Raw genomic sequence first — 57671 nt, forward strand, 5'->3', positions numbered from 1 at the left:
ACGGGTTCATCCCGAAACATTGCCATCCCCAAGACAAGCCAAAGTACTTGGTCTGATGGTAGTCGGCGCCTTCTAATCGTCGCGGAGGCACTCAAACGCAGTGCAGATTCAACCCATTCGACGGGGATGTTTTGAGTAAATGAGCTGAGGTCTGAGAAGTTAAAGAGGTCGCTGAGGTCGAGCAGGTCTTGCTGAAAATCCATAAAAAATCCGATGATGTTTCCATCATTGGATTTTCTATTAAGCCCTGCGCTAACTCAAACACTTAAGTGAACAGCATTGCCGCATTTGCGGGCTTTTTCTTTTCCTGAGTTATCGCAATCGAGCGATTACTTCATACTGCGTCCCTTATCAGCAGCAATACGAAGCCTCAATGCATTCAGCTTGATGAAGCCTTCCGCGTCGCGCTGGTTGTACACACCACCATCATCTTCAAAAGTAGCAATACGATCATCAAACAGGCTCTCATCAGATTTACGGCCAACAACCGTGACATTACCTTTGTAGAGCTTGATCCGAACAACACCGTTCACATGCTCCTGGGATTCATCAATCAGCTTCTGCAGTGCCAGACGCTCAGGTGACCACCAGTAGCCGTTGTAGATCAGCTCAGCATACTTCGGCATGATACTGTCTTTCAGATGAGCCAGCTCTTTGTCCAGAGTAATGGACTCAATGGCACGATGACCGCGCATCATGATGGTACCGGCTGGCGTTTCATAGCAGCCGCGGGATTTCATTCCCACATAGCGGTTCTCAACGATATCCAGACGACCAATGCCATTTTCACCAGCCAACTTATTCAGAGTCTCGATGACCACATGAGGCGCCATCTCTTCGCCGTCAATCGCAACGATATCACCCTTGCGGTAGGTCAGCTCAATATAGGATGCCTTATCTGGAGCAGATTCAGGTGACACCGTCCAGCGCCACATATCTTCTTCCGGCTCCGCCCATGGGTCTTCCAGCAGGTCACCTTCGTAGGAGATGTGCAGCAGGTTCGCATCCATAGAGTATGGAGACTTCCCTTTTTTCTTTTCGACATGAATGCCATGAGTATCACAGTATGCCAGCAGCTTCTCTCGGGAGGTCAGATCCCACTCACGCCAGGGAGCGATAACTTTGATACCAGGTTTGAGTGCATAGGCGCCCAGCTCAAAACGAACCTGATCGTTACCCTTACCGGTCGCGCCGTGAGATATCGCGTCAGCACCGGTTTCGTTGGCAATTTCAATCAGGCGCTTGGCGATCAATGGACGAGCAATAGAAGTGCCGAGCAAGTACTCACCTTCATAGATGGTGTTGGCTCGAAACATCGGGAACACAAAGTCACGGGCAAACTCTTCCCGCAGGTCGTCAATGTAAATCTGCTTGATACCAAGTGCTTCAGCTTTGGCGCGGGCAGGCTCAACTTCTTCCCCCTGACCAATATCTGCCGTAAATGTGACAACCTCACATTGGTAGGTTTCCTGCAGCCATTTAGCAATTACAGATGTGTCCAGCCCGCCTGAATAGGCAAGAACGACCTTTTTAACCTCTGACATTTGATAGCTCCCACAAAAAGAAAAGGCGCCCATTTTAGCGTCTTACCCTGTATTCGACTAGCAGGCTGTTGAAAAACGTTGGTTAGGCAGCCGTTGCAGGACAAAAACAGCCGATATAGTGGAGATAGCAGGGAGCAAATGAAGCTTTTAGGGCTATTGTAATAACGGCCACTGCAACGCAGGTCGTTTTTCAATGAATCTCAGAACTGAGAGAACTTAAAACGACCCTTCTTCAGTAATATCGAGAACGGAGTCATCTACTTTCGGGGGCTTGGTTCCTCTTTCGAGCCTGACCGTGGTGCGACGGTTGCGGGCAAGACTTTCCGGCTTGCGATTATCCACAACCGGATAGCGCTCACCATGGTAACGTGTGGTGATAACTTCTGGCGAAATTCCGGCAGTGATCAGATAGTCAGTTACGGCTTCAGCCCGATCCTTTGATAACCTTCGGTTGTATATTCGGCGACCGGTCACATCGGTGTGACCATCAACAAAAATCGCCGTCACCGAGGGGTCAGCCTTCACATACAGTATGACCTTTTCTAATGCCTGTATGTCCGAATCAGATAGCACTGCCTCATCAACCTTGAAAAAGACCGCCGTTCTTTCCACCTGCCTGAAATTCACCGGCAATAATCCCGCGACGCAGGTCAGGTAATCTTCGTAGTACTGGCTGAAGTTGATCGAGGACACTTCAACTCGAATAGTCTCATCGCCAAATCTGGCTCTTCTGGTAAAGGTAGGCATCATCCCCTGGAGCAAACTGTCCATCATTTGAGATGCTTTCGACTGCCCCACACTGATCGGGCGGGTTTGTTGTGCTACAGCGACGTATCCCAAATCAGTGACCATTGATCCAGGGCGCCAGGTCGGAGCTTCCAGCACCAGAGCGGCCTGCCCTTTGCGCATGGGATTGCGCGGCGTAGAAAGATAAAACTGGAGATTCTCACCAGCCTCGTGAAAAAACACGGCCCTACCGTATCGGGGAATATTATGAGTCAGAGAACATTCAAAAATAGAAGACGACAAGTACCATTGACTATTTTCTATACCTGCAGAAAAAGTCAGACTTGCTCGAGATGTTGCAGCAACCAGGGCCATCAGAAGAAAACCCAGGAGCAGCACGGCTGTTTTTGTAATCGGCATCCTGAGAAGCCGGATTCTGCAAATCATATTGATGATGTACGCTTTCCAATGCACCTAGTACCTTATCGGCAAGCCGCCAATATTCTTTACTATATTTCTGTTTCCAATTTTATCGTTATATTGCCGAAAGTAGCTCAGCCAGCTAATCAGTCCAGCATACAGTAATAGCCCCGAGTGAACCGCCTCCCAATCTGGTATACTCCTATCCCCTTGATTCAATGCCCTGACAGATTCACTTCCGGAATAGGCTATCCATGACTGATTATATTGACATTATTCAGCCCGATGACTGGCATTTACATCTTCGTGACGGCCAGGCTCTGGCCACCACTGTTGCCGCAACCGCCAGAATTTTCAAAAGGGCGATTATCATGCCCAATCTGGTACCACCGGTAACCACCACAGAACAGGCCCTGGCCTATCGGGAGCGTATCGCACAACAGATTCCGGCTGACCGGGACTTTGAGCCGCTCATGACACTTTACCTGACCAATGTCACTTCCCCGGAAGATATTCAAGCCGCAAAAGACAGTGGTCAGATTTTTGGATGCAAACTCTACCCGGCGGGGGCAACAACAAACTCAGATGCCGGTGTGACCGATATCACTGCGATTTATCCGACCCTGGAAAAAATGTCTGAGGTTGGAATGCCACTGTTGGTTCATGGCGAGGTTGTGCACAATGAAGTGGATATTTTCGATAGGGAAAAGCGCTTCCTCGATGAAGTTCTCGCGCCACTGACGCAACGATTCCCCAATCTTAAAATCGTTCTTGAACACATCACTACCGGTGATGCTGCCAAGTTTGTCCAAAGCGCCGGGGATAACGTTGCCGCCACAATCACGGCACATCACCTGCTCTATAATAGAAATCACATGCTGGTGGGCGGCATTCGTCCTCACTTTTACTGCCTGCCAATCCTCAAACGGTCTACCCACCAACAGGCGTTGCTGGACGCCGTAGCTTCAGGCAGCAAGAAGTTTTTCCTGGGAACCGACTCGGCCCCACACCCAAAAGAAAAGAAAGAAGCCGCATGCGGCTGCGCAGGTTGCTTCACAGCTCCAGCAGCAATAGAGCTTTATGCCAAAGCCTTCGACGAGCTGGGTGCTCTGGACAAACTGGAAGGTTTTGCCAGCCTTCATGGCCCTGAGTTCTACAACCTGCCGGTGAATAGTGGAAAAATCCGGCTACAGAGGGGCGACTGGCAAATCCCGGAAAAGATGCCGCTGGCTGACAGCACCATCATTCCCTTTGGCGCAGGTGAAACCATTTCCTGGAAGGCTGAATTGTTATAATCCCATAATGAGCCTTTGAAAAACATTCGTTATATTCTGGTACCCTGGGCCGACGGCTCTTACAATGCCTCACGCCCTAAGATACAAACACTATAACCAGATACGAATACTATCACCCACAAGACAGAATCCGGATATCAAGTGTCAGAAACACAGAACCAACCAAAAACTCCTTTAGCCCTGAGATTCCGGGGCTTCCTACCGGTCGTGGTAGATGTGGAAACCGCAGGCTTCAACGCCAAGACTGATGCCCTGCTGGAAATTTCCGCCGTCATTATCAATATGGATGAACAAGGTCTGCTCTACCCGGAAGATCCCGTCAGTTTCAATGTTGAGCCCTTCGAAGGAGCGAACATTGAAACCGCCGCATTGGAGTTCACCGGCATAGATCCTTTCAACCCTCTGCGTAACGCGAAATCTGAGCGGGATGTCCTGACGGAAATGTTTCGACCCATTCGCAAATCCATCAAGGCTCACGGCTGCAACCGGGCAATACTTGTTGGACATAACGCAACTTTCGACCACTCCTTTATGTTCGCTGCCGCTGAACGTGCCGAAATAAAACGCAATCCCTTCCATCCATTTTCCACCTTTGATACCGCGACACTGGCGGCTCTTGCTTACGGCCACACAGTGCTATCGAGGGCATGTCAGTTGGCCGGCATTTCTTTTGACAACAACTCTGCTCATTCAGCGGAGTATGACACCATGAAAACCGCCGAGCTGTTTTGTGGAATCGTCAACAGTTGGAAGGAAATGGGAGGATGGACAACGGATAACGAAGACATTGCCTGATCAATTAGACGATCAGAATGAAAAAAGGCCGCAAATGCGGCCTTTTTTACACTGAACCAGCTCTAATTAATGAACCATAAGCCCAAGCATTAGAGCCTTCAACTCTATTATTACAGAGCTTCAGCGTTTTGTGACAGATATGAAGCAACACCTTCTGGGGAAGCGTCCATACCTTTGTCACCTTTCTTCCAGCCAGCTGGGCATACTTCGCCGTGTTCTTCGTGGAATTGCAGAGCGTCAACCAGACGAACCAGCTCATCGATATTACGGCCCAGAGGCAGATCGTTCACGATTTGAGAACGTACCATACCATCTTTGTCGATCAGGAATGCGCCACGGAAAGCAACACCGCCTTCAGACTCAACGTCGAACGCTTTGCAGATGTCATGATTCATGTCAGCAGCCAGAACGTAGTTCACAGGACCGATACCACCCTTGTCTACCGGGGTGTTACGCCATGCGTTGTGAGTGAAGTGAGAGTCGATGGATACACCGATAACCTCAACACCACGCTCTTTGAACTGAGGAATACGCTTGTCCAGAGCAATCAGCTCGGAAGGACATACGAAAGTGAAGTCCAGAGGATAGAAAAATACGATGGCATATTTCCCTTTGATGTTCTCTGACAGCTTGTAGTTGTCTACGATCTGACCGTCAGCCAGAACTGCTGGTACATCAAAATCCGGAGCAGGTTTACCTACTAATACACCCATTACAATTTCTCCTTAGTATCAGGTTGTCGTGTAAATCAATTGACCAAGCAAAGACAGCGCAAAGATTGCCCTCTACCACTGTTTTGCTTATTAAATCTCAGCTTTGCCGGTTATCCACCAACAGCTACCCGAGACCAACCTACTCTTGCGCGAAGAACGATCAGAGCTGATCAGTAAATACCCAGGGTTATTGTTGATGAGGCGAATGACCTGACAAAACTTCGAAAAGAACAGACTTGCCAGCGGGCACCAATTTTCAGGAACGGGCAAGCTCGAAAAAACATCCGGCTATCATAGCCTGTGAAAAACCTATTGCCTACGATAACTTCATTTAAATTATTAATAACAAAAATAGGGTTCCACTATCAGTTTTTTCTACCATTCCCTCAGCGATGACTGCACACCTCCCTGTCGCTCTCTTTTCATCCTAACATCTTCAATTTGAAATAAAAAAGCCCTGCTACTATACAGGGCTTTGGTGACAGAGCGAGGACAGTTTTACCAATGTATCCCGCGCATCAACGCCGCGAAGGCCACCTGTTCGGTAGAGACTTTGGGCTTCTCCTCTTTCTCACCGGTGGCCGCCGAGGAATCCGGGAACATTCGGAAACCGGTATTCATAATAATCTCTCCGAATTTAGGAGCCAGAGCGTGCAACACCTGTGCAAAGACACCCAACCGGGTGGCAATCCGCTTAGGCCGCTGAATGATTGCCTCAGCAACCAGATCTGCCGCCTCTTCCGGTGTCAATGTCGGAACAGAGTCGTAGATTTTGGTGGGGCTGATCATTGGGGTTTTGACCAATGGCATATTGATCGTGGTAAACGTCACATTGCGGTCAGAGAACTCCGCTGCGGCACAGCGGGAGAACGCATCAAGCGCTGCTTTTGATGCCACATAGGCTGAAAACCTGGGGGCGTTGGTCAGCACGCCGATGGACGATATATTGACTATATGACCACGACGGCGCTCCAACATTCCTGGTGCAAACCCCATAATCAGGCGTAATGAACCGAAGTAATTGAGCTGCATTGTGCGCTCGAAATCATGGAAGCGGTCGAATGCCAAGTGAATGGAACGACGGATGCTTCTCCCGGCATTATTGACAAGCACGTCCACATGACCGTGATCTTTCAATACCTCGGCTACGAAGCGGTCACAGTCTTCCATGTTGGAAACATCTACCTGATAGGCATAGATCTCTCCACCTTTCTCTTCCAGCTGTTTACGAACCTCGTCCAGCTTTTCCTGTGTCCGTGCGGCAATACAGACTTTAGCTCCAGCCTCTGCCATAGATTCCGCAGTGGCCAAACCAATGCCGGAAGTAGCACCGGTAATCACGCACACACGTCCTTTCACGGCCCCCTTCAGGGTACGGTCTTTGTAAAGATCCGGGTCAAGATGACGCTCCCAGTAATCCCAAATGGCCGGAGCGTAGTCCTGCAAACGAGGTACAGCAATATCGGTATCTTTGAGCAGGCGCTCTGTTTCGCGGCTATCAAACTTCGTTGGATAATTAATAAAGCTCATGACTTCATCAGGAATCCCAAGATCGCTCATCACCGCATTTTTCATGCGCTGAATGGGGGGTAGCTTAGCGACCCCCTGTCGAATCATAGGAGGAATGAAGCCGAACATCCGGGAATCAATTCTCATCGCCATACGGGGCGCATGACCGGCCTCGGCAAAGGTGTTGAGAACTTCTCCAACCTTCATGGGATCAGGGTCCGTCAGATGGAAGCACTTCCCATCCTCTCCATCAATATGGGCAATATGGTCCATGGCATTTACCACAAAATCCACAGGAACGATATTGATCCTTCCCCCTTCGATACCCACAGTCGGCACCCATTGAGGCAAGGTATTACGGAGCTTCTGGATTAATTTGAAGAAATAGTAGGGACCGTCAATCTTGTCCATCTCACCGGTTTCAGAATGGCCAACCACCATACCGGGCCGGTATACCCGCCAGGGAACCTGGCACTCTTTGCGAACGACTTTTTCGGACTCATGTTTGGTTCGCAAATAAGGATTATCCAGCTTTTCAGCTTCTTCAAACATGTCCTCGCGGAAAATCCCCCGATAGAGACCCGCCGCTGCAATAGAACTCACGTGCTGGAAGCATTTGGCCTCCAGAGCTTCTGCCAGTTGTACAGCATTTCGTGTGCCTTCCACATTGGCCACTTCCTGCTCTTCAGCCGAAGCTTTCATATCGTATATGGCGGCCAGATGGAAAAAGTGATCCACCTTACCCTTCAGCATCGCCTGGTCTTTATCGCTGATACCCAGCAACTTTTCACCAAGATCGCCGACAATCCCGACCACTTGTTCGGGTTTTGCATTCCATGCAACTCTCATAAGATCCAGTTTTTCCAGAGAAGACTCGCGGACCAGCATGTATACGGTACCGCCACGAGCCAAGAGTTTAGGAATAAAAAATCGCCCGATAAAACCGGTGCCACCTGTTACGAAGTAGTTCATATCAACCCCATCCTGGTTAATGTCAGTATGCTTGTTTGGGATTTGCCAAGAACCCGACTGACCTGACTGAGTCGCTGGAAAGATTCGCCTTGCCGGCTGCTACTGGAGCGATAGGCTCACCTCTCTGCATCCGGTCAGGACATTCAACGGGCTATTATTTTTATTTGGGTCTGCAGACCCTGCTTTGTAATTATGGCAAAGATTTGTAATACAGCGCGGAAATCAAGCGAATATCCGGATCAATTAAACAGACTTCTCTAACCGGCTCCGGAAACGCTTCCCGTTCGCGCCCCCAATCCGACTATAAGTCTACTGATCCGCTTGGAAAAACTCATGGTATTTATTAGAGCAATGGCTCAATTGTGACCTGGCTCAAGCCCAGAGTTGGAGTGGCTCCACAGTTTCCTGACAGATCGCCTCGCTCACCGGAAATAGGAGTAAATACTCTACTTATTTAGTTACGCCATATTAAGCCCTGAGCCGAGTGCCTCTGTGGTATACTGCGCCGAAATTTGCGAATGAAGTCCAGGGCCTGAAAAATGACCAACAAAGACGAACGTTACATCAAAATTGCCAAAGCCTGCCTGAGAGCACTAAACGACGTATCTACCGAAACCGACGACACCCAGAAAAACATCCAGAGTGTCTACGACGCTATTGACCAGGCATTCAGAACCGAGTTTTCGACCATCGAACAGTCTCGCTATATCGCCGAACAGGCATTGATCGCCATTGACGGCTTGAGCACGGGGGGCACACTTGATCAGGCCAGGCAAATTGCCCGGGCGGCTCTAGACAGCATGGATCACCCGGAATCCGCAGGTAAACCGCATTAGTCGGCCATCCGACAAAGGAAAGCATTGCAACTCAGTTTTGTGGAACACTTCCGCTTTTCGTAGAGCACATCGAGTAACCGAATAAAGATGTGAAGTTATTCGAACCAATTAAACGCTTTCCTGTCAGAACTGCGTAATCATTCATAACCGATACTAGCCGACACTGGCAAACCCCCTATACTGAAGAAAGGCTATTAATTAACCATGCGCAAAGCACATAAGTATGTTGGATTTCTTCTGGGCACCATGGCGTCGATCCTGATGCTCACCGCATGTAGCAGCCTCACAACTACGATGGAAGTGATGGATACCTCAACCTCAGACACTATAATCAAAAGCCCCAGCGATAGCAGAGAATACCGCGCGATTACTCTGGACAACGGGCTGCAGGCAATGCTGATCTCAGATCCCGAGACAGACAAAGCAGCAGCCGCTTTGGATGTGGACGTCGGTAGCGGCGATGACCCCAAAGGTCGGGAAGGTCTCGCTCACTTCCTGGAACACATGTTGTTCTTGGGCACAGAAAAATATCCTGAGCCCGATGAATATCAGTCATTCATCAATCGCAATGGAGGCAATCACAACGCCTTCACGGCCTTTGAACACACCAATTACTTTTTTGATGTGGACGCTGACTACCTTGAACCAGCACTGGATCGGTTCAGCCAGCAATTTGTCGCTCCCCTGTTTTCAGAAGAATACGTGGATAGGGAGAAAAACGCAGTCCATTCCGAGTATACGTCTAAGATCATGGATGACGGCCGCCGCTTCTTCGCGGTTGTGAAACAAGCCGTCAATCAGGACCATCCCATGGCCAAATTCGCCGTCGGCAACCTGGACACACTGGCCGATCGTGAAGGCAGCGCAGTCAAAGACGATCTGCTCAAGTTCTATGAAGAACATTATTCCTCTGATCATATGAAACTTGTCGTGTATGGCAAAGATGATCTGGATACTCTGGAATCAACGGTCCGCGCCAAATTCAGCGCCATCAAAAAGCGGGACGTGAAAGAAGAAAGCCCCCGTCCTCCAGTATTTTCCAATGAGGAAGGCCCGAAACTGGTCTCCATTAAGCCGGTCAAAGAGAAACGGGCATTATCAATGCTGTTCTCCATGCCTCCTACAGAACCCTACTATCATGCCAAGCCGGTTTATTACCTGACCAACCTGATCGGTCACGAGGGCGAAGGCAGTCTACTGTCCTGGCTGAAATCCAGACAACTGGCAGAAGGCTTATCCGCAGGTCTGTTCACCAGTGAAGATGACGGATCTGTTCTGAGCGTATCCGTTTCCCTTACCGAAAAGGGTCGCCAACAATACCTGGATATCATCCGCGACACCCTGACTTACATCGAACAGATGAAGCAGGAAGGAATCGATCAGTGGCGCTTTGACGAACAAGCCAAAATGCTGGATATCAGCTTCCGCTTCCAGGATAAATCCGCCCCCATTCACTATGTCAGCAGCCTGGCCAGCCGCCTTCAGGACTTTGAGGCGCATGAGGTTCTCAAGGCCCCATACTCAATGGACGATTTTGATCCAAAGGTTATCAAAAACTTTGCCGATTACCTGACTGCCGACAACATGCTGGCAATCATGGTGGCTCCGAATGTAGAAACTGATCGTACCGAACCCTGGTACAACGTTCCCTTCTCGATCAAGCCTCTCTCGCAAGAAGATGTTCAATATATCAGCACCCGCAACCCAGATGCTGACATCCAAATGCCGACGGCCAACGATTTCATTCCCACCAATCTGGAACTCCAGACCGGTGCAGGCATGGAATCACCTGAACTGCTGGCCAGCTATGAAGGCTACGATGCCTGGTATGCCAAAGACATTTCCTTCGGTTCGCCAAAATCAAGCTTTTACCTGAGTGTCCGCTCCCCTATGGCAAACGTCAGTGCCAAAGACCTGGTACTCACAGAGATGTATGTCACCCTGGCTAAGGATGCGCTGTCAGAGTTCAGTTATCCCGCCTATCTGGCAGGGTTGGACTTTAAACTTTACCGCCATTTGAGGGGCATCACCCTGAGAATTGATGGCTTCAGTGAAAAACAACCTGTATTGCTGGAGCGTATCCTTGCCACTCTGCAAAACCTGGAGATCAAACCAGAACGGTTTGCCCAGTTTAAGCGGGACCTGCAGAGGGAACTACGCAACACAAGCAAAGACAAGCCATTTGAAAGGCTTGCCAGCGAAGCCAGAAGCAAGTTACTGCAACCTTACTGGACAGAAGAAGAACAACTGGCAGCATTGAACAATATTGACCAGGAACAGCTATCCCAGTTTATCCCCACTTTCTGGAACGCCTTCAATCTGGTGACCCTGGCACACGGCAATATTTCTTCTGAGCAGGCTCTTGAAGCCTCCGAAGTGATCAGAACCAAACTTCTGCAGAATGCCAATATTGTGGACGTTGAAAAAAGTCAGGTGATTGATATTCAGCGCCCAGATTGGTTCGAGGCAGTACCGACTCAACACCAGGATACTGCCTACCTGTACTATCTTCAAGGACCTTCCAAGTCATACCAGGACAGAGCGTCTTTTGGCCTCTTGTCTCAGATTATCGGACCTCTGTACTACAACGAAATCCGCACCCAGGCACAGATGGGATATGTGGTTTTCGCAACCCCGTATACCCTGCTGGATGTTCCGGCACTGGCGTTTATTGTCCAGTCACCCTCCCACTCTGCCGAGCAGATTCACGATGCGACCAACAACTTTATCAACCGTTTTGCAGACATTCTGAATCAGTTGCCAGAGGCAGAGTTTGAAAAACACAAGGAAGCACTGGTTACCCGTTTATCCGAATCCGACAAGACACTTGAACAAAGATCGGATCGCTACTGGACCGAGATCGATGTGAAAAACTTCCAGTTTGATACCCGGGAGCAGATTGCCTCACTGGTTCAGGGGATGGATAAAGAAACACTCCTCGCCTACTATCGACAACATTTTATTGAAAACAGGCAGGCAATGCTTTTGACCACTGTGCCAGCAGACAGTGGCGATACGAAGGCGGTGCCACTGGTATCCAGGGAAAACCTGCAGATCATTGAAAGCCGCCAACAGTGGCTGAACTCCAATGATCTGTTTCCGGCAGGAAATTAGTTCTGAGGAACTGCCAACTCCGACAGGCTGGTAAGTCCCATAGGGCTAGTCAGAGTCAGGAAGACTACAAGTCCATCGGAAAAATTGATTCTCCATATAGCTGAAGATCCTGAAGGATCGCCAACTCTCCGGCGGTCCTTTCAGGCTCTGAAGCTAAAGCCTGCAAACGATTAAAATATTCTTCAAACGTCAGCATACCGGTTCCAGCTTGATTCAGGCGCTGATATCGATAACGCTCCCACCGCTCCATTTCCTCTTCCATCATGGTATCCGGATAGTTGCGTGCCCGGTAACGGAACAGCATTTCGGGAATGCGAGCATCCTGGAAGGGCAAATCCAGTTCTGCCAGAACTTCCGGAGGCTGCTGACGAATAAAATCCATCTTCTCTTTATCACTGGAACTGAAAAAACCTCCGCTATACAGCATCAAATCCGGGTCGCGGGTCTCGGAGCTCGGCTGCTCACCGAATACTTCAGTCACTTTTGCTCCAATACCTGAAACACTGCGAATCCACTCCAGGTGCTGACGCAATTGGTCGCCATCCAGTTGGAACTCACGCAACCGCTCCGGGTCAGCCGTTTTCAGAATTTTACTTTCTACCAGAATCGGACATTTATTGAGATGAACCACTTTCAGAGGAATGCGGGAAGCACCAGGCGGCAGGTCATCATTGGAAACAAAAATCCGCGCACGAATTTCATCGACGGACAGGTTCACCCAGGCCCGAGGGTCTTCTCGCAAGTCATAAACGATCACCCCATTAGGATTGGTGGGGTGCATGGCCAGAGGGACGACCATGGCACAACATCCCAGTCTGGCGGGGAATTTCGATGACACATGGAATATGGGCTTCATATTGTCCACATCCACCATCGCCCCTAATGCCCTCTTGCCACGATTCCGGAATACGTAATCAAATAGACGGGGTTGTTTTTCCTTGATGAGCTTGGCCATCGCAATTGTGGCATAAACATCCGACATGGCATCGTGCGCCGCCTCATGAGCAATACCGTTGGCGGCGGTCAGCTCTTCCAGACGAAAGCTGGGAAAGCCCTCCTCGTTCATGGGCCATTGAATACCTTCCGGTCTCAACGCATAGGCCAGACGCACCATATCGATCACATCCCAGCGGGAGTTACCGTTCTGCCATTCCCGGGCATATGGATCGTAAAAGTTACGATACAGAGTCTGACGGGTGACTTCATCGTCAAAGCGGATGTTGTTATACCCCGCCACACAGGTTCCCGGGCGGGACATCTGTTCGTGTATCCTGGCGATGAACTCAGCTTCCGACAGCCCTTCAGACAAAGCCTTCTGCGGCGTGATCCCGGTAATCAGACAAGCCTCCGGATGCGGAAGCACATCATCTGCCGGGCGACAATAAATCACCAGGGGTTCTTCAATGATATTCAGGTCCATATCCGTTCGAATACCGGCAAACTGCGCCGGTCTGTCACGCATAGGATCTGCTCCCCAGGTTTCGTAATCATGCCAATAAAAGGTTTCAGCCAAAACAACCATCCGTTACATTCAAATTCAATCTGTGTACCAAACAGCGGATGCTAACACAGACGGGGAAAGTATCCAGACCAACCTTGCTGTATGATGCAAATTTGCCACTCGGAACAGATAAGCCCAGTGATAAATACTCCGTGGAAATATTGATAATTAAGAGAACCAATTGTGAAAGGTGTGATATTTTGTGGGTTACAAGCCAGTGGTAAATCAACTTTTTACCAGGCCAATTTTTCAAAGACCCATATTCGTCTCAGCATGGATATGCTCAAGACAAGGCATAGAGAAAAAATTCTATTACAGGCTTGTTTATTGGCCAAACAACCTGTTGTTATCGACAATACCAATCCAACTCAATCTGATCGCTGCCGATATATTGAAGAGTTCAAAAAGCATCACTTCGAAATCGTCGGTTATTACTTTTCATCAAAATTGGACGAATGTCTTCAATACAATAAAAGCCGTCAAGGCAAAGAATGTATTCCTGAAGCAGGAATAAGAGGCACATACAACAAATTAGAGCTTCCCGCTCTCTCAGAAGGGTTTGACGCTCTCTATTATGTCACTAGAAATAACGGAAGCTTTACCGTAGAAGAATGGCAGTATGAAATTTAACGAACTGGACAAAAAGTTAAGAGTTTACGAAACAGCACATGATCACTGCGTGCTACCAGAAATCTACATCGTGGCACGAATTGATGGGCGGTGCTTTACGAAATTAACCAAAGAGAAGCATCAATTTGAATCACCCTACGATGTAAACTTCCGCGATATGATGGTTGAGACCGTTAAACACCTTATGCAATGCGGTTTCAAAGTACTCTATGGGTACACACAAAGCGACGAAATTTCGCTTCTGCTAGACCCAAGAGAAAACACCTTTGAAAGAAAAGAGCGCAAGATCAATTCCATTCTCGCCGGAGAGGCCAGCGCTAAATTCAGTCTTTTACTTAGCGACATCGGTGCGTTTGATAGCCGGATATGCCAACTACCAAACAAGAAGCTGGTGATCGACTACTTTCGCTGGAGAAATGAGGATGCTCACAGAAATGCGCTTAACGCCCACTGTTACTGGAGTCTGAGAAAAGAGGGACACTCTCCGGATGAAGCAGCTATAGCTCTGCAGAAAAAATCTGTTGCCGAAAAAAATGAACTCTTATTTCAGAAGGGTATTAACTTCAATGATTTGCCTAATTGGCAGAAGCGAGGCGTTGGCGTGTACTGGGAGTCTTACGAAAAGGACGCTTTGAATCCAATTAGCGGCGAGCGAGTTACAGCAACACGGAACCGCCTAAAAGCAGACATGGAGTTGCCAATGAGAGAGCAATATAGCGACTTTGTCTCTGACTTAGTGCCGGATTTTGTGTAGAGCCTTTCAAAAGGAGGGCAAACCATGCCCTCCTTTCACTATCTAGTCGTCCTTAAGGCTCTGGAAACGGGTCCAATGGCTCGAGATAGCTGCCTTCCGTCAAATACAAGCGCTCGCCATCCCAGAACTGGTAGTGATCATGATTATCAGGCGAGAACTCGAGAGCACCAACCAGCTTGAGCCGCCCCTGATACCAAACCTCTAACAGCTCGGAATCCTCATAAACCGTTCCCTGATACAGGTTATCGTTGGGATTGGCATCATCCTGGACATCCACAAATGCCCCACCGTCGGCTCCACCAAGCCACCAGCTGCCTTCTGGGCCTTCTCTGGGCGGCTCTACAGGAGTCTCTGACACTTCCACAGAGCAGGCGGATATCATTAGAACAAATAAAAGGATTAGAATTCTCATAATTAAGCTACCGCAGGTTGACTTGTCACATGGCTTGCAAAGGACGCCGGACCATCTTCCACTTCCAGACGATGAGCCGCCTTGGAATAATCAAGGGCAGGAAAATCACTACGTAATTCCTCAATATAGGAATTTGGTCGTGGGTCGATCATGAACGGCGTATCCACACCGGCGGCATCCAGCACACCTTTCATAAAGTGTACACAACTGTTGGTAAATAGGCCGTATGGAGCTCGATTTGGATTAGCGTTTTCCTTTACACGATTTCCAGCGTAATCCAGCATTGCCTGATACTGACCGGATACTTCAATATAAGCTCCCAAGATTCGTCCGTTTTGTCCAGCCTTGGCCGAAATCTGGCTGAGTGTATAGCTCAGACTTGCCTTGGTAGGATGGCCTCCTGCACCGATAATAACATCTTTGATTGGACGGCGACGAGTCGCTCCCAGGCTACCGCCATAACGTCCATATTCATAGTATTTGGTTGTTCCCCTCGCCCCGTTTATAAATAGAATCCCGGCATGTCCAAGCTCAGGTACTTTGTTTTTGGATTCGGCCGTTTCAAAATGGTCCGGGAGAATATCAATGCCTGGAAGCAGATCAGGGATTTTGATTTTCTGTTTGGGAATATTGACCGCAATAAGGTAATCAGGAAATACAATGGGAATGACTATATCAGGCATCTTCGATCCTTTCGATTGTCGTTACTTACATGTACGCAGCACATTGCCTCTGGCAGAGTTTCTAGCTGCAAATCATTAGTAAGCGTCATCTAACTTGACAACCCTTCACTTATTTAAAAAATGAATCCACTAGAGAATCTTCAACAGACAAACAGCCTGTTCTGTTTGCCTGTATTTATTTAAAGGGGCAATCCTAGGTGCCTCTCTGCAATTAGGTTCGCCTCAGTAATGACCAACCCATGCACTGTGAGCTTCTATGAAGCTCGACACAGTATTCAGACCAGTGAGAGCTGCGCCCGTCTACTCCCTTAGTACAGGCGCCGCCACCGGACACAGTTCCGTCCAACTCTCATCAAAATCGCGACAGCCACCACTCCCAAACTGCTCCCCTAGAAGTCCTTCAAACCAGTCAACATCACTTAAATCGATGCGGCCATTGTAAATGCTCACATAGTGATTACTGCGGTAGTTGAGCAGAAGGCCTTTTCGACGGGGAATGTTGTTCTCGGTGCCTTCATCATAACCACTAACATCATCGGCGAGTTGAATGCCTTCGTTATTCAGTAGTGATGTCAGTGTATCGTCCACTTCGAGTCTATACGGCTGTGTTGCCAGTTTGAAAGTGTAGCTTCCTGGTTTTTTATCGCTGTAGGTCACCCAAAAGTGCCGTGTTGAACGCTTTGCCAGACTTTCAATTTCTACAGCGGTATTACCCTTATGATTTAAAACCACCGGGTTACCCAAGCGCTGATCTTCACCATTAAGAACCTGTAGATAGGATTTCAACGGATGACGGGGCCCACCTACCGACCAGGCAAACACATAGCGGGAATTGGAAAGGGCTAGTATCCTGGATTCCAGATCAGCCTGTGCGTGATTTCCGATTCTGAATTCCCGATCTGTTTTCGGATATCCCGACTGACGAAAACGCCGACCATAGAACTGATTCTTTGCCTGAAAGGTGACAACAAAGTCCCCATCATCGAAGGCTGCCACACGAACGTCGTTCTTCAGTTTCCCCCGCCCTTGCCCACTATGGCCCGTGCTGACTTCAATGACATCACCTATTCTGAGCAAACTGGGACTGTATAGCTGGGCATAGACATTCGAGCGCTCCGGATGGCTGTCTTCCAGATTCTGAACATGCTCAGACCAAGCCACCACAACATTCCCATCTGGTAACGAAGCACTCCATACATCGCCAATGGCATCAGACTCTTCAGCAACCGTCGGCGTCAGATAAACGGTCAGCCCCAGTAGTGTGCCGTCAGCATTGTATAGCTGGCCGTAACCCCCGCTCCCATTTTCGCTAAGCTTATTGTGAACAATCAAAAACTGTCCGTGGGGCATGGCAAGAATCTGGCTGGGCTCTATTCCAAAGACGGAATCGTTGATTTGAATTGGCGAATATTCCCGGCCGAGATTATCGATCATCCATCCGCCAACATGGCCGTTATACCAGGCGACAGCGTATTTCCCTTCATCAGACAGAACCCCGGCAGCAAAGGTGGCCGAAGTACCTTCTTCAAAAGGAAACAGCTCCGCACGGGCTGAAAAAGAAGTGGTAAAAAGAATAAAACTGAAAGCGAAAAAGAGTCCCTTATTCATCATCCGATCCATCCTTGGTGTTTGAGGAATTTATAGTCTATTGCTATTTTTCTGAGAGGTCGAGCCGTGCTTAAGAATGAAAAATGATCACATGCTTTCTTCTGGGAAGATCGGGAATTACAGGTTTCTCAAGAGAGAGCTCACTTATAATGCATCTGCTTTTTCTATTACTAATCCACACGCAGAAAATTCATAACATATGCGGACAATCAGTTCTTGCTCAACCTTATTAATTGGCTGGTATAGCTTCAATACCTTCAATATTGATAGCTTAAGGTCATGAAGTGATTGAAACTGCCACCACTCCCTCTGTTCAATTTGTTTTAACTTCATTAACTCGACACTTTGGCCACCGACAAGTGTTAGGCAAATTGACGAGGTATGCATAATATCTCGATAACGCTTGGCAAAATCCCAAATATTCCAGCCAGTGATAAATAACTCAATCAAAGAACAAGGACTCTTATCTCTGCAGGCTTTTATACTTACAACGCTATCCATATCCAGTACAGACCACTGTTTTTGTTCTCTTAATCTGTACACCAGTTTATTACGAGCAGAATCCAGCGTGTACTCACCACAAGAGGTAGAGATTTTCACCCCACCATTAGAGATAATCTTCGTTCTAAGCTTTCGCCCCCAAACCCGGTGAATAACACAAGTTAGGAATAAGTTTATAGCGACCAACGAAAGTATTATTAATAAATACTCACTAAAACTAACTTCCGACATTTTCTCTTCCACAAGTTACGAGCTATATAGGAGAAATTAACACTTCATCCCCCTAACGACTCTGTATTTAAAGCCATCAGTATCAAGCGAAACGTTAAAGATTTGGCCGCAGCCACCTACAAGCGTTAGCTTGATTTCTATCAAGGCAGTTGCAGTTTATTTCCACCTCGCTCCAAAGGAGATCATGAGGAGATCCCCATTTAAATCGGTTGATGGTTAAGGAAGGGTTAAAGGACGAAGAAAGGCGGGTTTCATTGTCTCTGGGGGACACCCAACTCAAGGACTCAAACAGGGTAGAATCCATGTACCGTAAGCATTACCATATTGTTCGTAACCATACTCCCATCTTCACTAAGCCGATCAATTACACTATTGCTATTTTTTCAGAGAGGTCGAGCTGTGCTCAAGAATGAAAATTGATCACACGCTTTCTTCTGGGAATATCGGGATTCGTATCTTTTGAAGGCTAATTGGAGCTTTCGCAAAAAGCTTATCGCACTCTTTCACAGGTCCAGAGCGTTGTGATTACCTTATTCGGCAATAATTCACGTTGTCTCCTGAGAGAAAATTATCCATCCAACGCCACTTCTAGCCGGCAATAGCTAATAATCTACCAGGGGTCTGACCCTGCGAGTCAGATTCCTGTTTACATTCTTACCAAAGCCTGCCTTTCGACGATATCCAAGCTGCTAACTGAACATCGTCTACCTCACCAATCTTGGCAGACATTTCACTGACTCGTGGTGTCACGGCTTCATTCTTAATCAGCTCACCAATCACATAGGGCTGGATTCCAATAATTTCAGTGTTGCCCAATACAAGCTCTTCTGTCGCTTCCTGTAGCAGCTCTTCAGCCCTTTGCTTAGATACTGCACGAATCACCCAATAGGCGGTATCAAGCTCAGAACCATCAACCTTGACATAAAAGTCATCTGGGTCAGTCTGCATTGACTCTCCCACCCCTAAGCTATTATCAGCCACTTTCTACGCGTTTCTTTCGAGTATTTTTGCAACTATCCTACTAGCCCACCAGAACCAGCCCAATGCTCCTCAGTAACAATCGCTATCGGTACACCACTCTCCCGATATTCAACAGCCTTCTCGATTTTCCGACCAAAGGTTTCATGTACCCAACTATCTGTGACATAGGTTCCTATCACTAGATAATCCAGGTTCTTAGTAACGCTCGTCGAAACCAGACCACCCAGTGCCCTGGTGGCTTCCTGGCACTGTTTTCGTGAACCAAACGCGCATGTGCCTGTAAAAAGAAATGAGTGATCTTCAAATATTAAGGGGGGCATGGGATCAATAATTGGCAGAGTGGTCGTTTTTGCAGCTTCCCCCAAACAGGAATCCTCACCGGACACTCGTCTAAGAATCCCCAAAAGTTCGGCCGATTCCTCTTCGTCTAACATGCCGTCTTCCAGCATTGCGCTGACTTTTTCCAGCAGATTTATAATGATCGGGTTATCAGAAGCGGCCCGGTTTTGAACTAACCATGTTTGTAGAAACTCAGCTTCGGATTGATTGACTTTACCGTCGGCGATTAGACCTTTGCTTAAGCCAATTAAAGTATCTATTTGCCTGTCCTGAATATTTTTCCGGTTAAATTGAGTGAATACATCCATCAGATCACCTTCCAAGTCATACTGGAGATTTGCCATTTCAGAGAGATTAAGAGAAGCAAACATGGTCTAGTCATGGAGGTAGAAAGGGGCAGAGGTCTATGGACTGATGCTGAAATAATTGCCCATGTTCCATGTCGATATCCTTAACAACTTATCGCCCAAACAACTATAGAACAAAATTTAACCAACCCCAAAAACAGAATCTCAATTTTGCCTTCATCAACTCTGAAGACTGGTTTAGCTCCCCATCGCCGCCGCCCCTGGCACAAAACTTGAAACACTCCCTCCAACACGACAAAGAACCGTCACTTTTTCTTCAACAGCATTGATACAGGATGATTCACATGGGTCTTATTCGCACTCTTGTCGACTATGGCCAGCAAGCTTACGATGGCCTGAAACCACCCGCCAAATCGGCAGAACAGAAGGTCCAGCCGCCAGTTGAGGAGATCAACTATCCGCAAATTCAACTGTCCGGACAGGCAGCTGAGGAACAGAAACCCAGACTTTCGGTGAGTGAATTCAAGCAGTTACTGGGGCAAGACACTGCCTATATCCAGACGACGATCAGGCAAAAGCTTGCCGAGTATGGCGCCAATCCAAGGACGGGAATTCAGCTGTTTCGTGACGAACATGGTGCGATCCGGCTCAATGCCAATCTCCCTGAAGAAACCCGGAACAATATTGAGCAGGACATTAACCGGAATCCGGACTTCAAGCACCGCTATCTGCGTATCAGTCAGAATCAGCCAACACTGGACTATATTCAGAACAACCTGAACATTCGCCAGACTTATGGTAGCAGTAACAATATTTTCGATTCGCTGATTTCGACAGATCCCGGCAATAACTCCTTGCAAGACCTCACGACCCGGTTTTCCAACCTGTCGAAAAGTCAGCCTAGATCTGAAGAAACTCTAACAGAAAACCAGCCGGCCAGAGGCTTTTCAATTTCAGTTTAGAAAGCCACTGACCCGGCGATTAAGCTAGCTTTCAAACGGAGTCGGATCTCCGGCTCCGCGTCGAATAAGCGCGGGTACTTCATCCGACATATCGATCACTGTGGTCGGCTCCATACCGCAATATCCTCCATCAATAATCACATCCACCTGATGCTCCAGGGTTTCGCGAATATCATAGGGATCGGTCATGGGAAGCTCATCCCCCGGCAGGATCAGCGTCACGCTCATGATTGGCTCGCCTAACTCCCGCAACAGTTCACGACATATTTCGTTGTCAGGCACCCGGATACCAATCTGGCGACGTTTCGGGTGAATCAGCCGCCTGGGAACTTCTGACGTAGCGCTGAGGATAAAAGTGTATGCGCCCGGCGTGGTGCTCTTGATCAACCGGAACTCAGTGTTGCCGACCTTGGCATAGGTGGCAAGCTCACTCAGGTCACTGCACACCAAAGTGAAATTGTGCTTGTCGTCCAGTCGACGAATGGACTTGATCCGCTCCGCAGCGGACTTTTCCCCGATGGCACAACCGAGGGCGTATCCTGAATCCGTGGGGTAAACAGCAACGCCCCCTTTGCGGATTATTTCACATGCCTGCTTTATCAGGCGCGGTTGTGGGTTTTCCGGGTGTATCTGGAAAAACTGGCTCATGTTCTATCGCTTTCAGGTAAATGGTTGTTTTTATAGATCAACTTTTTTATAAATCAGGTTTTATTGATCTGTTTTAATAGACCTCTGTTATCGATGCTCAATGATCGAATGAAGGATAGATCAGACAGTTTTGTCGTGTTTACTGCCACCCATACAATTGGGTGAATCCGGAGCATTCCCTGCTTCTACCCACTCTCCAGCCGTATAGGTATGTAAGGCCAAAGCGTGAACGCCATTCTGCATTTGCTCTCTGAGCGCACCGTAAACTTTCTGGTGACGCTGGACTGAGCGCAGCCCATCGAACTGATCGCTGACCAGCACCACCTTGAAATGTGTTTCAGAGTTCGGTGGTACGCTATGCATATGGCTTTCGTTAATCACTTCCAGATGAGAGGGCTGGAAGTCCCGGGTCAAAGTATCTTCGATCGTTTGTTGGATAGTCATGATTTTATTCAAAAGGTTATGTGTAAGATCCGCTGGCAAATTCCATTCATTATTCACAGGCATAGGCCGGAAATGAGCTACCTGGCCAGGAATGAAACCAGACAGTCTAGAATTGACTTATATTGTAGACCACAGAGGCATGCGGTGTCCCAAGAGTCTGGCCTTAAATCGCTGACGCGGAATTTCACCTCAACCGACACAAAGCTTTGCAGTTCCTTACATAAAGAAGTTGTTTATTTATTAGTCTGGTAGTGAACTGTGAAATGGCGATAAAGTGTTTCCAGGATGTGTGGCCGCATTTTTTATCAATTTCGGGTAAAAAATAGCGAATACGGATAATTGCTGCCACAATAAAATAGTGAAAAAACAACAATAACTTGTCTGTACTTAAGACAATAACTTTATCTACCACTACTCAAACCAATAAATGAACATGATGAAGATAGCGCTTCTGGAAGACGACCCGAACCTGGCTGAGCAATTACTCGGTCATTTGAAAGATTCTGAGATTATGTGCAAACACTACAGCACCGGAAAAGACTTTCTCTACGCGGTCACCCATGACAGCTTTGATTTGTTGATCATGGATTGGCAGTTACCCGATATGGAGGGTATCGACGCATTGAGAAAACTCCGCCAGCAACTGGACTGGCCGATTCCTGTGCTGTTTTTGACCCAACGGGAAGCTGAAGAGGACATCATCAATGCCCTTCAGGCCGGCGCCGACGACTATATGGTCAAACCGGCTCGTCCCGGTGAGCTGCTGGCACGTCTGCGTGCGTTGGTACGCCGTAACCAGAAAGAAACCTCACAATCCGAGGAAGAAACTTTCGGCCCGTTTCGTATCAACCACAAAAGACGCACCATCCATCTTCATGACGAGCCCCTGACACTGACGGACAAGGATTTTGAACTAACGACGTTCCTGTTTGAAAACAAAGGCCGTTTGCTGTCCCGCAAATATCTGCTGGAGAGAGTCTGGGGAGTCAATAGCGATATCAACACACGCACAGTCGACACTCACATGAGCCGACTGCGCCGCAAGCTCGGAATCAAACCGGAAAACGGGTTCCGGATCAAAACCATTTATCAGCATGGATACCGATTGGAGGACGCAGATTGATACGACAAACCGCGCACGCTCCTTATCAGATTATCACTAGACCAGGGAATTGGCTGTCGACTGTCCTGTTAAAATGACGTTACGGACGGGTAGCTTATGAAGCGAATACTCCAAGCTCTGCTCTTCAGCCTGGTGCTCCTGGCAGGCAATACAGCCCTGGCCAATGATCCTCATCAGGATTGGGTTTACACAGCACGGCCCAATGACACCCTGCAATCCATCGCACAGAAGTACCTGATGCCAGATCGTCGTTGGGATGCACTGGTTCGCTACAACAAATTTGACGGCAGCGGCATACTGAAAGCCGGTACACTGGTCAACATTCCTGTCGCCTGGCTGAAACACTACCCTCAGCCGGCCACTCTGACGATCACTCAGGGGGAAGTCTGGTTACGTCGCGCCCATACAACAAACTATATTCCCGCCCTCCCCGGCAACAAACTGAATATTGGCGACGAACTGAAAACCCAAGAGGGTCAGGCAAGGGTAAAATTTGCCGACGGAAGCTCTCTGTCTGTCGCTTATCAATCCATTGTGATCTTCAACACACTGACGCATTTCAGTGATACCGGCATGGTGGATACCCGATTCCGGCTGCTCAAAGGCTCCATCGAGACCAATGTCACTCCCCGGAAAGGCCCGGCAGCCCGCTATGAAGTGACCACGCCCTCTGCCGTGGCGGCAGTCAGGGGCACTGCGTTTCGGATGAATGTCACGGCCACTGTCACCGTGACTGAGGTGACCAAGGGCATCGTCGAAGTCTCCAACAATGTGACCTCCAGAACACTGACCAAAGGCCAGGGTGCTGTTATATCCGAATCCATTTCCTTTGACGAACTGCCGCTGTTGCCAGCGCCGGATGTAAAAGCCCCCGGCACCATGTCGGAAATGCCTTTCCGCTTGAGCTGGTCATTGCTGGACGGTGCCGTTGCTTACCGTGTGGAACTGTATTCTGACGAGCCGGATTCGCTGCCGATACTGGCGGAACGGATTGAATCACCGAATATAGAACTCCCCCGACTGAATAATGGTGAATACCGCCTGCGTATTAGGGGGATTGCCGCTGACGACCTCGAAGGGGTCGATACAGAAGTGAAATTCAGAGTGGAACAGAAAGCCACGCCAGCCAAATTGTTGCAGCCACTGTCGGATGCATTTCTGAATACTCCTTCTCCCATGTTTCGCTGGAAGGTGGAATCTCCTTACATGCTGAGCAGCCTGGAAATTTCCCGCGACTCGCAATTTCTGGAACTTTATTCGCGCACGCCATTCTCAGCCACGGACAGCACACAGAGTGACAGGCCCCTTGCTGCGGGAAAGTACTTTTGGCGGGTTGTCACCCTCGTCGGGGGTGACAACTTTAACTATAGCCCTGCCCGACCGCTAACTATCCAGGGACAGTTACTGATGACAGAAGTCATCGCCGTAAACTATCTGGATGAACAGGCCAAAGTATTCTGGAAAACCGTTCCTGATGCCAAGGGCTACCATGTACAACTGGCGGAAGACGAAAATTTCAACCGGGTCATCCGCGAATACCAATTGGATAACACTTACGCCAATGTGCTGCTTGAGCCCGGTAAAACCTACTGGATTCGGGTTAAGGGGCTGGGCGATGAGCTACATGCGTCAGAATTCGGACAAGCACAAATAATTAAAATTCAATCGCCCTGACAGGAAAGACATCACGGATGAGCGATAAGCCTTCCACCAGACTCAGTCCACACTCCGGCACCAGCCGGCAATTTCCCGTTTCAGAACGCTACCTGTTTGCTGCCGTTCTGGTCGCTCTGTGTTTTTCGCTATTATTTACTGGCTGGACACAACGCCTGGATTACCTGATATACGACGGCTTCCTCAAACTGCAACCGCTGAAAACCTCTACCTCCAGCGCCATTGTGGCCATTGACGAAAAGAGTCTTCGGGAGCTGGGCCGCTGGCCCTGGGACCGGTCAGTCCACGCGGAACTGATCACCAAATTACGCCAGGCCGGAGCCAAGGCGGTGGTGTTTGACCTCCTTCTGGCCGAGCCCGGCCCCCCCATTGCCGATCAGCTTTTCAAGGTTTCCATGAAGGAGGCCGGCAATGTGCTGTTACCACTTCATATCGACTTTATCGGTTCCAGCGGTCGCCTGACGGAAATTCTGCCTACGCAGCCTTTTGTGGAGTCCGCCGCAGGCTTGGGGCATGCCCAGATAGAACTGGACGCAGATGGTATCGCCAGAGGTCTCTATCTGTATCAGGGGCTGGGAGACACTTTCTGGCCCAGTCTGGCGCTGGCCACACATGAGACCGTCACCGGCACCAAGTATGACGTCAGCCACAACATCGAACACTCAACGGGATCCGGTCAATTCAACATTCGCGAAGCCTACCGGCTGATTCCGTTTGTCGGCCCACCAGGTAGTTTTGCTACCTTGAGTTACAGCGACATTCTCCACAGCGAACTGCCGCCGGACTATTTCGCAGGGAGGGTGATATTTGTCGGCGCCACCGCGGCAGGCCTTGGTGACTTCATCGCGACACCAGTGTCCGGAAGCCTGTTCAATATGCCGGGCGTGGAGGTTCATGCCAATATTTACGAAGCCTTGGCTCAGCATAACCTGGGTACTTATGTTGAAATCGAGTGGCAGTATCTGCTATCCCTCAGCCTGGTGTTAATCGCCGCCCTGAGCTTCCCCCGGGTATCACCGGACCGTAATCTGCCCATGACAGTCGCACTGGCCTCAGGCGTCCTGGCTTTCAGTTACTTTTTACTGGTACTGGAGCATCAGTGGTTCCCTCCCTCTTCCGTGCTGGTGACTCTACTGTTCGCTTACCCGTTCTGGAGTTGGCGTCGCCTTTCAAGACTGAACCTTTTCCTGCGCCAGGAACTGGAAAGGCTGGCAGACGAACCCAAGGTACAGCAGGGCAGTTCCTATGATTCTCCACAACAGTGGGCTCAGCACCTGGCCCGGTTGATCAAACCTGTTCGTTGGGAATTCCAGGATATCCGAGAAAACGCCGAACCGAGTTTTGAGGTGAACGATGCAGAGCACTTTGCCGAGATACTACTCCCGGTGGATGTCCAGGACCGACCAACCGCGCTCTACCTCAAGCTAGAGTGCCAACCGGATCAACTGAGCGCGACCGTGGATTATGTGAAGAGGCTATACCCGGCATTATTGGAAGGCACAACATTACCCCGGCTTTCAAACGAGTTAATTGACCGGCGAATCATGCAGGTACACAGGGCCATCGCTGCTATGCAGGAAATGCGTGAATTTATCTCAGATACTGTTTCGAACATGGCGGATGGTATTCTGGTCAGCGACGAATTCGGCCGCATTCTGTTCCTCAACAATCATGCCCTGAGGTGGCTTAGTCCCGGTGCACACGCAGGGGAATTTATCGCCGAATACATGCCCGTCACCAATACTCTTTCCCCGGGAGACTGGGAAACCATTATCCGACAAGTCATCATGCAGGACGAACAGCATTCAGAAGAACTCTACCTGAACGACTCCGCCGTACTTGTCTCCCTGGTGCCGATTCGATTCAGACACCGCTTCAGTACCGGCATCATTATCAATTTCTCTGATATCACGGCAATTCATGAGGCCCAACGCAAACGTCTGGAGACGATCAACTTTATCTCTCATGACCTGCGGGCACCATTGGCATCACAATTGGCATTGCTGGACACACTGCGATCTTCCCTGCCGGAAGAATTTGCCCCCAAACTTGATACCGCCCAGTCATTGACTGAGAAAAGTCTGGCCATGTCCGAACAGTTTCTACAACTGGCCAGGGTGGAGGCTGCCGATCATATTCACCTATACGAATGCGAGATGCTTGATGTGGTGGACAACGCAGTGGACGGCATTACACCGGTGATGCAGAAACAGGGGATTCATATCCGCATTCTGGGTGATTACGATTCGATTCCCATTATCGGGAATGCCGAATTGTTGGAAAGAAGCCTCCAGAATCTGCTTCAGAATGCCGTAAAATTCAGCCCCAGAAAATCGGAAATCACCGTCCAGATGACCCTGGAAGAAGATCATGTCCATATTGATGTTCGCGATCAGGGACCAGGAATTGCACCTGAAGAACTCCCAACTCTGTTTGATCCGTACCGCCGCACCCGGAGTTCAGAGCAGCTAGGTGTCAGCGGCAGTGGTTTGGGTCTGCGCTTTGTCAAACTGGTCATGGATCGTCATGGCGGTGAGGTAAAAGTTTCCAGCCAGCTCGGACAGGGCACCTGCTTCACCTTGATCATTCCACTGAAAACCAGTGAGCTCACTAGCCAGGAGGGCAATTCCGGATCCAACAGTGCAGACTCCGCAATACAACAAAGTACCGGAACCTGACAGAAGCATTCTGACACAGGGGCTTTGGAACCTTCGTCTTCACAATCAATGACGAGGTTCATCCGCAGATTTCACAGTCTTTGACAGACCTTGCCTTCTATTCCCACCCCCGCCAAACCATACTTTAAGCAACAGAAAATTCATTGTTCTCTATTGATTACGATCAAATCATTACTCTGGGATCTTCCCGTCAGGAAGCGAATCCAGAGTCAGCAATCAAAGAATTGCATTAATAATAAACCTGGTAAAAGGATGTCGAGGAAATACTGTGAACGGAAGACCAGAACTAAAATGGTCGAGTAGTATGCAACACTTTTCTTTTCTGACACTTGCCTTTATTGGATTCGGCTTCAGTGTTATCAGCACCATGTTTATCCAACGGGATCATGGCGAACAGGCACAATATGATTTCTCGGTTCCACATGTGGAGCTTCAACAACAGACAACCCAGTATATGGATCCAACCTGTGCCAGCTCAGACACCTGTTTGCGTCAAATTGTCGGGAAGCCCATGCTGATGCATGACTATTTCCTGCTAGATGACACCTCGGCCGGAATCACCATTTTTAAATAATCAACAATCCCTTTCCCCCCTCTGGGGGTTAGTCGATATCAATGCCGGATCTAAGCTGCTCTAACAGGACGTGGAAAGAGAGCAAAGCGGCCCGATAAAGGCCGCAGAGATGACTGAAATGCACCCCTTATTTATGGGCAATAGGTTTGTCAGTAAACAGGTAATCTTTCAGTTCTTTATCAAACGTTGGATCTTTGCGGCGAATCCATTCCAGTACCATCGCAGCATGTTCTTTTTCCTCATCCCGGTTATGCTCGAGGATGGCTTTCAGTTCCTGATCCTTACAGGCATCAACCCGCTGGTTATACCAATCTACAGCTTCCAGCTCTTCCATTAACGACGTGATCGCCCGGTGCATGTCACGGGTTTCATCCGACAATTCATTAATAGGCTCGTGGTAACCTTCGTTCGCCATTGGCTCCTCCGTTTACAGAATTCACAGTCTGTGGTGTACTTTTCTTGTAGGGTCTGTTGACGATTAGGATCTGACAACGCCTCCGTACCCAGTAAAGCATTACCAAATCCTAGTATGGACAGCTGAGTTCATATGTACAACCTGGCGAATCTCCCTCAACAGGGACAACAAAAACAAAACGCACAGCCACCGGCTGTCACCCGAGAGCGAACATAAGTTGCAAGAATTACCCAAACACCGCGTCCTCATTGTGGATGACGAACAGGAAGTCTGCGCCGTACTGGAAGACTGCCTGCAACAGGCCGGCTATCTGACCACTGCCGTCGCCAGTGGTCAGTCTATGTTTCAGAGTCTGGAACAGAACGCTTATTCCCTCCTGATCATGGACCTGAAGCTGAAAGGTGAGGACGGGTTGCTCCTCGCCCGTCAGGTGAGGGAGCAAAGCGTCATGCCGATTATGATGCTCACAGGAAAAGGTGACGAAACCGATCGCATTCTCGGCCTCGAACTGGCCGCTGACGATTACCTCATGAAGCCCTTCAACATCCGTGAGCTGGTGGCCAGAGTCAATGCCCTGATTCGCCGTAGTACCCGTCTCTCGAGGGCGGGTAATGGAACCGAGGAGGCTGATCGAAATCAGGGACATGAATGTCTTGTATTCGGCGATTGGATTCTGGACCTGACCGCACGGGAACTCAGACACCAGAGAGGGCAACGAATTGACCTGACCTTTGGCGAGTTCTCCCTCCTTGAGGTCCTTGCCCGTTCTCCAAAAAGAGTTTTTTCCCGGGAAGAGCTTCTGGAACGCACCCGAGGAGATCAATCGGATGTATTTGACCGCACGATTGATGTCCAGATATTGCGTATTCGCCGCAAGATTGAGCCTAACCCCAAAACTCCGATGTATATCAGAACCGAACGGGGTATCGGGTACATATTCAGTCATTCTGTACAGAAAAGCCGATGCTGAGTATCAAGACTCGCAGTCTATGGACACTGCTCGTCCTGGCATTACTGACACTCAGCATGGGCCTTGTGGGTTGGCTGGTCACCCGTCAGACCGCTGATACGGTCTATCGCTTCGAATCTCTCACCTTACCGGAAATCAGCACGGCACTGAATCTATCCGAAGGCGTTGCGCAACTGGCCGCTCTTTCCCCTTACGTCGCCGACGCCGCCCGCCCTTTTTTGCTCCAGAACGAACGCCTCCGGTTGGAGAAAAAATTCAATGAACTCAAACTGGTTGCCGCCAACATACGCGATGAGCGCTTCCGTTCTGAACTCGAATCACGCCTGGACAAGCTTTTTGGATTTGTCAGCGAGCTGATCGAAGTCGTGGAAGATGAACTGTTCCTGCGCGAAGATGTGCTTGCCCTGCGTTTTGACATCGACGACCTGGCTGACTACCGAACTTCAACCTACGCTGGTGAAGATTCGTCCCTGGCTTTGTTGCACAGCACCCTGAAAAACCTTACCCGCCCGGATAGTTTGAAACTGGCTAATCCGGACGCCAGGGAGTTTGCAGAGGCAGAATCCGCCGCCTCTCAAATCTCAGAAGACAACCTGAAAAAGAGTGCCGATAGGCTGTTGAGCGCCATCCGGCTTGCCCATCAACGTCTGGCCGAGTTCCGTCAACGAAAGCCCTACCTGATCGCTTCCATACGCGCTCAGTCCGAAGAATTGACCCATCAAGTCAATTTGTTTGTCGGCGACCTGCAAAAAAGCGTCGTCCGTCAACGCCAAACCGTATCTGAGGCGGTGAAGCAGGGCCAGGGCTGGATACTACTCATGTCTTTACTGATGCTCAGTGCATTCATCTACAGCGCCCGTTTCAACTACGGGGTGACCCGTGACCTGGAAGCCGTGACCCGTGATATGACCCGACTGGCCCAGGGCGACACTGATACCCCAGAGCCCACGATCAATCGTTCTGATGAAATTGGCGAACTCGCAAGCTCCTTTAGTGTCTTCCGTCGCGATGCGCTGCAGATGCGCCAGGTCAGCCAGGATCTGAAAGCCCAGTCCAAGTTACTGGAAACAGTATTCAACCAGATTCACGACGGACTCAGTGTATTTTCTCGGGATCAGCGCCTGATCGCCTGGAACCGACGTTACCTGGAGATATTCGATCTCTCCGCAGATGACGTCAGGCGCAATATGTCCCTATCCGAATTACAGGAAATGATGTCACGGCAGCCTCATCGTAATCTGTCCATTGACCGCTACCCGATCGACATGGCAGATCTTAACCTGGCACGTCTGCAATCCGCACAGACTTTCGAACGCCACTTCGATAACGGCAAGGTCGTGGAATTCCGCAGCCAACCTATGCCAGAGGGCGGCTTTGTTACGCTGTATCGTGATCTGACAGAACGACGCACCATGGAGCAACAGCTGATCCAGGCTCAAAAAATGGAAGTTCTGGGTCAACTGACGGGCGGCGTTGCCCATGATTTCAATAATCTGCTGGCAGCCATTCTCGGCAATCTGCAACTACTGAATCAGTCAACGGACTTGCAAGACAGCCAGCAACAGCAGATACACAGAGCCCTGCGGGTCACGGAAAAAGGCGTCAGCCTGGTCCAACGACTGCTCGCCTTCAGCCGGAAACAGCAGCTCTACCCGGAAATCACCAATGTGGACGAGTTGCTGGAAGGCATGCTGGACCTGGTGGAATACAGTGTCGGCCAGAACATAGAAGTCACCACCGACTTGCAGGCCCCTGGTTATAAGGTATTTGTGGACCCTTCGCAGCTGGAAAATGCCATTCTGAATCTGGCTCTCAACAGCAGCGCCGCCATGTCGGACGGGGGTAAATTGATATTCCGTACCAGAATCCGGAACCCCCAGGCTCACCAAGGCAATGAAAAAAGCCAACTTATTCTAACGGTGATTGATACCGGAACAGGCATCCCACAGGAGCTCCAGGAGCGTATCCTCGAACCCTTCTTCACGACCAAGCCCGTAGGCAAAGGTAGCGGACTGGGACTCAGTATGGTCTATGGGTTTGTCAGCCAGTCTGGCGGTCATCTCAGTATCGATTCCTCTCGAAACTGGGGGACACACATCTCTCTGGTGTTTCCCCTGGAAGAACAAGAGCCCCTCACGGCGCATGCCGAGCAGACGCTGGCCATTCATCTACGACTCCCCGCCTCTGGACAGATTGCGTTGGTGGAAGACGACCCGGATGTGCAGGCCACCATCGCGCAGCAATTCGAATCTTTTGGCCTCAAAACTGACTGCTATAGCCGGGCGGAGGATCTGCTGAAACTCTTATTCGCGTCCTCTTCAGACACCATTCCACTCCCCGATCTGGTAGTGACTGATATCAACTTACAGGGAAGCATGAACGGTGTGGAATTCTTCAGGGAGTGTCAACAGAGGTTCCCTGAATTAAATGTCGTAATGACCTCAGGCATGCCGAGAGAAATCCTGGAAAGCCGCTACGGACTGCATCCTGAAGACCCGCTGCTACCGAAACCCATTTCCCAGTCAACATTGCAGAAAATCATCCAGATTATTTAGGGTCTGTTGACGTTTCATATGATGCTCATGGAGAACCTGAAAGCAGGTCAGTCAAGGCACGAGAAGTGAGATTAGTCATTCCAAATGAACGCCGAGCAACAAAGAGGGACCTGTTTTCAGGCTCTCTACCCACTAAAGGGGTACTAGCCCGCAGGGCTGGGCCTCATTTTGCCCTCTGCGGTATTGTCGATCGCTTATGTAGAATGACTACCACCCACCAATAACTCTCTGATCTTCTGATCATTTTTGCAATGTTACAAATATTACAAAGCCCCCCTGTCTGCTGAAATTTCCCATTAGCAATCCAGTGAGATGCTTAATACCAGCTCCTGAACGGGCGATACAACCAGGTATTCATGCAATTACTGGAGAATAAAAATATGAAACTTGCAAAATACAGCTCTATTCTGGCCTTATGCACTGCACTGGCCTCCCCTTTTTCACTGGCTGATGACCAAGCCGATAGCAAAGTTATCGTTGGCCTGATCACCAAAACCAATACCAATCCCTTTTTTGTCAAAATGAAGGAAGGCGCGCAACAGAAAGCCTCTGAACTGGGCATGGATCTGCGCACCTTTTCCGGTCGATACGATGGCGACAACGACTCCCAGGTACAGGCAATTGAAAATCTGGTGGCTTCAGGCGCCAAAGGTATCCTGATCACGCCAAGCGATCCGGCAGGCGTAGTTCCTGCCATTGAGAAAGCGCGTAAAGCCGGCGTGCTTGTCATAGCACTGGATACACCGCTGAATCCGGCGACAGCAGCAGACGCCACTTTTGCCACGGATAATTTCAAAGCGGGCGAACTGATCGGTGAATGGGCGCGAGAGCAACTGGGCTCGGAGGCGGATAACGCCAAGATCGCTTTACTGGACCTCAATACCAGCGAAATTACCGTGGATGTGGCACGGAACCAAGGCTTTTTGAAAGGATTCGGTATAGATCTGAAAGACCCCAATGACATCGGCGATGAAAGTGACCCACGTATTGTCGGCAATGATGTCACTCTGGGCTCAGAAGAAGGCGGGCGCCGGGCCATGGAAAACCTGATGCAGAAAGATCCTGGCGTCAATGTGGTGTACACCATCAACGAACCGGCTGCTGCAGGTGCCTACGAGGCGCTGAAAGCTTTTGGAATGGAGAAGGATGTTCTGATCGTCTCCGTTGACGGCGGCTGCTCCGGCGTACGTAACATCGAGTCTGGCGTGATTGGTGCCACCTCTATGCAGTTTCCTCTCAAAATGGCTTCCATGGGAGTTGAAGCCATTAAGAACTTCGCGGAGACCAACCAAAAACCTTCCGCCACTCCGGGCCTGGAATTTGTGAATACCGGTGTCGAGCTGATCACCAATCAACCAGTCTCTAACATTCCATCCTCGACCTCCAAAGATGGCTTGAACAAGTGCTGGGGTTAACGACTCTGCTCGATTAAACCTCTGCAACTGAGCTGTCGCTGATTGGCAAACCATCTCGATAGCTCGGTCTTTCTAGATCACTCTTCGGAACATGGCGGGATTGAACATGAGCGAGACACTCAAACCAACTCCTACCGGTCATCAGATACTGGACCACGAACGCGTGGCGGATCAGGCCCAGGGCAATGTTGCCCGCTTTGAACAGCATCTGACACCGGGACAACGTATTCATCGTTTTCTTCACAGTAACCCCACTGCCGCTCCGGTCATGGTGTTACTTTTGGCTATCGCCACTTTCACGCTGATCGTTGGCGAACGCTTCCTGCATCCATTCAATTTGTCCCTGGTGCTACAGCAGGTCACCATTATCGGTATCCTGGGTGTTGCCCAGACCTTGATCATTCTCACGGCGGGGATAGATTTGTCTGTGGGTGCCATTATGGTCCTGAGCACCGTCGTCATGGGACGTTTCGCAGTTGAGTTCGGCATGCCTCCCATGTTCGCCTTGTTGGCAGGATTTGCTGTTGGGGCTCTGGCCGGTGCCATCAACGGCGCTCTGGTAACCCGCCTGAAGCTCCCGCCCTTTATCGTAACACTGGGCACCTGGAATATTTTCTTTGCCCTGAACCTCTGGTACTCCAAAAGCGAAACCATAAGATCTCAGGAAATTGAAGCAGTCGCTCCCCTTCTGCAATGGGCCGGGCAGACCATTGAATTGTTCGGCGCCCGCCTTTCATATGGCTCGCTGATGATGATCGGACTCTTTATCCTGATCTGGTACGCACTGAACTGGACATCCTGGGGGCGACACGTGTATGCCACAGGAGATGACCCTGACGCTGCCAGATTGGCCGGTATCAGAACCGACAGAATCCTGCTTTCCGTGTATATCGTTGCTGGCGTGATCTGTGCTCTGGCCGCCTGGGCATTAATCGGGCGTATAGGCTCTGTCAGTCCGCAGGCTGGCTACACGGCCAATCTGGACAGCATAACGGCAGTAGTAATAGGCGGGACCTCTCTATTCGGAGGGCGAGGTTCCATCTACGGTACCCTGATCGGTGCACTTGTCGTCGGTATTTTTCGCAATGGACTGGCCTTATCCGGCGTCGATGTACTATGGCAGGAATTTACTGTCGGCATGCTGATCATCGTGGCTGTCGGAATCGATCAATGGATAAGAAAGGTGTCATCATGAACAGATATGATCAAACACCGGTCCTGCAGGCGCGGGGCCTGGTAAAACGCTACGGGCGTGTCACTGCCATCGATGACACGGATTTCGATTTATATGCTGGCGAAATTCTGGCTGTCATTGGCGACAACGGTGCGGGGAAATCCTCCCTGATCAAGGCCCTTTCCGGTGCTGTGTCTCCGGATGCCGGCGAAATTTTCGTAGACGGCAAACCGACCACCTTCAACAACCCACTGGATGCCCGGTCACAGGGAATCGAAACGGTCTACCAGAATCTGGCCGTCTCACCAGCACTTAATATTGCAGACAATCTCTATCTTGGCCGGGAAATTCGCAAACCGGGCATCCTGGGAAGTGTTTTCCGCATGCTGGACAAGAAAAAGATGCATGAGGCGGCGCGCCATAAAATGTCTGACCTGGGATTGCTGACAATTCAGAATATTGGACAGACAGTTGAAACACTGTCCGGCGGCCAGCGTCAGGGAGTGGCGGTGGCACGTTCGGCGATGTTCGGCAGTCGTGTGGTCATCATGGACGAGCCAACCGCTGCGTTGGGTGTGAAAGAGTCCCGACGGGTACTGGGGCTGATTCGTCAGGTCAGAGACAAAGGTTTACCAGTGGTTCTGATCAGCCACAATATGCCTCATGTCTTCGAAGTGGCGGACCGAATCCACATTCACCGACTGGGCAAACGAATTGCGGTGATCAGCCCTAAAACCCACAGCATGTCAGATGCAGTGGCCATCATGACTGGCGCCATGGACCCGAATCAACCCGGCAGTCTTCAAGACTGACAGGCTTATGCTAATCTTTGATCGGCTCTTTAATAGAGAATCGGCACCTGACTGACGATACCAAGTAAGTTGGCAGGTGTCGGTTATTTGATTTGCCAGGTCTGTTAACCTGATGTCATTAACTCAAAATGTGAATACCTACTTTATGCGGTTGCTGTGTCTATTTCTGCTCCTGACAATGATCGCTTTGTCCCCTTTTGCCAGTGTGTCAGCGGACAATGATCAAACTTCCGAATTGCGGGCTGTGGGAGTCAGTGTATCCGACCTGGGAAATCCGTTTTTTGTCCGCATTGCTGAAACCATCAGAGAAAAGATTCGAGATCGGTTCGGCACCTCAGTCAAAGTCACCATCCGATCCAACGCCTATGATGAAACCCGGCTTGAGAGTCAGTTGGAGGCCTTTATTGAGCAACAAATGGACTTGGTGATCCTGGTTGCATCAGACCCTAACGCGATTGAACCTACCATACGCCAGGCGCAGCGTGCCGGCATCAAAGTTGTTGCGGTAGACGTCAATGCTATTGGTGCGGACGCGACGGTCACTACCGATAATGTGCAGGCCGGAGAAGTCGCGTGCCAGTTTCTCGCGGACCGCCTTGAAGGCCAGGGCAATATTGCCATCATCAATGGTCCTCCGGTGTCATCGGTGATCGAACGGGTTGCAGGGTGCAAGGCTGTCCTTAACAATTACCAGGATATCTACCTGCTATCTGACACTATCAGTGGCGGCGGTAGCGTAGAAGGTGGAATGGAGGCCATGGCATTACTGATGGAAAGCCACCCGGAGCTGGACGCCGTTTTTGCCATTAATGACCCAACCGCTTCCGGTGCAGCGGCCATGGCTCAACAGTCTGGCCGTACCGATATGGTAATTGCGTCAGTTGATGGTGCGCCAATGGCCGTTGAGGCATTTCAATCCAATAACCCGGTATGGGCCGCCTCCGCCGCCCAGTTTCCAGCAGTGATGGCTGCTACAGCCGTAGACCTGGGGATTGATCTCGTTAATGGGATTCAACCACCACAGACCAAAATACTGATTCCCACACAGCTATTACGGGATAATAATGTCCACCTCTACCATGGTTGGAATTAACAATTTTGCTGGTATTTGACAGAATCCCGAATCTGTCGACACGTACCGACGCAATCGTTCTGGAGAAACTATGCAACCTGTTCTTTGTTTTGGTGAAGCGCTTATTGACTGCCTTCAAACGAGCCAGTCAGAAGTTGACGGTCTGATGCTGCCGCAATTTACCCATTTTCCCGGAGGAGCTCCGGCCAATGTCGCCGTCGCAGTGGCCAAGCTTGGCGGCAACGCCCACTTCGCCGGCCAGGTTGGAAAGGACGCGTTTGGCGAATTTCTGAAAGGCGCATTGGAACGATATGGCGTCCATACCCGGCAGTTACACCAGCATGAGTCAGCACCAACACCACTGGCCTTTGTTTTGCTGGATGATGAGGGGGAACGAAGCTTCAGCTTCTACCGAACCGATACCGCTGATTTGCTGTTCGAAGCCGGCATGATCGAGTGGGAACAATTTTCATCCCCCGGAATACTTCACCTGTGCTCCAACACGCTGACAGATGACGACATCTTTCACACGACACTGGAAGTCATTAACCAGGCCAAAGCCTTGGGCTGGAAAATCAGTTTTGATATCAACTTCCGTGACAATTTGTGGGCTCAACCGGAACAAGCCCCGGAACGCATCGCCACCGTTGTGGAACACTCAGACGTTATCAAGGCCAGCGGCGAAGAACTTGAACTGCTGTATCCCAATGAAGATCTTTTGACTCTGATCAAAAGTTGGGTGGATGACCGTTTGGTAGTAATTACAGACGGAGGTAAGGCCGTCACGGGCTATTTCGGCGATAGCGAATGGACTATTGAGGTCCCTAAAGTCCAGGTTGTGGACACGACCAGTGCTGGCGACAGCTTTGTCGGAGGCCTGTTATTCCAGCTTTCACAGTTAACTGAGTGGGATAACGTCGGATTTAAGCAAGCTGTGGATTTTGCGGTCCGTTGTGGTGCAATTACAGTGACCCGAGCTGGTGCATATCCGGCTCTTCCATGGGCAAATGAGCTGGAATGAGATAGCGATCAAAAAATACTCTTTCCATTTGGAAAATTTGGTGTATGATGAATGTGGCCTGTGGATCAGACCTATTTATGCAACATTTGGCGCTGAACACTTCGCTACACCGCTTCATCCGAGATATTCAACTCAGGTTGGGTATCAGTCAAACCAGATTGAACTTCGGTTCAGCCAGGTTTGGGAAATGTAAGTCCGTTGTTCTGAAGTTTGTCATCCCTTCTTGTCTTCATAAGTATCTCTACCTTGGGGCCTTAACACGCGTAAGCGTACGTAACATTGATATAGAAATTCAGGAAACATCATGTCCAAAGCAACAGGAACCGTTAAGTGGTTCAACGAAGACAAAGGTTATGGTTTTATCACTCAAGACAACGGCGGTGCTGACGTATTTGTTCACTTCCGTGCGATCGTAGGTGAAGGCTTCAGAAAACTGGCTGAAGGTCAAAAAGTAACTTTTGACATCGAGCAAGGCCAGAAAGGACCTCAAGCGGCGAACGTAGTAGCCGAGTAATACTCCTTCTAAATAGCTTTTCAACAGACATGGGTCTTTTGATCCAGCTGTAAAGCTATGCCCCAGATATGTATGCGGGCGAACAGAATTTCGCAGGGGAGGCCTCGTGCCTCCCCTTCTTCGTTTTAGAATCCGCCTGCCAGCTTCCTGCCATGATTGGCGAACACCAATTCTGTCAATATTTACTTCTGCAATTGCCTGATCAGTGCTGTCATAGCGCGGGAAAGTTCACTGAGTGCTTTCTGGTTGTCAGTGATCACAATCCATTTATCCTGGCTTTCCACCGGGTGCCATAACCAACACTCACGACGATCGAAGTTACAATCACTCCCGACATAGGGATCTACACCGAACACTCCCATGCGGGATAAAGTGTGATTGGCATTGCCAGACTGGGTGTAATCAGTTTCCTGAACCACCAGTTCATCCTGACTGTTGGTACTGATTCGAAATACCCGCCCCTCATTCTTATCAAGATGGCGAATACGTCCAGGTACATAGACATTGGCTTTCAGAATGCCGTTGATATGCTCAACCAGAGCGTTCTTATCACTGCTGGTTAGATAAAGTTTTTTCAGGCTGGCCAGATATTGATCATTTTCGCTGGAAATCACCTGACTCCAGTCAATATCCGATTTCGTGGTTGATGCAGCTTTTTTGTTCTCCAGATCCGTAATCAGACGTAACGCCTGTTCATAATACTCACCTTCGTTCCCGGCCCGGTTCACATATTCGACCAGAGCATTGGCTGCTGAATCATTTTCTCCGTAGTTGGCATCTACCAGTCCCTTGAAGTAGAAGTAACTCACTTCCGGTTCTATCGACAACTCTGCAATTTTATCCAGGGCAGACTTGGCATCGGCGTAGTCCAAGGTCTTTATGCTTTCATCAGCGACCAGCAAAAGCCGTTGCATTTCATGTTCCGGAGCCAGAGTTGCTCCCATCACCTGCCCTGCAGCACCAAACATCAGCGCCTTCGCAAGCAATACCGCGATAATCCATTGCTTCATAACATCTACCTCTCAGATATAAGCCCGTGCGGCTTAAACTCCAACATTCCAAACGATTTCTTCAGTGCACTGACAGAAAAACTTCTTCCCGGAAGGAATGTCAGAAACTCAGATTTATACAACTGATAACATCAGCAGACCCAAGGGTCAGATAATGTTTCGACATCATAGCCCCTAGAATAGCGCTTAACGCAAAATATCCAACCATTTCTTAAGGGTTGCCTGTCTCAGATGTAGAAAGATTAACGGAATCAGGCGGAAATATGTCATTGAATCGTCATGCCGTTGACATATTGTGAAAGTCGTTGCCTGTTCGAGTCCGAACCAGGAAAGAAAAAACGAACTGATGAAGCGGCGGTTTATGTATCCCAAGATCCACTACCCCATTCAGGAACTGAATAAGATTCAACAGTTGATAGAGCTCGGGGGCAGTTTCATTGAGCACGAAATCCTGGAGACAGTCCATTTTCGCGACTATCAGCTTCCGTTATACCTACTGAAAGTTGGCGCAGCAACGCCAGACAAGCCCGCACTGGCCCTCACCGGCGGTATCCACGGACTTGAAAAAATTGGCTCTCAGGTCATTCTGGCCTATCTGGAGTCTCTATTAAAGCAACTGAGCTGGGACGAGTCTCTGCGTGAAGAACTCAAACAGGTTCAGCTATATTTTTTGCCGGCAATCAACCCGGCGGGAATGATTCGGAAAACCCGGGCCAATGGTAACGGTGTCGATCTGATGCGCAACGCGCCAATTGATGCCGAAACCCGAGTCCCTCTGCTTCTGGGAGGCCAGCGCCTGACCACACGTTTTCCCTGGTACCGGGGCAACCGTGACAATATGGAGCCGGAGGCACTCGCCTTGTGCAAGTTTGTCCGGGAAAAGCTCATGACAGCTCCCTTCAGCATGGCACTGGACTGCCACTCCGGATTCGGATTCAACGATCAGCTGTGGTTTCCCTTCGCTTACAGTAAAGAGCCAATTCATCACCTGCCGGAAGTATTTGCACTCCGTAACCTGTTGTTTGAAACCTATCCCAATCACGTCTACACATTTGAACCTCAGTCCCGGGTATACACCACCCATGGAGATCTGTGGGATTATCTCTATCTGGAAGCTCAGGAATCCCAGACGATGTTCCTTCCGCTGACGATGGAAATGGGATCCTGGCAGTGGATCAAAAAAAATCCGCGGCAACTGGTACAGTTATTGGGATTCTTCCATCCCATATTGCCTCATCGGATTCGAAGAGTATTGAGGCGGCACCTCACGTTCATTGATTTTCTCAAGAATGCTGTTCGTTCCTACCATAACTGGCTGCCAAGCTCCCAGCAGCGTGCGCACTATGAGTTGGCCGCTTTGGCCTTGTGGTACGATCAGAATCCGGCAAAGGATGCCGATTGATGACGACCCGACAATCCGCCCAGTCCAATCCGGAATCCAGCCCTACTCTGGTGCTGCTTCGCGGATGGATGAGAGACCAACGACACTGGGAGCAATTTCCCGAAACGCTCACCAGACTCTGTCACAAGACTGGCCTGGATTACCCCCTGATGCTTCCGGACATACCCGGCAACGGACGTCGCTTCAGAGAACACACCCCTGCCTCGATTCCGGGTATCTATCGACAATTGCAGAAAGAACTGGGATCTGAAACGCCAATCATTATTATCGGGCTGTCCATGGGCGGCATGATCGGCACAGAATGGCTAAACCACAACCCGGAGCAGGTCTTGGGCCTCGTGCTGATCAACTCCAGCTTGCGTCCCTTCGCCAAACCCTGGGAACGGCTGGCACCCAAAGTTTGGCCGCAAGTGATGATGCAGGTGGGAAGGTCGCAGGCTGACCGGGAGCAGTTGATCTTGAATCTCACGCTGTCACCAGCGAATCAAACAGCCACAAGACTGGCCAACTGGATTCAATGGAGTGCACAGTTTCCGGTTTCTCATACAAATGCCTGTCGCCAGTTATTGGCTGCGGCCCGGTATAAAGTTCCGACAAAAGATGCCCCTGAATGCCCTGCTCTGATTATAGGTGGTGCGCATGACAGGCTGGTCAACCCAATCTGCTCAAAACGGATCGCCGAGGCCTGGGGTTGCCAATACCACTACTTGCCCGGCGGCCATGACTTACCAATTGAGCATCCCGAAATGCTGTCACAACACATCGTCGATTGGCTGAAAGATCGCATCGCTGAAAAAAACAGCCCCTAATCAAACTGTGCATATTTTGCCTTTTTTGGTCAGCACAAAGACTGCTCCCGCCCCTTCTCCCTCATAAAGCGTTGGTTTAATGGTCTCACTAACCCAGACAAGTGAGGACATTATGATCAATCAGGATTTCACTCCCAAACCCTTCTGGCGTTTCGGTATTGCAGTTACAGCTGTTTCCCTGATGACCGCCTGCGGCAGTCAGACATTGACGGAAAACCCCGAAACCACGGCCAGTTACAACGCAACTGACAGCAGTGCTTCTGTTCAGCAGGACGCCTCCTATCAAGCAGATGAAGATGAATTGATCGGCTACGGGCTGATCACTCCTGTGACCTCTGACCAGGAAATCATCGAAAAAGATAACATTGAGTCGAGGGCTTCAGACGAAAATGACGCTTTACTCATATCGGATAGCAGTAAACAACCGAGCACCCCGAAACTGGAGGAGGATGCGGACATGACCGTATTGGTACTGGACGAAGCGACAATGACCGCCCTTGAAGCCCAGTATGGGGAAAACACCAAACAGCAGGAAAACATACATCCAGACCAGGATGCTGACGCAATGACGACAATTGAACCACCCCAGCCAAGAATTATTTATTATGGCTTTGACCAAGCAGAACTGGATGCAGCCCAAAAAGCAGAGATTCGCCAACACGCCAATTTCCTGGCGGTGCATCCCGACTATCAGATTCAACTGCATGGCCATACAGATAAGCAGGGACATCCGACTTACAATGAAAAGCTTGCCAGGCAACGGGCCCAATTGGTTGCCGACGCTCTGATTGACGCTGGAGTCAATCCTGAGCAAATCGAAATCTTTGCATGGGGTAGCCGCGATCCCCTGCTGAGTGCATCTCAGCACGATAAGAACCGCCGGGTGGAAATGATCTACCTGAATGATCAGGTCGCCTTTGGACAGGCCAATCCCCCCATCACCATGATGAAACAGGAAGCCCGTTTCGTTGATTGAAAGTATCAGGATCGGTTCCACTTTCCGGAGCCGATCCTTTAAGACTTCGGCATGGGAAAAGGTTTTTCGTAGTAGTACCCTTGCAACAGATTGATCCCCAGTTCCACCAGCATTCTGGCTTCTTCTTCATACTCCACACATTCTGCGATACAGGTCATTCCTTTCAGGCGAGCAATCTGCACCAGAGAATCGATGACAACCTTCGCAATTGGGTCATGGAGAATAGTACGGACAAATTTGCCATCCAGCTTGACGTAGTCAACCGGCAGCTGACTGAGATAGGCATAACTGGCAGTACCGCTGCCGAAATCATCCAGGGCAAACCTGTACCCCAAAGATTTAAAGTGCTGAATAATTTCCCGGGTTCGATTGATATCCTGCAGGGCCACACTTTCCGTCACTTCAAAGCAGATCAGATTACGATTGATGTTGTATGAGGCCGCCCAGTTTTCCACGTCATCAAAGAAATATTCATCATTGAATGTCGCACCGCTCAGGTTAATGTAGTACACCTGACTCGATGGCGGCAGGAGACAGATCTTTCTGAACAGAGTCTCGGTCACCCAGCGATCAATGACCGGCATATACCCAAACCGTTCGGCAATCGGAATAAAACTGCCCGGAGCGACAACTTGGTCACGCTGCTCCAGACGGATCAGCACTTCCAGCCCAAAAGTACTATCAATGGAACCATCGCTTTTCAGATCAAAGATGCCTTGTTGATACAACCTGAAGCTTCCTGAGCTAATGGCGCTCTTGATTTGGGAGATCCACTCCAGCTCCCCTTTGTATCGCAGCATTTCTGCATCTTTGGCCCGAAAAACACTGATCCTGTTCCGGCCTTTTTCCTTGGCCTTATAGCAAGCAATATCTGCACGGGATAGCACAGCCTGCTGCGAATAATCCTCTCTGGTGAAGTAGGTCAACCCAATACTGCAACCAAGCGAGAAGCTCAGGTCTTCATAACGAAATTGGAAATCAGAAATAACCCGATGTATCTCGGTTGCCAGATTTTCAGCCTCCGACTCCGTGCATCTTTCGAGAAGAAACGCAAATTCATCCCCTCCGATTCTGGCCAGCAAACCATTACCGCCGATAATTTTATTCAGTTCCCTGGCCAGCTCTTTCAACATGAGATCACCGACTTCATGACCGCAGGTATCATTGATCAGCTTAAACTGGTCGAGGTCAATGTACATCAATGCCCCCTGTGATCGGGGCCCTTCGGCCAACATCCCTTCCGGCTCCCGGAGTTCTTCAATCACAGCTTTCAACGCCTCATCCAGAGCACGCCGGTTAGGCAGGTCGGTGAGCGGATCATGGGTGGACTGAAATTCCAGGAGGCGTCGAACTTCTATATCAGCAGTGACATCCCTCAGCACAATAACCGCACCACCGACACTATCCCCTTCATCAGTAAGTACAGGGCAAATCCTCATTTCCAACACACTGGGACGGGAACTTTCTCGATCCAACTGACACAACAGAGTGAGTTCATTCCTCTTCGCAACCATCTGATATTTTTCCACTGGTCTGATTTTCTTTCCCGGGTTATCCAGACTGGTGAACTTGAAGTAACGATCGAAATTATGGCCTTCCATCTGGTTTTCACTTGCACCCAGAATTTTATCGGCCATCACATTGGAAAACACCACTGCCCCATAGTCATCAACTTTCACCACACCATCAGAAATCGACTGCAATGTGGTCTGGAGCCGCCACTTTTTCTTGTGCAGAGTCTCAGCAACTTCGACATTTGCTTCCATCATGACCGCCAGCGCATACCCCGTCAGACAACAGGTTCCGACAAAAGCCATTTTGATGCTCAGCAGAAAGTCCGCAGTATCCCCTTCCCACCCCTCACCCAGCACGAGAACTGCCATCAACACCAGGCTGAGGCTTGCCCCATGCTTTCCCATCCGAATCGAGGAAAACACCACATAGGGCAGCAATAGGAAGAAGAACATCCAGCCACGTCCAGGAAACCAGAGATAGGCAAAGATAAAAAAGGCAACCAGAAGACAGGTCAGCGACATCCACCCAAGGAATAAATCGGGACTGCTCGGGCGTTTATACCACCAGAACCAGATCAGTGGCGTAATCAACATCAGACCGACGGCATCCCCTAACCACCAGGTGATCCAAACAGGACCGGAATCACCAACGGATACCAACCCTGAGAGCAGTAATCCGGCGATACCCACCGCCGCCGAGGCAAGAGGAGCTACCAGACAGACGATCGCGAAGAAGCGCAAAACCTGGCCACTGGTCTTAAAGTCTTTGTCGATTCGGTTGAGATGTATCAGCATCATGGCGACCACAACTTCCGCCATCATGCCAATGCCTCCGGTGATGCCAGTCCAGTAGGGTTGGTCCAGCACCAGAGCAGCAAGTAGTTCACCGACCAGGATAACCGGCGCCCAGCGCCAGCCACTGTACCAGACCATCGCCAGAGCCAAACCTGCCGGAGGCCACAGAGGAGAAACATCCCCATAGAGTACTTTGACAAAAAGCCCCAGGTGAGTTCCCAGATGGTAGGCGATTACCAGTAAAACGAACTGGATAAAATACCGGCCCACTATGTACAGATCTCCATAAGATAGCTTAATAAACAGAACTGGCGCCTGTCGTACAGGTTGGCCGAAATGTGCGCCGGCGGGCACCCCGGATCCGGCTACGAGACTCTATCATCAATGTCATATAACTATAGCAGTTGGGTGACAAATTGCTGGCGTATAACGGGACAATGGGCTATTTCTAAAAGACGGCCCCTGATCAATCCGGAACCTCAAAAGGCTGACAGATGAATTTCAATCAATACCTGACAATTCTGGCAAAAAACGATGGCTCTGATCTTTATCTGAGTACCGGCGCCCCGCCCTGCGCCAAGTTTCACGGCAAGCTCAAACCAATTGACAAGACCCCCCTGCCCCCCGGGCACATTAGGGAAATTGCGGAATCCATTATGGACCAGGAGCAACGGGAAGAATTTGAACATGAGCTGGAGATGAATCTGGCCTACAGCATTCCCAATGTCGGCCGCTTTCGTGTCAACATTTTCAAACAACGCAATGAAATATCAATCGTCGCCCGAAACATCGTGACCGTCATTCCCAATGCAGATGATCTCGGTCTGCCGCCGATATTGAAGGAAGTCATGATGTCCAAGCGCGGACTGATTCTCTTTGTCGGAGCAACCGGTTCCGGTAAGTCGACTTCACTGGCAGCACTCATTGATCACCGGAATACAAACAGCGGTGGTCACATCATTACCATTGAAGACCCGGTGGAATACATTCACAAACACAAGAAAAGTATCATAAATCAGCGTGAAGTGGGCGTTGATACCCGCAGCTACCATGCCGCCCTGAAAAATACACTGCGTCAGGCACCAGATGTTATCCTGATCGGTGAAATAAGAGACCGGGAAACCATGGAACACGGGCTGGCGTTTGCTGAAACCGGCCACCTGTGTATTTCCACCTTACATGCCAACAATGCCAACCAGGCGCTGGACAGAATCATCAATTTCTTCCCGGAGGAACGGCGCCCGCAGTTGCTGATGGATTTAGCACTCAACCTGCGAGCCTTTGTTTCCCAACGCTTGATACCGACCGTGGACGGCAAAAGAGCGGCAGCAATTGAGATTCTGCTGGGAACGCCAACGGTCAGTGAGCTGATCCTCCGTGGCGAGATTGAAAGCATCAAGGAGGCGATGCAGAAATCGGAAAATCTCGGCATGCAAACCTTTGATACTGCACTGTTCAAGCTGGTTCAGGAAGGCAGAATCAGTGAGGAAGAGGCAATAAAAAATGCCGACTCTGCCAACAACCTGCGTCTCAGACTGAAACTGCACGGCAAACAATCACCAGAACAACCAGCCCCTCAGGCAGAGCCCGCCCCTGAAGAGCCCAAACCGGCTGCGACCAAACCTATTTCCGGATTATCACTCAGCCTCCAGGAGATTGAGGACGAAGACGAAGATAACGACTCTAATCCATAATAAACACAGGAAGTATTCATGAAACCCTTGAGTCCCGTTGATCAGGTATTTCTATGGCTGGAAAAACGTCAGCAGCCCATGCATGTGGGAGGATTACATATCTTCAGCTTTCCGGAAGGTGCCGGTAGCAAATACATGACAGAACTGGCCGAATTAATGCGTTCTTACACTGATCCCCAGCCGCCCTTTAATCAAAAACTGTTCTTCAGACTCGGTCAGTACTATTGGGAAACAGATAAGCAGTTTGACCTGGAACATCATTTTCGCCATGAAGCCCTGCCCAAACCCGGTCGAATCAGAGAGCTCCTGTCCCACGTTTCCGCAGAACACAGCAACCTGATGGACCGGGAGCGTCCGCTTTGGGAAACGCATTTGATTGAAGGTATTCGAGGCCGTCGCTTTGCGTTCTACCATAAAGCCCACCACTGCATGGTGGACGGTATCGCGGCCATGCGCATGACGCTCAAATCCTACTCCTTCGATCCAGAACGTTCGGACATGCCGCCCATCTGGTCAATGAAATCCGATAAGCGTCCACGGGCTGAATTGACACCTGGCGATACAATCCAGAGCATCGCCCACTTCCTCGAGGGGGCCGGTAAACAGATCGCGACCATTCCAACCCTGGCCAGAGAAATGACCAAGGCGATTGCCAAATCCCGTCGCGACGAAGACTTTGTCAGTATTTTCAATGCGCCAAAATGTGTCCTTAACCAGAAGATTACCGGCTCCAGGCGGTTCGCAGCACAGTCATACCCAATTGCACGGATCAAAGCCATCGGTAAAGTCTTCGGTGCCACCGTCAACGATGTGGTACTGGCGGTCTGCGGGAGCGCATTGAGAAACTATCTGATCAGCCTGCGGGAATTGCCTGACCGACCACTGATTGCCATGGTCCCCATGTCCATCCGCAAAGACGACAGCGACAGCGGTAACCAGGTCGCGATGATCCTCGCCAACCTGGGAACCCACGTAGCAGACCCTGCACACCGGATCGAGATCATTCAAAACTCCGTTTCAGAAGCCAAGACACGCTTCAAACAGATGACTCAGGATGAAGCCGTTAACTACACCGCATTAACGCTAGCTCCCACCGGCATCAATATGCTCACCGGACTTGCGCCAAAACTACAGGCGTTCAATGTCATCATTTCCAACGTTCCAGGCCCCGACAAACCGATGTACTGGAACGGCGCCAGGCTGGAAGGTCTCTACCCTGTATCCATTCCGGTCGACCGTGTCGCACTGAACATCACCCTGCTCAGCTATGTAGACAACCTGGAATTCGGCCTTACCGCCTGCAGGCGAACATTGCCGTCGATGCAAAGGCTGTTGGATTATCTGGAGAGTGGGATTAAAGAATTGGAGGTTGCGGCAGGGATTTAAGGAAAATTCAATAATCACAGGGATCATTCAGTACGACATTCAGATGACTATTTAGAATAGGATATTAGCTATGGACAGCCTTGAAAAAATCAGAAGCAGGATTGACACTTATCACAAGAAATTTCACCATCCTGGTTTCATATTTCAAATATGCCGACGACAAGCTTCGTATGATTAAAAATAAAAATGGGTGGCGCACCAAGCCTCACTTTTTAGTCACAGCAAGTGTCGAAAACTTTTTTGAAGCACCAAGCTTGGAAGAATACTTAATCGAGGAGTTACAACCTCCTGAGAATATACTCGGTATCAAGTCAAAAAGTTAGTATCCGAATACATGAATCGTAAACAAACCGCATGGAAGAAAAGCAGGAAGTTCGGTGATATATATGGAGGTCGGTCCCGAGTCCGTTTAAACGATAATATATTTAAACGAGCTCACAGCCTGAAAAGACCGGGCCAAAATGATGAATTGTCGATACTGATTCAAGATAACCCCTCCAGAGACTTCTTTTTTCCAATATCACTGGAAGAAGCAGTAACAGCAATAAATGCACTGCCTGATATTGACACGCAAGGTCTTACCCATATCTGGCTGCGCCGACTCAAGAAGAGTGATTACGAAAAAGGCCAATTACCTCTAGCTGAGTTTATTTGTGGTAGTGGAGTCCGGGTGATAGTGCTCTATCCGTTCCCGGTGTCCATGATGATGAATCTCGGCCCGAGAAAACCATCATCCCGTACACTGAAAGAGTTAAAAAATTGGCATTGCGATTTACAGAATAAAGATGGAACCTGGCAAGCCAAATGGCAATTACCTTTCCTAAGGCAGTATTACATCAACAACATTCTATACCATGAGGTCGGCCACCATATTGATCAATACTTTCGTCATTGGAGTAAAGCAAACCACAGGCAGATCGAAGAGTTCGCCGACCAATATGCGATTCAAAGAACAACTACTGCCACCCATGTATTTAATCATTTAGAAAATCTCAGGGAGAGCTCAGACAAATATCAAAGTACTCGGATTTATACAGATTAACTCCCTCTACCGAATATCCGACGGCTTGTCGATATCGTATAAAACAGCAGGGTCCTCCACCCTTACCTTAACGACTTTGTCTACGAAACGCCGAACCACAGAACGTGCACCGACGTCTCCTTCCAACGCCCGAATGAATTGAAAATAAGATTTGCCAAAAATGACGGGATTCCCGGTCCTTGGCGAGCCACTCTCATCCATCACTTCCGGCACAACAATACTCTCGGAGTCTGCAACCTTTGCCAGTTTCTGAAAGGTTTCAGGGTTGATATAGGGCATATCTGCCAACACCACACCAGCCCAGTCCCAGGAATCTACCTGGGAAAATCCCCAGGCAAGACTATGTCCCATACCTAGCGCGGCGTTTGGGGCAACAGAGTAGGCCACCCTCCACTGCTCCAACAGGTCGTATATGGCTTGAGTTTCCGGACGGCAGATGGCGAGAATAGGCTCCCCACTTTGGGAAAGAGAGTCCAACGTTTGCTCGAGTACTCGTTTGCCATTATCCAAGTCCGCCAACAATTTATTGCTACCAAAACGCCTGGATTGACCGGCACATAGTAAAAGCCATCCCATCTTCGCATTCAGCCCAGCACCAGCGGAAGCTCTCGCAATCGCTGGCCAGTCGCCTTGTATACCGCATTGGCTATCGCCGGAGCTACCGGAGGAACTCCAGGCTCGCCAATGCCGGTACTGGGCTCATTGCTGGGAATGATGATCACGTCAATCTCAGGCGTCTCATTCATTCGCAACACACGGTAATCATGGAAATTGGATTGCTGAACTTGTCCATCCTGAAAGCTGATCTTGCCAAACAGCGCGGCAGACAGACCGAATATAATTGCACTTTCCACCTGGGCCTCAACCATATCCGGGTTTACCACCTGTCCACAATTTACGGCACAGACCACTTTGTGCACCTTAATTTGATCGTTATCGACAGACAACTCCACAATCTGAGCGGCGTAGGTCTGGAAGCTTTCGTGAACAGCCACGCCTCTGAACACACCCTGGGATGGCGGTCTATCCCAACCAATCCTATCTGCTGTTGCCTTAAGAACAGCGGCCGCTCTGGGATGTTCTGACAGCAACCTGAGTCGCATACTGACCTCATCTTCATCCAATTGCCGGGCCAGTTCATCAACAAAGGATTCCACTGCAAATGCCGTATGGGAGTGACCAACAGAACGCCAGAAAGTCACCGGAATTCCGCCATCCGCCTGAGCATGTGATACCTCAATATTCGGTATGGCATAGGGCACTTCTGCTGCGCCTTCGGTGGGCGAATGGTCAGGCGTGGTCATGACGGCGAGCTTGGCCCCCATTTTCACCATAAAATTGGGCGCCCAACCGGGCACAATGGCGCCAGCGGCATCTTTAGCGTAGTAATCAAGAATTCGGGGGCAGGCAATTTCATGCTTCCATGCCAGGATCTGGTTATCGTCATCGACAGCCGCCGTCAGTCGATGCAAAGCCGAAGGTCGGAACACTCCATGTTGAGTATCTTCTTCTCTTGACCAGATGAGTTTGACGGGTTGGTCCAGGTGTACAGCGATGGAGACAGCTTCGGCGACAAATTCCTGAGTCAGTCGACGACCAAATCCCCCGCCAATGAACGTGGAATGAATATGAATCTGATCGTCAGATAACCCACTCTCCCTCCTGGCCACCGCACGGGCAATGTCCGGCACCTGGGTTGACGTATAAACATCACAGCGCCCGTCACGAACCCATGCTGTACAGTTCATGGGTTCCATTGGGGCATGAGCCAGGAAAGGTACCCGATACTCTGCCTTGATTGTTCTGCTTGCCTCACTGATGACCCGGGCTACATCGCCTTCTTCACGAACGACAGAGCCACCCTCCTCCAATGCTTTGGCGTACAACGCAAACACATCGGCATCAGAAGGGGTGCCGGCTTCACCTGCAGCGTAAGTCACTTTCAGTTTTTCCTGTGCCTGTCTGGCCTGCCAATATTGCTCAGCAATGATAGCGACACCCCGGGGAACTTCGATAACGTTGATCACGCCCGGCGCATCAAGGGCAGCAGAGGCATCAAAAGTACTGACTTTTCCGCCGACCACAGGAGGACGGGAAATGACCGCATAAACCATTCCCGGCAATTGAGTATCGATGCCGAAATCGGCGGTCCCGAAACTCTTGGCTTTAGCATCCAGCCGTTTATTGTGTTTACCGATATATTTGAACTGATCAGCGGGTTTTAATGGAACGTTTTCCGGTACTTTTTGTCTGGCAGCCAGTTCAGCAAGCTCGCCATAGGTCAGCGACAGGCTCTGCGAAGCCAGTTCGCATCGTCCTTCATTTGTGGTGATTTGTGTTTGCGACACCTCCCACACCTGAGCTGCTGCCGTCACCAGCATCAAGCGGCCAACAGCTCCGGCCTGCCGAACTAACGGGCCGGTTACTCTGATACTGCTGCTGCCCCCGGTCATTTGAAAACCATATTCCGGATGTTTGTAGGCATCATCTACCGGCGCAAAGACCACCTCGATAGATTCCGGCATCACGTCCAGCTCCTCGGCCAGCAGCGTACACATACCAGTGTAGGTCCCCTGCCCCATTTCAACTCGATCAAGGGTCAGAATGACACGGCTGTCAGGGGTCACTTCCAACCAGGCATTGGGCCGCAGCGAATCCTCCGTGCTTCCTTCAGGTACGGAGGCACAACCGGGCAAATGCATCGCAACCATCAGACCGCCAGCAGCAGAAGTGGTCACCTTGAAGAAATCCCGCCGGTTCATTGAAACCTTATCTTTCTGAATCACTGTCATGATCACCTACCCTCGTGGCTCTTTTGGCTGATACATTTCTGGCTGAAGCATCTGAACACTGGAAGCCTGGAGATTTCCGGCAGCCTTTTTGATCGCTTTCTTAATTCTGGGGTAGGTACCACAACGACAAATATTGCCAGACATGGCATTCACGATATCACTGTCTGTAGGATTGGGGTTTTGAGCCAGCAAGGCACTGGCCGACATTAGCTGTCCGGACTGACAGTAGCCACACTGAGGAACGTTAAGGTCCTGCCAGGCCTGTTGCAGAGGATGAGGGTTGTCTTCGCTGCCAATGCCTTCGATAGTGGTAATTTCCATCCCTTCCACCGTACTCACTGGAGTAATGCAGGAACGAATCGCCACGCCGTTCTGATGCACGGTACAGGCACCGCATAACCCCATACCACAACCGAATTTGGTGCCCGTTAATTTGAGCTCTTCTCTAATCACCCATAGCAAAGGGGTTTCCGGCGCTACCTGTACTTCTCTTGCGGCACCGTTAATTATTATTTTCATATCTGATCCTCAGCATATCCCAGTCGGAGACGGCTTGATGAAGTATCGCCTCATACTAACTGACCACCGGTCACCTGTCTAGCAATCAGATGACCGGCACAATTTCCGGGTGCTATGTGCTAGCAGAGAGGTATTTCAGGTGCCTGGCTCAAGATATGGGCACTAGAAAATCCTGTATTCCAGTGCCCTTGGGGTTAATCGACAACAGGGTACGCTGAGACCGGGAAAACAAACTCAGACTCTACCGGGAAGTGATCTGACAGATCCCAACTTCCCCAGTGATCAGAAGTCACCAATCGGGGAACCCGCAGCCTGTTATAGCTGTATACCGGTGCGAGATGTTGATTGGAGTAAAGCACATAATCCAGATACTCGTTATAAACATCATCTGCATACACATTTACCGGACCGGCGTAACTGAATGCGTATTCACTCTGGGCAGCAGGTTCTGTAGCATCGAGAATCGACAACATATCTTCTCTTTCCGCCGGAAAATTAATTTTGTCGACATTAAAATCTCCCGCCAGAAGAACAGGTTCATGGGCCGGAATATTCTTGCTGTCCACAAACTGTTTCATCTGCTCCAACTGATTCATCCTGACAGCGACGTCCTCACTGGAAGTGTAAGCGTGGGTGTGAGTTCCGAATAAATGGTAGATCTGCCCACCTTTGTTGATCTTCGCGTAATTAACACCTTTGGAGGCGAAGCAACCGTCGTTGCGGCATGCATCATATACCTGATTATCCTCAATCAGGATCGGCCAGCGACTGGCAATAAATGATCCGCCGGTCAGTATTTTGCCAATTTTGAACGGAATCTCAGTCAGGTAAGGGTATTCTTCCTGCAGGCGCCCCCGGAATTCTGCCGTCAGTATCGGATCAAATACTTCCTGAAACACAATGGCATCATAGCCAGTCATCAGATCCGTGATGCCATGTAAGCGGTCATGGGTGTTTTTGGCAACCAGGCCAGGCAACAATGCCCAGGTGTTATAGGTCAGTACCTTGAAGTTGTTGGTAACCGGTTCACGCTGGGTATAGTCCCAGTTATTGTTAATGACGTAATAGATGTCATCCCCGGAGGCTCTGGCAACCTGGGAGCGGAATGCCAGCGTCGATGACTTGCCTTCAAAATCCATTGGAATATTGTGAATATCCCGGTCGTAATACCAGGGATCAGACTCTGCGGTTAACCACATTTTCGAGAAGTTCCAGGTCCCTTCCAGTTTCTGCCTGAGCACCAGATTACCGGTAGGTCCGCTGACCTTGGAATCAAAATAATAGGTTCTTCCCCACTTGATACCTTCATCCCGGTTAAAACGTAAAAACCTGACGGTCGCCAGTGGGGGTACCTCATATGCCAACTGTTCCCATTCATTGCCCTCCACCACATTATCATGTCCACTTTGAGCGACATCGATGGTGAGCGTGTCCATTGTACTGTTGGTCAGGTAAATATAGGACTCAGCCTGTACCTTCCCTACCAGCAGCACCGATAGCATAAACACAGCAAAAATTTTCATTCAGTTCTCCTGAGGTATTAATTATTGTTGTTAACAGAAGAAATGTAACAGAATGTAATTGCGCAATTACGGAATAAGATCACAAATTGAACACCGTTCACTTAACGGCATTCAGATTTGTGGATAGTCTCCGTATCATCACGTGAATTGACGCTTTGGAATTGATTTGTCGATACTCAAGAACCAGGACAGCTCTGAAAAATGACCTCAGCCCACCCCATAGACTCGCTCCGCCCTGCTCCCCTGATTTTCGACGGTAATCCGCGAACCGGACGACTGGAACACCCAGTAAGTGAAATCAACTACATGGATTTCAATTTCTGTAACGCCATGGATAAGCCTTACCCCCTGTGGCGACGAAAAATGAGGTTCAACCAGTTTCATTTCTATGGACTGACCGCACCTGATCTTTTTATCGGCCTGGCCATCGTAGATTTGAAATGGGCGTCCAACGCCTTTTTATATGTATTTGATGCAACGACTGGAGAGTTTCAGGAATACAATTTTATTGCACCATTGGGTCTGAAGACTCACATTGGTTTGACACCGGAAAGCAACGACTCCCGCTTCAACAATTCTCAGGCCTCATTTGAATTCACCAGTAATGACCGGGGACACCAGTTGAAAGTCAGCATCGGACAAACGCTGGAGCTTGACGCCAGGCTCAACTTTCCCTCCCCACATCAGCCTCTGCGGCTGTGTTGCCCTGCCGGATACAACGGCTGGGTCTTTACGCAAAAGTCCGCAGGCCTTGAGGTGACAGGCACACTAAAACAGAAAGGCAAAAGCATTGATCTTCAGGAAAGGGGATGCTGGGGGTCTTCGGATTACTCCTGTGGTTTTATGCGCAGAGAAACGGTTTGGAAGTGGACCTGTATCAATGGCCAGGACCAGGAAGGCAACCCCCTTGGGTTAAACCTCGCCAATGGCGTCAATGAAACAGGAATGACTGAAAATACGCTATGGTACCAGGGGCAAACGATCGCCCTTCCTCCAGTACAATATCGTTTTAGCAGAACTGACACGAACAGTGCCTGGGGAGTCACATCAGAAGACGGCGCCGTCGATTTACACTTTATTCCATCAGGCAAGCGCACCAGCAAAGAGAACTTTCTGATGATCGCTTCCAACTTTCGACAGTTTTTCGGTCATTATTCAGGAAGGCTGAGACTACCTTCCGGCGAAGAGCTGGAAATAAAACACCAGCCTGGCTTCGCCGAAGACCACTATGCAAGATGGTGATACGAAGGTGCCGCGTGACAGACATTCAACGCGGATAGCCAGCCACCCCAACCTGGCATTTACAGGCAATTAAAAGGGCACTTATTTGTCTGTCTTGTCTGTCTTTTTTGCCTCGTTCGTCGGGTTATTTGCACCATCCACTGGCGGAATGACATCAGTGCCATCACTCCGTCGCCAGATCACTTTCGGCGGGGTTGCCTGAACCTGGCCGTTGGTATTCCAGATTTCCTTGGGCTCATTGCGATCCGGAGTATCTTTCCATATCTCCGGCCCCTGATAGCTGCCATCAGCGGCACACCCGGCCAGCATCATTATTGAGATTGTGGCAAACAGAAGTCTCTTCATTTCTTTCGTATCCTGAGATTAGTGGTTACTATGTCCAACCTTCCTGATGTTTAATCGTCATCCTTAATTGCGTACTTTTCAGGTACTAACGCAAGCCGAAGCGCTCACGGTTGTTTTGCTTTTCTTCATCACTCTTGCGAAGAAGGATATAAACAGCACCCGTTCCGCCATGTTGTTTCTGTGCGCTATGAAAAGCCAGCACTTCTTCAAACTCCGGCAGCCATTTGTTGACATAGGTCTTGATAATGGCTTCCTGCTGCTTGTTACGATCCCCTTTCCCGTGGAGGACCATCACTGTGCGCAATCCATACTTCAAGCAGTCTTTGATAAACTGAAACACCTCACGTCGGGCTTCATCCACCGTCTTTCTGTGCAGATCAAGGCGGGCTTCAATCTGGTACTGGCCAAGTCTCAGCTTGCGATATACGCCATGCTGAACACCGTCCTTTTTATATTCCAGAATATCATTGCTCTTGAGCAACTCGATGTGGTCATCGGTCGCCAGAAAATTCAAATCCAATAATTTATGTCGAACTGCCGCCTGACGCCGGGCTAACTGCCCTGGGGTTTCTTCGCGGTTCTTTTTGATATCCGCCTGATTACTGGGAGCCAGAGGCTTCACATCCGACATTTCGGAAGCAAAACTATCTTCGGGTTTATCGGGCACGGGTCACCTCACTACATTCCCCGGTATTTTAGCGAACCCGTTATCGAAAATCAGCGATAAGGCACTTAAAATTCAGTAATTCACCCCGACCGGGGCCGAGTTGGAATGCGGTAATGCTCAATAAATGGACACATTGGCAGTGCCTTTTATCACAGACTCAATGAATACTCATCAAGGCTGACCAATGACACTTGGTTTCGCCCTCTCTGCTTGGCTTTATACAACGCTTTATCGGCACAGCCCAGTAGACGCTCCACCGGCTCTCCCGGTCCCGGTGTTCCAAATCCGATACCAACGCTGATCGTCAATCTAATGGAGACCCCTTCTGCATCGACCGGTTGGTCAGCGACCGCCTGACGAAGACGTTCCCCCACCCGAAGCGCTCCTTCTTCCTCAGTATCAGCCAATATAATGGCGAATTCCTCCCCTCCATAGCGGGCAATACAGTCGGAAGGGCGCTTAATCTGGTTTTCAAGAATACGGGCCAGAGCTTTCAGGCATTCATCTCCCGCCAGATGGCCATAAGTGTCGTTAATATTCTTGAAATGGTCAGCGTCCAGCAGAATCAATACCAATGGCTCCCGGTTTCGTTTGGCTCTGGCCCATTCGACAGCAACCGTCTCGTCAAAGTGGCGCCTGTTGCGCACCTGCGTTAAACCATCGATAGTACTCAGCATTTTCAGTTTGGTATTGGCTGTGGAAAGTTCCTCCAGTGCATCCTGAAGCTCCAGCGTGCGTGCTCTGACATTCTCCTCCAGCCTCTGATTCGCCGAGTTCTGAATTTCCAGTGCCCGCTCCTGCACCTCCCGCAACTTGATTTCATTGGCCAACGCCTCTCCCTGAGCAACCAACCGCTTCCGTCGTTCTTCATTCATCCGGTCAGCCACTGCAAATGACAAAAGAATCACTTCAATAGCCGCACCCAGCTCAGGACCGTATTCCACCAGCGTGGTTCTCGGCCATAACCCCAACTTGGCCATCAGAGAAACAAACATACCAATTAGGAAGATGGTCCAGGCAAAGGTATAGAACTTTCCGGACTTCAAACCACGTCGCCAACTATCCAGCCCAAACATGAACATCACCACACAGCCAATAGCGGCAGTGATAATCGCCATGACCACACTGATTGCGTATGGAATGGAAAAACTCAGTAATGTCTGGACAACTCCGCAACAGAGGATGAGATAGAACCCACTGCGAACCAGCCAACCCCCATATCTGAGCAACAGGAAATGCCAGGCGAACATCGCCCCCATGACCACTGCCATCCCCGCAAAGAACATCAGGCTGCGCTCGTTCCAATAGGGAGATTCCTGCCACAGGAACTGGTAGCTGTATCCCCTTAAAGCCAGTTGTGTCATGGCCAGACAAGAGACATAGGCCGCATAAAAGAAAAAAACCGGGTCACGACTGCTGATAAACAACATCAGATTATACAAAGCGATGGTCATCATGATCGCCGCGAAAAATGTGTGCAGGGTCAACTGTGTCTGATTGCTCTTCTCGTGTGACGCTCTGTCCCATATATTGAGAGGAACCTGTAGTGAGCCATCCGTCTGGACCCGAAACAGAATTCTTATTTTTCGGTCGGCTTCTATCGAAACAGGAAACAGAAAGTTGCGGTTGTATACCGGCCTTTCAGTAAAAAAGTAGTGATCACCGGTCACATAACTCTGCCTGATCACGTTTCCGTCAACGACATAGAAGTCGATCCTGTCCAGTAAGGCATACTCAATTTCAATCAACAGGGATTGGTCACGCGGGCTGGAGAGCTCAAAAGTAAACCAGAAAGGTTGGGAATTAACGCCAAAATTTGGTGTGGTCGCTCCTACACGGGTCCAGGGTCTTGCCTTCAAATTCGCCAGCGCATCCTCCGCCGACTGATGTTCGTCCAGTTGATCTGTATAAAACCAGTTGGTTCCGGGAGACATCGGAAACTGTCCCCCTGCAACATCAACAGGGGCTGCCCGCAGGTTTATCGAGGTTGTACATAGTATTAGCAATACATACAGGAAAAGCCGTCTGGCAC

Annotated in this window: 51 protein-coding genes; 27 read left to right on the plus strand and 24 right to left on the minus strand. The window is 49.7% G+C overall.

Features of this window, described 5'->3' with window-relative positions:
• The 3 genes from F566_RS0114160 to F566_RS0114170 form a co-directional block, all read right to left on the minus strand.
• A partial coding sequence (locus tag F566_RS0114160; RefSeq protein WP_020405116.1) for a transposase domain-containing protein occupies positions 1 to 203 on the minus strand: 203 nt, incomplete at its 3' end.
• 126 nt (positions 204 to 329) lie between these two features.
• Positions 330 to 1544: an argininosuccinate synthase gene (locus F566_RS0114165; RefSeq protein ID WP_026180008.1), complete on the minus strand. Its 1215-nt coding sequence runs from the start codon at positions 1542 to 1544 to the stop codon at positions 330 to 332.
• Positions 1545 to 1760: 216 nt separating this feature from the next.
• Positions 1761 to 2690: a flagellar protein MotY gene (locus F566_RS0114170; RefSeq protein WP_020407658.1), complete on the minus strand. Its 930-nt coding sequence runs from the start codon at positions 2688 to 2690 to the stop codon at positions 1761 to 1763.
• A 254-nt stretch (positions 2691 to 2944) separates the two neighbouring features.
• Between F566_RS0114170 and pyrC the strand changes: the two genes are divergently transcribed.
• Both pyrC and rnt read left to right on the plus strand, forming a co-directional pair.
• Complete coding sequence (gene pyrC, locus F566_RS0114175) at positions 2945 to 3985, plus strand: dihydroorotase (RefSeq protein WP_020407659.1); 1041 nt, start codon at positions 2945 to 2947, stop codon at positions 3983 to 3985.
• Between the two features lie 141 nt (positions 3986 to 4126).
• Entirely contained in the window at positions 4127 to 4780 is a 654-nt protein-coding gene (rnt, locus tag F566_RS0114180; RefSeq protein ID WP_020407660.1) for a ribonuclease T, read from the plus strand.
• 110 nt (positions 4781 to 4890) lie between these two features.
• On the opposite strand, the gene F566_RS0114185 is transcribed toward rnt, so the two are convergent.
• Both F566_RS0114185 and F566_RS0114190 read right to left on the minus strand, forming a co-directional pair.
• Complete coding sequence (locus F566_RS0114185) at positions 4891 to 5493, minus strand: peroxiredoxin (protein WP_020407661.1); 603 nt, start codon at positions 5491 to 5493, stop codon at positions 4891 to 4893.
• A gap of 498 nt (positions 5494 to 5991) precedes the next feature.
• Positions 5992 to 7974, minus strand: coding sequence for an SDR family oxidoreductase (locus tag F566_RS0114190; protein ID WP_020407662.1), 1983 nt, complete (start codon positions 7972 to 7974; stop codon positions 5992 to 5994).
• A gap of 539 nt (positions 7975 to 8513) precedes the next feature.
• Here F566_RS0114190 and F566_RS32935 point away from each other — a divergent pair.
• Complete coding sequence (locus F566_RS32935; RefSeq protein WP_020407663.1) at positions 8514 to 8810, plus strand: hypothetical protein; 297 nt, start codon at positions 8514 to 8516, stop codon at positions 8808 to 8810.
• A 204-nt stretch (positions 8811 to 9014) separates the two neighbouring features.
• Complete coding sequence (locus tag F566_RS0114200; RefSeq protein ID WP_020407664.1) at positions 9015 to 11924, plus strand: insulinase family protein; 2910 nt, start codon at positions 9015 to 9017, stop codon at positions 11922 to 11924.
• A 64-nt stretch (positions 11925 to 11988) separates the two neighbouring features.
• Here F566_RS0114200 and sbcB read toward each other — a convergent pair whose 3' ends face one another.
• Positions 11989 to 13446 carry an exodeoxyribonuclease I gene (sbcB, locus tag F566_RS0114205; RefSeq protein ID WP_020407665.1) on the minus strand — a complete coding sequence of 486 codons (1458 nt, stop codon included), beginning with the start codon at positions 13444 to 13446 and terminating at the stop codon, positions 11989 to 11991.
• Positions 13447 to 13608: 162 nt separating this feature from the next.
• Here sbcB and F566_RS0114210 point away from each other — a divergent pair, with 162 nt between their 5' ends.
• Together F566_RS0114210 and F566_RS0114215 are read left to right on the plus strand one after the other, a co-directional pair.
• Entirely contained in the window at positions 13609 to 14055 is a 447-nt protein-coding gene (locus F566_RS0114210) for an AAA family ATPase (protein WP_020407666.1), read from the plus strand.
• A complete protein-coding gene (locus F566_RS0114215) occupies positions 14045 to 14809 on the plus strand; it encodes a tRNA(His) guanylyltransferase Thg1 family protein (RefSeq protein ID WP_020407667.1) in 765 nt (254 codons plus the stop codon). The genes F566_RS0114210 and F566_RS0114215 overlap by 11 nt, the downstream gene beginning before the upstream one ends.
• Before the next feature lie 52 nt (positions 14810 to 14861).
• On the opposite strand, the gene F566_RS32940 is transcribed toward F566_RS0114215, so the two are convergent.
• The 6 genes from F566_RS32940 to F566_RS0114250 form a co-directional block, all read right to left on the minus strand.
• Complete coding sequence (locus F566_RS32940; protein ID WP_157496794.1) at positions 14862 to 15221, minus strand: hypothetical protein; 360 nt, start codon at positions 15219 to 15221, stop codon at positions 14862 to 14864.
• A 2-nt stretch (positions 15222 to 15223) separates the two neighbouring features.
• Positions 15224 to 15904, minus strand: a complete 681-nt coding sequence (locus F566_RS32945) for a hypothetical protein (protein ID WP_020407669.1) — start codon at positions 15902 to 15904, stop codon at positions 15224 to 15226.
• 300 nt (positions 15905 to 16204) lie between these two features.
• The gene (locus tag F566_RS0114230; RefSeq protein ID WP_020407670.1) at positions 16205 to 17515 is read right to left on the minus strand and encodes a hypothetical protein; all 1311 of its coding nucleotides are present in this window, start codon (positions 17513 to 17515) and stop codon (positions 16205 to 16207) included.
• 141 nt (positions 17516 to 17656) lie between these two features.
• Positions 17657 to 18244, minus strand: coding sequence for a hypothetical protein (locus tag F566_RS0114235; protein ID WP_020407671.1), 588 nt, complete (start codon positions 18242 to 18244; stop codon positions 17657 to 17659).
• A gap of 654 nt (positions 18245 to 18898) precedes the next feature.
• On the minus strand, positions 18899 to 19192 hold the full coding sequence (locus tag F566_RS0114245; protein WP_020407673.1) for a hypothetical protein: 294 nt from the start codon (positions 19190 to 19192) through the stop codon (positions 18899 to 18901).
• A 65-nt stretch (positions 19193 to 19257) separates the two neighbouring features.
• Positions 19258 to 19935: a BRCT domain-containing protein gene (locus F566_RS0114250; protein WP_020407674.1), complete on the minus strand. Its 678-nt coding sequence runs from the start codon at positions 19933 to 19935 to the stop codon at positions 19258 to 19260.
• Between the two features lie 281 nt (positions 19936 to 20216).
• Here F566_RS0114250 and F566_RS0114255 point away from each other — a divergent pair, with 281 nt between their 5' ends.
• Positions 20217 to 20834, plus strand: a complete 618-nt coding sequence (locus F566_RS0114255; protein ID WP_020407675.1) for a hypothetical protein — start codon at positions 20217 to 20219, stop codon at positions 20832 to 20834.
• A 24-nt stretch (positions 20835 to 20858) separates the two neighbouring features.
• Here the strand turns inward: F566_RS0114255 and F566_RS0114260 are convergent, their stop codons facing one another.
• Together F566_RS0114260 and F566_RS0114265 are read right to left on the minus strand one after the other, a co-directional pair.
• On the minus strand, positions 20859 to 21482 hold the full coding sequence (locus F566_RS0114260) for an L-threonylcarbamoyladenylate synthase (protein WP_020407676.1): 624 nt from the start codon (positions 21480 to 21482) through the stop codon (positions 20859 to 20861).
• Positions 21483 to 21602: 120 nt separating this feature from the next.
• Complete coding sequence (locus tag F566_RS0114265; protein ID WP_026180011.1) at positions 21603 to 21926, minus strand: BolA family protein; 324 nt, start codon at positions 21924 to 21926, stop codon at positions 21603 to 21605.
• A 433-nt stretch (positions 21927 to 22359) separates the two neighbouring features.
• Here F566_RS0114265 and F566_RS0114270 point away from each other — a divergent pair, with 433 nt between their 5' ends.
• The 4 genes from F566_RS0114270 to F566_RS0114285 all read left to right on the plus strand — a co-directional run bounded on the left by F566_RS0114270 (position 22360) and on the right by F566_RS0114285 (position 27975).
• Complete coding sequence (locus F566_RS0114270; protein ID WP_342662549.1) at positions 22360 to 23049, plus strand: response regulator transcription factor; 690 nt, start codon at positions 22360 to 22362, stop codon at positions 23047 to 23049.
• Positions 23050 to 23145: 96 nt separating this feature from the next.
• Positions 23146 to 24723 (plus strand): FecR family protein, encoded by a 1578-nt coding sequence (locus tag F566_RS0114275; protein ID WP_020407679.1) that lies wholly within the window; start codon positions 23146 to 23148, stop codon positions 24721 to 24723.
• A gap of 17 nt (positions 24724 to 24740) precedes the next feature.
• On the plus strand, positions 24741 to 27401 hold the full coding sequence (locus F566_RS0114280; RefSeq protein ID WP_020407680.1) for a CHASE2 domain-containing protein: 2661 nt from the start codon (positions 24741 to 24743) through the stop codon (positions 27399 to 27401).
• A 304-nt stretch (positions 27402 to 27705) separates the two neighbouring features.
• Positions 27706 to 27975, plus strand: coding sequence for a hypothetical protein (locus F566_RS0114285; RefSeq protein ID WP_020407681.1), 270 nt, complete (start codon positions 27706 to 27708; stop codon positions 27973 to 27975).
• 127 nt (positions 27976 to 28102) lie between these two features.
• Here F566_RS0114285 and F566_RS0114290 read toward each other — a convergent pair whose 3' ends face one another.
• Positions 28103 to 28390, minus strand: coding sequence for an encapsulin-associated ferritin-like protein (locus tag F566_RS0114290; protein ID WP_020407682.1), 288 nt, complete (start codon positions 28388 to 28390; stop codon positions 28103 to 28105).
• A 217-nt stretch (positions 28391 to 28607) separates the two neighbouring features.
• Between F566_RS0114290 and F566_RS0114295 the strand changes: the two genes are divergently transcribed.
• The 8 genes from F566_RS0114295 (at position 28608) to cspE (ending at position 37923) form a co-directional block, all read left to right on the plus strand.
• The gene (locus F566_RS0114295) at positions 28608 to 29360 is read left to right on the plus strand and encodes a response regulator (protein ID WP_026180013.1); all 753 of its coding nucleotides are present in this window, start codon (positions 28608 to 28610) and stop codon (positions 29358 to 29360) included.
• On the plus strand, positions 29354 to 31915 hold the full coding sequence (locus F566_RS0114300) for a PAS-domain containing protein (protein ID WP_020407684.1): 2562 nt from the start codon (positions 29354 to 29356) through the stop codon (positions 31913 to 31915). The genes F566_RS0114295 and F566_RS0114300 overlap by 7 nt, the downstream gene beginning before the upstream one ends.
• 380 nt (positions 31916 to 32295) lie before the next feature.
• Positions 32296 to 33330 carry a sugar ABC transporter substrate-binding protein gene (locus F566_RS0114305; protein WP_026180015.1) on the plus strand — a complete coding sequence of 345 codons (1035 nt, stop codon included), beginning with the start codon at positions 32296 to 32298 and terminating at the stop codon, positions 33328 to 33330.
• Between the two features lie 106 nt (positions 33331 to 33436).
• Positions 33437 to 34525 (plus strand): ABC transporter permease, encoded by a 1089-nt coding sequence (locus F566_RS0114310; protein ID WP_020407686.1) that lies wholly within the window; start codon positions 33437 to 33439, stop codon positions 34523 to 34525.
• Positions 34522 to 35316 (plus strand): ATP-binding cassette domain-containing protein, encoded by a 795-nt coding sequence (locus F566_RS0114315; RefSeq protein WP_033416304.1) that lies wholly within the window; start codon positions 34522 to 34524, stop codon positions 35314 to 35316. The genes F566_RS0114310 and F566_RS0114315 overlap by 4 nt, the downstream gene beginning before the upstream one ends.
• 112 nt (positions 35317 to 35428) lie before the next feature.
• Positions 35429 to 36409, plus strand: a complete 981-nt coding sequence (locus F566_RS0114320) for a substrate-binding domain-containing protein (RefSeq protein WP_020407688.1) — start codon at positions 35429 to 35431, stop codon at positions 36407 to 36409.
• 70 nt (positions 36410 to 36479) lie between these two features.
• Positions 36480 to 37409, plus strand: coding sequence for a carbohydrate kinase family protein (locus tag F566_RS0114325; RefSeq protein ID WP_020407689.1), 930 nt, complete (start codon positions 36480 to 36482; stop codon positions 37407 to 37409).
• A gap of 304 nt (positions 37410 to 37713) precedes the next feature.
• Positions 37714 to 37923 carry a transcription antiterminator/RNA stability regulator CspE gene (gene cspE, locus F566_RS0114335; protein ID WP_020407691.1) on the plus strand — a complete coding sequence of 70 codons (210 nt, stop codon included), beginning with the start codon at positions 37714 to 37716 and terminating at the stop codon, positions 37921 to 37923.
• A 182-nt stretch (positions 37924 to 38105) separates the two neighbouring features.
• Here cspE and F566_RS0114340 read toward each other — a convergent pair whose 3' ends face one another.
• A complete protein-coding gene (locus F566_RS0114340) occupies positions 38106 to 38933 on the minus strand; it encodes a hypothetical protein (RefSeq protein ID WP_020407692.1) in 828 nt (275 codons plus the stop codon).
• Between the two features lie 361 nt (positions 38934 to 39294).
• Between F566_RS0114340 and F566_RS0114345 the strand changes: the two genes are divergently transcribed.
• The 3 genes from F566_RS0114345 to F566_RS35485 all read left to right on the plus strand — a co-directional run bounded on the left by F566_RS0114345 (position 39295) and on the right by F566_RS35485 (position 42120).
• Complete coding sequence (locus tag F566_RS0114345; protein ID WP_020407693.1) at positions 39295 to 40335, plus strand: DUF2817 domain-containing protein; 1041 nt, start codon at positions 39295 to 39297, stop codon at positions 40333 to 40335.
• Positions 40335 to 41144 carry an alpha/beta fold hydrolase gene (locus tag F566_RS32950; protein WP_020407694.1) on the plus strand — a complete coding sequence of 270 codons (810 nt, stop codon included), beginning with the start codon at positions 40335 to 40337 and terminating at the stop codon, positions 41142 to 41144. The genes F566_RS0114345 and F566_RS32950 overlap by 1 nt, the downstream gene beginning before the upstream one ends.
• A gap of 79 nt (positions 41145 to 41223) precedes the next feature.
• Complete coding sequence (locus tag F566_RS35485; protein ID WP_083921089.1) at positions 41224 to 42120, plus strand: OmpA family protein; 897 nt, start codon at positions 41224 to 41226, stop codon at positions 42118 to 42120.
• Positions 42121 to 42158: 38 nt separating this feature from the next.
• Here the strand turns inward: F566_RS35485 and F566_RS0114360 are convergent, their stop codons facing one another.
• Complete coding sequence (locus F566_RS0114360) at positions 42159 to 44699, minus strand: bifunctional diguanylate cyclase/phosphodiesterase (protein ID WP_245555258.1); 2541 nt, start codon at positions 44697 to 44699, stop codon at positions 42159 to 42161.
• A 224-nt stretch (positions 44700 to 44923) separates the two neighbouring features.
• Between F566_RS0114360 and F566_RS0114365 the strand changes: the two genes are divergently transcribed.
• From F566_RS0114365 to F566_RS37365, 4 genes are all read left to right on the plus strand, one after another.
• Positions 44924 to 46123, plus strand: coding sequence for a PilT/PilU family type 4a pilus ATPase (locus F566_RS0114365; RefSeq protein WP_020407698.1), 1200 nt, complete (start codon positions 44924 to 44926; stop codon positions 46121 to 46123).
• Between the two features lie 18 nt (positions 46124 to 46141).
• Positions 46142 to 47509: a WS/DGAT/MGAT family O-acyltransferase gene (locus F566_RS0114370; RefSeq protein WP_020407699.1), complete on the plus strand. Its 1368-nt coding sequence runs from the start codon at positions 46142 to 46144 to the stop codon at positions 47507 to 47509.
• Between the two features lie 80 nt (positions 47510 to 47589).
• Positions 47590 to 47832 carry a hypothetical protein gene (locus tag F566_RS0114375; RefSeq protein WP_020407700.1) on the plus strand — a complete coding sequence of 81 codons (243 nt, stop codon included), beginning with the start codon at positions 47590 to 47592 and terminating at the stop codon, positions 47830 to 47832.
• Positions 47833 to 47843: 11 nt separating this feature from the next.
• Positions 47844 to 48551, plus strand: coding sequence for a hypothetical protein (locus F566_RS37365; protein WP_020407701.1), 708 nt, complete (start codon positions 47844 to 47846; stop codon positions 48549 to 48551).
• A gap of 6 nt (positions 48552 to 48557) precedes the next feature.
• On the opposite strand, the gene F566_RS0114385 is transcribed toward F566_RS37365, so the two are convergent.
• The 4 genes from F566_RS0114385 to F566_RS0114400 all read right to left on the minus strand — a co-directional run bounded on the left by F566_RS0114385 (position 48558) and on the right by F566_RS0114400 (position 53385).
• Positions 48558 to 49127: a nucleotidyltransferase family protein gene (locus F566_RS0114385; RefSeq protein ID WP_020407702.1), complete on the minus strand. Its 570-nt coding sequence runs from the start codon at positions 49125 to 49127 to the stop codon at positions 48558 to 48560.
• A gap of 8 nt (positions 49128 to 49135) precedes the next feature.
• Entirely contained in the window at positions 49136 to 51343 is a 2208-nt protein-coding gene (locus F566_RS0114390) for a xanthine dehydrogenase family protein molybdopterin-binding subunit (protein ID WP_020407703.1), read from the minus strand.
• Between the two features lie 6 nt (positions 51344 to 51349).
• Positions 51350 to 51862 carry a (2Fe-2S)-binding protein gene (locus F566_RS0114395; RefSeq protein WP_020407704.1) on the minus strand — a complete coding sequence of 171 codons (513 nt, stop codon included), beginning with the start codon at positions 51860 to 51862 and terminating at the stop codon, positions 51350 to 51352.
• Positions 51863 to 52056: 194 nt separating this feature from the next.
• Entirely contained in the window at positions 52057 to 53385 is a 1329-nt protein-coding gene (locus F566_RS0114400; protein ID WP_020407705.1) for a sphingomyelin phosphodiesterase, read from the minus strand.
• Positions 53386 to 53586: 201 nt separating this feature from the next.
• Between F566_RS0114400 and F566_RS0114405 the strand changes: the two genes are divergently transcribed.
• The gene (locus tag F566_RS0114405) at positions 53587 to 54627 is read left to right on the plus strand and encodes a DUF2804 domain-containing protein (RefSeq protein ID WP_020407706.1); all 1041 of its coding nucleotides are present in this window, start codon (positions 53587 to 53589) and stop codon (positions 54625 to 54627) included.
• A gap of 81 nt (positions 54628 to 54708) precedes the next feature.
• On the opposite strand, the gene F566_RS0114410 is transcribed toward F566_RS0114405, so the two are convergent.
• From F566_RS0114410 to F566_RS32960, 3 genes are all read right to left on the minus strand, one after another.
• Positions 54709 to 54972, minus strand: a complete 264-nt coding sequence (locus F566_RS0114410; protein ID WP_020407707.1) for a hypothetical protein — start codon at positions 54970 to 54972, stop codon at positions 54709 to 54711.
• A gap of 85 nt (positions 54973 to 55057) precedes the next feature.
• Positions 55058 to 55639 carry a DNA endonuclease SmrA gene (gene smrA / locus F566_RS0114415; RefSeq protein WP_020407708.1) on the minus strand — a complete coding sequence of 194 codons (582 nt, stop codon included), beginning with the start codon at positions 55637 to 55639 and terminating at the stop codon, positions 55058 to 55060.
• A 149-nt stretch (positions 55640 to 55788) separates the two neighbouring features.
• A complete protein-coding gene (locus F566_RS32960) occupies positions 55789 to 57573 on the minus strand; it encodes a sensor domain-containing diguanylate cyclase (RefSeq protein WP_169334444.1) in 1785 nt (594 codons plus the stop codon).
• Positions 57574 to 57671: the final 98 nt, after the last annotated feature.

It is taken from the genome of Hahella ganghwensis DSM 17046 (assembly GCF_000376785.1).
GTDB lineage: Bacteria > Pseudomonadota > Gammaproteobacteria > Pseudomonadales > Oleiphilaceae > Hahella > Hahella ganghwensis.

Bases quoted from the DNA above. Each gene is read 5' to 3' on its own strand.
- F566_RS0114165 (WP_026180008.1), bottom strand. From the start codon at position 1,544: ATGTCAGAGGTTAAAAAGGTCGTTCTTGCCTATTCAGGCGGGCTGGAC.
- F566_RS0114170 (WP_020407658.1), bottom strand. From the start codon at position 2,690: ATGCCGATTACAAAAACAGCCGTGCTGCTCCTGGGTTTTCTTCTGATG.
- pyrC (WP_020407659.1), top strand. From the start codon at position 2,945: ATGACTGATTATATTGACATTATTCAGCCCGATGACTGGCATTTACAT.
- F566_RS0114185 (WP_020407661.1), bottom strand. From the start codon at position 5,493: ATGGGTGTATTAGTAGGTAAACCTGCTCCGGATTTTGATGTACCAGCA.
- F566_RS0114190 (WP_020407662.1), bottom strand. From the start codon at position 7,974: ATGAACTACTTCGTAACAGGTGGCACCGGTTTTATCGGGCGATTTTTT.
- F566_RS32935 (WP_020407663.1), top strand. From the start codon at position 8,514: ATGACCAACAAAGACGAACGTTACATCAAAATTGCCAAAGCCTGCCTG.
- F566_RS0114200 (WP_020407664.1), top strand. From the start codon at position 9,015: ATGCGCAAAGCACATAAGTATGTTGGATTTCTTCTGGGCACCATGGCG.
- sbcB (WP_020407665.1), bottom strand. From the start codon at position 13,446: ATGGTTGTTTTGGCTGAAACCTTTTATTGGCATGATTACGAAACCTGG.
- F566_RS0114215 (WP_020407667.1), top strand. From the start codon at position 14,045: ATGAAATTTAACGAACTGGACAAAAAGTTAAGAGTTTACGAAACAGCA.
- F566_RS32940 (WP_157496794.1), bottom strand. From the start codon at position 15,221: ATGAGAATTCTAATCCTTTTATTTGTTCTAATGATATCCGCCTGCTCT.
- F566_RS32945 (WP_020407669.1), bottom strand. From the start codon at position 15,904: ATGCCTGATATAGTCATTCCCATTGTATTTCCTGATTACCTTATTGCG.
- F566_RS0114230 (WP_020407670.1), bottom strand. From the start codon at position 17,515: ATGATGAATAAGGGACTCTTTTTCGCTTTCAGTTTTATTCTTTTTACC.
- F566_RS0114235 (WP_020407671.1), bottom strand. From the start codon at position 18,244: ATGTCGGAAGTTAGTTTTAGTGAGTATTTATTAATAATACTTTCGTTG.
- F566_RS0114245 (WP_020407673.1), bottom strand. From the start codon at position 19,192: ATGCAGACTGACCCAGATGACTTTTATGTCAAGGTTGATGGTTCTGAG.
- F566_RS0114250 (WP_020407674.1), bottom strand. From the start codon at position 19,935: ATGTTTGCTTCTCTTAATCTCTCTGAAATGGCAAATCTCCAGTATGAC.
- F566_RS0114255 (WP_020407675.1), top strand. From the start codon at position 20,217: ATGGGTCTTATTCGCACTCTTGTCGACTATGGCCAGCAAGCTTACGAT.
- F566_RS0114260 (WP_020407676.1), bottom strand. From the start codon at position 21,482: ATGAGCCAGTTTTTCCAGATACACCCGGAAAACCCACAACCGCGCCTG.
- F566_RS0114265 (WP_026180011.1), bottom strand. From the start codon at position 21,926: ATGACTATCCAACAAACGATCGAAGATACTTTGACCCGGGACTTCCAG.
- F566_RS0114270 (WP_342662549.1), top strand. From the start codon at position 22,360: ATGATGAAGATAGCGCTTCTGGAAGACGACCCGAACCTGGCTGAGCAA.
- F566_RS0114275 (WP_020407679.1), top strand. From the start codon at position 23,146: ATGAAGCGAATACTCCAAGCTCTGCTCTTCAGCCTGGTGCTCCTGGCA.
- F566_RS0114280 (WP_020407680.1), top strand. From the start codon at position 24,741: ATGAGCGATAAGCCTTCCACCAGACTCAGTCCACACTCCGGCACCAGC.
- F566_RS0114285 (WP_020407681.1), top strand. From the start codon at position 27,706: ATGCAACACTTTTCTTTTCTGACACTTGCCTTTATTGGATTCGGCTTC.
- F566_RS0114290 (WP_020407682.1), bottom strand. From the start codon at position 28,390: ATGGCGAACGAAGGTTACCACGAGCCTATTAATGAATTGTCGGATGAA.
- F566_RS0114300 (WP_020407684.1), top strand. From the start codon at position 29,354: ATGCTGAGTATCAAGACTCGCAGTCTATGGACACTGCTCGTCCTGGCA.
- F566_RS0114305 (WP_026180015.1), top strand. From the start codon at position 32,296: ATGAAACTTGCAAAATACAGCTCTATTCTGGCCTTATGCACTGCACTG.
- F566_RS0114310 (WP_020407686.1), top strand. From the start codon at position 33,437: ATGAGCGAGACACTCAAACCAACTCCTACCGGTCATCAGATACTGGAC.
- F566_RS0114315 (WP_033416304.1), top strand. From the start codon at position 34,522: ATGAACAGATATGATCAAACACCGGTCCTGCAGGCGCGGGGCCTGGTA.
- F566_RS0114320 (WP_020407688.1), top strand. From the start codon at position 35,429: ATGTCATTAACTCAAAATGTGAATACCTACTTTATGCGGTTGCTGTGT.
- F566_RS0114325 (WP_020407689.1), top strand. From the start codon at position 36,480: ATGCAACCTGTTCTTTGTTTTGGTGAAGCGCTTATTGACTGCCTTCAA.
- cspE (WP_020407691.1), top strand. From the start codon at position 37,714: ATGTCCAAAGCAACAGGAACCGTTAAGTGGTTCAACGAAGACAAAGGT.
- F566_RS0114340 (WP_020407692.1), bottom strand. From the start codon at position 38,933: ATGAAGCAATGGATTATCGCGGTATTGCTTGCGAAGGCGCTGATGTTT.
- F566_RS0114345 (WP_020407693.1), top strand. From the start codon at position 39,295: ATGTATCCCAAGATCCACTACCCCATTCAGGAACTGAATAAGATTCAA.
- F566_RS32950 (WP_020407694.1), top strand. From the start codon at position 40,335: ATGACGACCCGACAATCCGCCCAGTCCAATCCGGAATCCAGCCCTACT.
- F566_RS35485 (WP_083921089.1), top strand. From the start codon at position 41,224: ATGGTCTCACTAACCCAGACAAGTGAGGACATTATGATCAATCAGGAT.
- F566_RS0114365 (WP_020407698.1), top strand. From the start codon at position 44,924: ATGAATTTCAATCAATACCTGACAATTCTGGCAAAAAACGATGGCTCT.
- F566_RS0114370 (WP_020407699.1), top strand. From the start codon at position 46,142: ATGAAACCCTTGAGTCCCGTTGATCAGGTATTTCTATGGCTGGAAAAA.
- F566_RS37365 (WP_020407701.1), top strand. From the start codon at position 47,844: ATGAATCGTAAACAAACCGCATGGAAGAAAAGCAGGAAGTTCGGTGAT.
- F566_RS0114385 (WP_020407702.1), bottom strand. From the start codon at position 49,127: ATGGGATGGCTTTTACTATGTGCCGGTCAATCCAGGCGTTTTGGTAGC.
- F566_RS0114390 (WP_020407703.1), bottom strand. From the start codon at position 51,343: ATGACAGTGATTCAGAAAGATAAGGTTTCAATGAACCGGCGGGATTTC.
- F566_RS0114395 (WP_020407704.1), bottom strand. From the start codon at position 51,862: ATGAAAATAATAATTAACGGTGCCGCAAGAGAAGTACAGGTAGCGCCG.
- F566_RS0114400 (WP_020407705.1), bottom strand. From the start codon at position 53,385: ATGAAAATTTTTGCTGTGTTTATGCTATCGGTGCTGCTGGTAGGGAAG.
- F566_RS0114405 (WP_020407706.1), top strand. From the start codon at position 53,587: ATGACCTCAGCCCACCCCATAGACTCGCTCCGCCCTGCTCCCCTGATT.
- F566_RS0114410 (WP_020407707.1), bottom strand. From the start codon at position 54,972: ATGAAGAGACTTCTGTTTGCCACAATCTCAATAATGATGCTGGCCGGG.
- F566_RS32960 (WP_169334444.1), bottom strand. From the start codon at position 57,573: ATGTCTCCCGGAACCAACTGGTTTTATACAGATCAACTGGACGAACAT.